The following is a 57,671-nucleotide window of genomic DNA, read 5'->3' as shown; positions in this document are numbered from 1 at the left end:
ACTAAGATTCCATTGAGTCCGTAAATACGCATAAGATCAGCTCCTTGATATGAATCTCGTGAAGTTGCTTGAGTGACGATTGAGCAAACGCTAACCCCGAAGGCTTGAATAAATTTAAATGCTAGAAGTAAGTATGGGTTGTTGCCAATTACTAGCAAGACAGAGGCTATAACGAAAATGGTAATACCAATTAGCATCGTTTTTCTGCGTCCCCATAGATCGGAGATACGTCCGAATAGCATTAACCCACAAGTAAAACCGCTAAAATAAAAAGAGGACATCAGTTGCCCTAGATTAATGTCAGCGCCTATCTCGGCTTCCAAAGCTGGCGATGAAACCGCGAAAAGGATAGGGGTTGAGTGATATACAAAAATCAGGAAATTAATTAGCCATAATGGAACTTTTGGCTGCATATTTTATACATTAAATCTAAAATTAATTACATCGCCATCAGCAACTTCGTATTCTTTGCCTTCTAGACGCATCTTACCTTGCTCCTTCATTTTGGCCTCATTCGGATACTTTAAATAATCTTCCCACGAGATTACTTCGGCGCTAATAAAACCTCTTTCAAAGTCACTGTGAATAATGCCAGCAGCACTTGGAGATAAAATGCCACGCTTAAAAGTCCAACTGTGGGCTTCTTTAGGTCCAATAGTGAAATAACAGCCAAGACCTAAGGTGCGATAACAAAATTTTATAATCTGACTAATACCCGACTCTTCCAAGCCTATCATACCTAAAAATTCCTTTTTTTCTTCTTCAGATGTAAGTTGAGATATTTCTGCCTCAATTTTAGCTGATATCAGGTGGCAAGGGGCATAACCATTTTTAGCTAGCTCAAAAACTTTTTCGCTCCAATTATTACCACTTGTAACATCACCTTCAGCAACATTACAGACATACATAAAAGGTTTTGTTGTAAGAAGCTGCAGTTGTTTTACTTTTTCTTTATTTTCGGATGAAATTATTTCTTTAGCAAGTTTTCCATTTTGTAGTAAAGGCAAGATACTTTCTAATAGTTTAGTAGTATCAAGATCCATGTTTTTAGCTTTTTTAGCAAGCCTCTTTTCTACAGACTCAAGATCGGCTAATATTAGCTCTGTTTCAATAATCTCCAGGTCATATAGTGGATTTATTTCACCGCGTACATGTACAACGTCTTTATCTTCAAAGCAGCGTACAACATGGACTATGATATCAACTTCTCTAATATGAGATAAAAACTTATTACCAAGACCAGAGCCTTTACTTGCCCCTTCGACCAATCCTGCAATATCCACAAACTCTATATATGCGGGAATAATCTTTTGTGATCCTGCAGCTTTTGCTAATTTATCCAAACGATCATCTGGTACAGCTACTAGAGCTGAATTTGGTTCTATGGTGCAAAATGGGTAATTTTCCGCTTGTGCTTTCGCGCTTTGAGTAATTGCGTTGAATAAAGTCGATTTTCCTACATTAGGTAGTCCTACAATACCGCATCTTAACATTATTGAGCCAATTTTTAGTTAAAAAAAGTATTATAGCATGCCGCTATGCAGGGCGCAAACCCACTGAAATAATTTATATTTGTTTAAAATGGTTTATATGATAAGTTAGAAATTACAAATAGTTTAAAAATGTGTAATTCAAGATATTTATCAATAAACAATGACAAACATATTTGATGCAATAGAAAAACGTGACCTAGAATTAGTAAAAGCTTTAATAGAAGCGGGAGCAAATCTTGAAGAATATAATGATGATGGTTTATTGCCTATCCATTTAGCTGCAATCAATAATAATTTTGAGATGGTCAAGCTTTTAATTGAAAACGGAGCAGATATTAATGCTGAATCATCTAAAGGTGTAAGCTTAGCGCATATAGTAGCCGGGCATTTTTCTCCAGAACAGCTAGACTGGCTTTTTGATAAAGGTATGGATATTAATGTTGGGGGGTTTTATCATATTCTTCCTATTCATATTGGAGCTATGGGGGGTAGTTTAGAAAATGTTAAATGGTTTTTTGATAAGGGAGCAGAAGATAAAACGGTTGAAGGGTTGAGTGTATTACATATGGCAGTAGGTGGAAATTTTGATAGATTTCTACAGTCAATAAAAAATGGAACCGATTTTCGTGATAACTTAAAGGCTATATCAGATGAAGAATTGCCCAAACATTTTGACTTATTAAAGTACCTACTAGATGAGAAAGGTTATGATGTAAATACCCCAAAACTATCCATGACTATAAATAATGCGCGTATCATGGATTTTTTGAAGGAGCGTGGGGCTGATATATGTAAAAATGTTAAAGAGTCTATATATACAGCTACTGAGAACGGTTATGTTGAGGTAATAAAGTGGTTTGTTACTCAAGGAGTTGATATTAGTAAGATGTGTGATGATAGTTATATGGAGCTGATTTCTCAAGCTGTACAGGAAGGACAAATAGATTTAGTAAGATATTTGTTTGATTTGGGGATCGATATTAATTATATGAATCTAGCTGTTAGTGCTCTGATGAGTGATAAGCCAGAAATGATAGAATTGCTATCAGCCAAAGGTTGTGATTTCAACACTCTAGATACCAATGGTTCTAATCCAATTCTTTCAGCAACATACAGTGGAAAAATAAATTCTCTTAAATACCTTGCTGAAAAAGAAGTTGAGATTAATCTGGAGAATTTAGATTTAAGAAATAATCCTAAATTGACGATTGAGTTAATTCAATGGCTACAGTCACAAGGATATGATATCAAAAAAGAAGGGCATAGCTTGATGCATTGTGCAGCTTACCGTGGTAAAACTGATATTATAGAATATCTACTTTCTGAAGGTTTAGACGTAAATGTTAAAGATGAAGAAGGAAAAACGCCTATATACTATGCTACTAAGAAAGGGAGGTTTGAGTCTATTAAATATCTATATGAGCGTGGAGCTGATTTAAAGATTAAAGATAATGATGAGAATACTTTAATGCATATTGCTGCAAAAAAAGGCAGAATGCATATAATCCAATGGCTTCTGGATCAAGATATTCCAATTGATGTTGCTAATTCTGAGGGTAAAACTCCTGTAAATAGTGCAGCTCAAAAGGGTAGGTTAAAGGTGATTGAGTTCTTGGGTAAAAAAGGTGCGGATATCAGTAATATAGAATCTTATGCGCAGGATCTAATACAGTATGCTGCGTTTGAGCAAGATGTGAGCAAGATAACTTGGTTGAAAGAGCAAGGTATGGATATTAGTAATTTAACTTTTACAGTTAGCTCAAAACGTGTGTACTTATCTCCTTCTGTAATTATGAAGGCATCAGAGTGGATTAGTCAGTATGGAGTAAAAATAACTCTCTATGATAACCAAGTCGAATATTTGATTACCCAAGCTGCAATCGATCGTGATGAGAAGATAATTGAGTGGTTACAAAATCATATTAATGATAATCAAAAATATTTTGTTATATCAGGTTCTCCAGGATATTTTAGGAGCGTTGAAAATCTAATCGAAGGAACATATTGGCTTATTGAAAAAGGTATAAAGGTTAAAATTACAGGAGAAGCTATTAGAGATATTATTTTATCTAATCAAGAGAAAGTGGGTAAAATTACTAAATTCTTTGACAGTTTAGGTGTAACTATTGAGGATTTTGCAGATCATAAGGATGCTATTATATCTTCTGTGGCTGATAAAGTGATAGTTAGGTTAATAAACTGGATTCAAAAATGTGGTGGCGTTGTCGATCCTAATGCAGTTGATAGTTATGACCATAATTTAATCCATAGAGCTGTCCAAAACAACAGAATAGAGATGTTGAAATGGTGTATAGAAAATAGAGGAGATATTGATGCTAAGAGTCCAAATGGTACATCTCCTCTGCATATCGCTTTTTCGTATAATAATCTTCAATGTATTAATCTTTTGTTGGAAAATGGCGCAGATCCTAATCTTGTAGATAATTATGGTAATACTCCCTTATCTAAGGCGCTTAATGGCAATAAGCTTCAGGTGGTTAATCTTTTATTGGAAAATGGTGCAGATCCTAATCTTGTAGATAGTAATGGTAATACCCCTTTATTTAACGCTCTGTATACCGATAAAATTCAATATGCTAAATTATTGCTAGAACATGGGGCAGATCTTAATGCTCCAAATAATCATGGCTCAACCCCTCTACTAAGTGCGGTATATGTAAACAAAACTGAAATGATATCTCTACTGTGTAGTTTTAAAGCTAATATAGACCTTGAAAATCTTTCAGTGCGGAGCTATTTTACTAATCAAGACAACTTTCAGCCATTATTAAATCAAGGAACGCTAGTTGAGCAAATTACCGCCGGGATGCATATTGTAGCTTCTTTAAAGGCAAACCCTCAGATGCAGGCTAGAGGAAATGCTTTAGAGGAAGTATTAGTTAGTAAGATAAATCGAGCTAGACCCGATATTTTGGATAACCTCGATCTACTCGATACTAGGACAAATCTAAAGGCGATTTTGATCAACCTTGATAAATGTAAAGCTTTGGAAGGTTTAAAAGAAAAAATTCAAGATTTTGACCATGAATCTCCAAGTTTTAGGTCTTTAGGTTTCTTAACGGATATCGAAAAACTAAACTTAACACAAAGTCTTGAAGTAAAAGAAAGGGAGCTAATGGCTGTTGCGACTAATGTGGAAAATGATGGATCTGCTACGTCTAATGCTATGCATAACCCTGGAATTGTGGAGCATATAAATTCTTTCTTATCCAGAGAAGATCAGGTAAATCTTTTTGTGTCTCCTGTTGCTCATGATGATCAAACAGATAACGCAGACGAATTAGCTGAAAATCCACAAGTGGAAACTACAGGTGAAGAGTAAAACTTTTAACATAACCTCTATAACTTTTATGGGCAGTGTAAGATCCTGCTCATAAAATTAAGCATCACTACCTTTTGCTACTAGTAATTCTTCTAAATTCGCAAGCATCTCGTTAAGCTTTAACCCTTCTAATAAGGCAAGTTCATTAGCCAGCCTTGTTAAAGCTGAGTCATATATCGACTTTTGACTATAAGAGGAATTAATAGTATCAGGTTTATGCAAATCTCTTACTACAGTTGCTAAATCAATGATATTACCAGAGTTGAGTTTTTGCTTATAATCAGTAAACTTTTTAACCTTACTTTTATAGTTAGACATGCAGGATTTAGTTTTCAAAACTTGATAAACTTCTTGTATGTCATCTGCATTAGTTAGTGGTCTAAGCCCGCAATCTATAGCTTTATTTATGGGAATCTTGATAGACATTTTCTGATTTATCAAGTTTATAACGTAACACGAAACTTGAGTATCTCCGTAATTATTAACCTCCACACCTTGAATTTCTCCGACACCGTGAGAAGAGCTTACAACCTTTTGACCTACTTCAAAAGGACCTTGTGAGTTAATGTTCATAGCCTCTAACCTCATTAAACTGTTCTATAAGACACAATATACATTAAAGAATTTTAACACGTTATCTTCTAAAGGTCAAGTTTATAAAAAACGTTATTTGCTTTATTTATTTGATATATTAGTTGCTAAATCGGGGATTTTTGCCTTTAGATAAGTTTTTTGCTAGTGTTGCAAATATGTTACTTATTGGGGCGGAATTGTTTTAAGTTTATTGTGTTGTAAGTGAGCTGTATGGTATACAAATCCTTTACGCTGAATTATATCATATTTGCGGTGAGCTACTTGTCTTTCAAATTTAATTAAGCCCCCGATGCCTACATATCCACTTGGTTCGTTAATTTTATTCAAAAATTCTTTCTTATCAGATGATTCATTACCTATTGCGTATCCTGTCAATAACCCTAGATCAAAATACATTCTATCTTTTAAAGTTAAGTGCTCATTCTGAAAACCTGGTACTGGTTTAACTGATCCTGGAAATGTTAAATCAATTGGATTAGGGTAGATGATATCAATTTTATTTTCGCCGCAAATAATAGCTTTATAATCTAAGGAATATTGTCTAAATGCATCAAAAAGAATACTAAGATTTTCTGGTTCATCTGAAATGTAAATTGCTGGCTTTGCAATATTGACGGGATCATCATTTAAGGTATCGACAATTTCTAAAATGCTGCGCATTGTTTTGTCTAGATTGTTTTGATTTAAAGTGTAGTATTCAGTTTTTATCAGAGCTAGGTTTGATTTTACTAGCATATTTGAAATGAGACGCTCTAGGCTTTTAGATTTTTGATTGCTGGGTAGTAAGAGAATAAAGTTTTTTGTGTCATTTGTTTTAAGGTATCCAAGTATTGCTTCTGTTTGTTCTAGAGCTCGATGACCAAAAGCATACACATTACCTCCAGCTATATTGGGATCATTTGAAAGACTGATAATAGGTGTATCTTTTGCAATACTAGCTGCTTGTTTTGTATCTTTAGAAAATACTGGCCCTAAAATAATATTAGGATCGTGAGATGTGACGTTTTTCATGATCTCGTCGATATTATTATCTAAAATATAGCTCTTGATGTTCAATTTTCTATTGGGATTTTTGTGCTGTTTCAACCCTTGTGTAATAAGCTTTTGTTCTTGCTCTGTTGATAATAACATTGCTATGTTTATGCTATCGGTATTGGTACTTTTTTGGTAAGATGTTGGTGATGAGGAGCAGCTAGAAAGTACAAAAAAAGCTGTAAGTAAAGTAATAATATTCATATGAAAGCCGGTTTATATATTGTACCAACGCCAATAGGCAACATGGATGATATCACCATAAGAGCCATAAACACTTTAAAAGGCTCGGATCTAATATTATGTGAGGATACCAGAGTTACTAAGCCTTTACTACAAAAATATAACATTATCACTAAATTAAGCGTTTATAATGACTATTCTGACAACAGTGTCCGTCTTAAGATACTTGAGCAAATTAAAAATGGTAATGTGATATCCCTTGTCAGTGATGCCGGCACTCCACTAATTGCAGATCCAGGATATAAACTGGTAGATTTTTTATATTCTGAGGGAATTTACGTTGATGCTTTGCCCGGAGCATGTTCAGTTATATCAGCTTTATGCCTATCAGGTATGCCAACTGATCAATTTATGTTTCTAGGTTTTATGCCTAGAAAATTTGTAGCACAAGAAAAGTTGCTTAAAGAAATATCAACTAGCCCTGCTACGTGCATTTTTTTTGAAAGTCCGAAAAGAGTTATTGATACACTAAATGTTATTAATAAAGTGTTGGGAGCAAGAATATGCGCTATAGTTCGAGAGATTAGCAAAATTTATCAAGAAGTTCTTAAAGGCACTTGTTTAGAGTTAATAGGTCGGCTAGAAAATAAAGAGATTAAGGGAGAGGTGGTATTATTAATTCAATCAGCAGAGGTTAAAATATCAGAACACAGTATTCTTAATGGTTTAAAGCTGCTGATCTCAAATGGTGTTTCAAAAAGTAAATCTGCAGAAATTATAGCAACTTTGTTTAATTTATCTAAAAATAAAATTTATATTCTTACTAAAGATATGTAGTTAACGCCTTTGTGCTAGCTAGTTTCTAAATTCATAAAAAAATAATTGAAATTATATCTTTATTTTTTATTTAATCTAGATTATAATCGTGCGTTGTAATTGATTAAGATTTATGTAATATATTGTGAGTGCGCTAAAGATTGTTGTTAAGTGTGCTGAGCAAAAACGGAAATAGTTGTTTTATTTTTTAATTTTATTATTAAGCTATCTTTAGTTTAATATTAGGATGTTTAACAACTTTGATGAGATAATTTGGAATTTGCGGAATATAAAATCCTTAGCTCCATTTCACATAAAATGCTGAAACTATAAATATCTTAATTTTTTATATATATACCTAAATTTGCTGTTGACTTTTATTGACATAAATATTACAATAAAGATACGAGTAGCTACAAATCGGTATATAAATTGCTGATTTCAAGTTATCAAATATAACATTATAATGAATATTTAATATATGAGAGTTTTATTAATAGAAGATGATCCACTAACGATCAAATCATTGAAAAATGCATTGTCCTCAAGAGGAATAGTTTGTGATGATGTTAAACTTGGTCAAGAAGGCATTGAGACTGCTAAGCTCTATAATTATAGTGCAATAATATTAGATTTAATGCTTTCAGATCTTGATGGTTATCAAGTGCTTTTAAGATTAAGGGCTGCTAAAGTGAAAGTGCCAGTGATTATTCTTTCTGGTCTTGCTACCTCAGATCACATCACTAAAGGTTTAAATCTTGGTGCTGATGACTACTTAACAAAGCCATTTAATATTGATGAATTAGTTGCGCGTCTTTATTCCATAGTACGTCGTACAAAATCTAATGTTCACAATTCATTAAAAGTAGCTGATCTTGTTATTAACTTTGATAACAAAACTATTGAGTGTGGTAACGCTCGTGATACCTTAACAGATAAAGAGTCGCAAATTCTTCATCTATTAATTACAAGAAGAGGTACTGTTCTTGCTAAGGATATAGTTATTAAGCACATTTATCCTTCTTATACTAAACAAGATAAAGCAAACCCTAAAAACGTTGACGTATTTATCTGTAAGTTAAGAGGTAAGCTTAAGAAGATTAGTGGGCGTGAAGACGAAAACTTCTACATCGAGACTATTTGGGGTAGGGGTTATATGTTTAAAGATCATAAGATCAACCAACCTGGTCTTAAGATGAATTTCGGAGATGAAGAAAATGCAGATGAATTTAACATAGGATTAAATGAGTCTGAGTTAGAGGCTCCATATATTGAACAAATCAAAGAGAAGGCGTAAAACAAAAAATATAATGGATTTAGATGTACTAATCGTAGGAGCTGGACCAGCTGGTATCTTCGCCAGTTTTCAGGCTGGTATGCTTGGTATGTCTTCCGCTATATTAGATATACTTCCTCACTCTGGTGGTCAATGCATAGAGCTTTATCCTGATAAGCCAATATATGATATCGCTGGTCTTCCCAAAATTCTTGCAAAAGATCTAATTTCTAATCTAAAAGAACAAGCATCGCCTTTCAATCCAAAATATTACTTCAACACTCAAGCTATAAATATTAAAGAATTACCAGATAATCGTTTTGAGGTAAATGCTACTAATAACTTAACAATTGTTTGTAAGATAGTGATTATTGCTTCTGGCAATGGTGCTTTTGTACCTAATAAACCTTCGATTGAAAATCTTGATGATTTTGAAACTTCGTCTGTATTTTATTCAGTAAAAGATCCTGAATTATTTAGAAATAAAAATGTTCTTATTGCTGGTGGGGGTGATTCAGCTATCGATTGGGCAATTAATTTATCGCGTACTGCAAAAAATATATATCTGGTGCATCGTAGAGATAAATTTCGTTGTGCTCCAGCCAGTCTCGAAAAGGTTATGTATCTAAAGGATCAGGGCTTAATACAGTTTTTAACTCCATATCAGGTAATGTCAATTGAAGGCCAAAGTGGATACATTGAGAAAGCTGTGCTGCAGAATTTTATAACAAACGAAATCAAAACAGTTGAGCTAGATTATTTATTAGCTTTTTTTGGTCTCAAGATGGATCTGGGTCCTATTAAAGATTGGGGTCTTGAGATAGAAAATAATAAGATAAAGGTAGATAATTGTTTCTATCAAACAAATCGTAATGGAATATATGCAATTGGGGACGTATGTCATTACGAAGGTAAGTTAAAATTAATCTTAACGAGTTTTGCTGAGGCTGCAAGCGCCATACATCACGCATACAGCAAAGTGTTTGATGGAAAGCAGTTGCATTTTGAGTATTCTACTAATAAAGGAATTCCGAACTAGTGATTATTATTGATGGCAAAAAAATTGCACAAGAGATCTTGGATGATCTAAAAAGTAAAATTGTGCATATTAAACCAAAACTTGCAATTATTTTAATAGGAGATAATCCTGCAAGTCAGATTTACGTTGGTATTAAAATAAAGCAAGCAGCAAATATAGGCATTGATGCTGAGCTAATAAGGTTGCCTGCGGAAGTTGATCAAGAAGTACTTTTTACGATTATTTCAGAATTAAATATTGATCCTAAAGTTCATGGCATTATAGTTCAGTTGCCTGTGCCTTTGCATCTTAACGTCCAAGAGATATTTAATACCATTCACCCGGCTAAGGATGTGGATGGATTAAACCCTATTAATATAGGAAAGCTTTATAGCGCTCCAAGGGTGCATATATCAAATGATTTTAATTATGAATACACATTATATGATTATTTTATTCCTTGTACTGCGCTTGGTATCTTGAGACTTATAAGGGAAGTTTCTCCTAATATAGGTGGTTTACATATTGCAATAGTTAACAGATCTAATCTCATAGGTAAGCCTCTAGCTGGTCTTTTAATGCAGCGCGATGCAACTGTAACAATCTGCCACTCCTACTCTAAAAATTTATCAGATATTACGTCTGCAGCGGATATTGTAGTATGTGCTATTGGTAAGAAGGATTTTTTTGACAGGAAGTATTTTAAAAAAGGGGCAATTGTCATTGATGTTGGGATAAATAAAGGTCTAGATGGTGACGTAACAGGTGATGTAAATTTTGATGATGTAAAGAGCCAAGATGGCTTTATAACTCCTGTACCAGGTGGTGTTGGTCCGTTAACCGTAGCCTATTTATTAAGTAATACGTATTGGGCTGCAAGTAATCAGACTTTATAGGTATGTTAAATTTTTACAAAAAAATCACTTTATTTTATTAACATTATCTAACAGTTCATGTAAGAGATGTATTGATAATGCTATCACCGACGTGCTTGACTGAATCTTCTGTTGTTAGGCTCGTTTCTGCTACTCCGTCATCTTTATCCATCTTTGAGTCTAACTCTGGTTCTATGCTGCTTAGTTTAATCTTTTTATTTGCTTGATCAGCTTTTTCTAAAGCTTTTTCTAATTGTACTATTAATTGTGCTAGAACCTCTGGAGACGTTTTATCTATATTGTTTAGGGTTGTGTTTAGCTGATTTAAAAATTTCTGTTGTTCTATTGCTTTTTTAGCTTCGAAAGCATAACGCTTCGGAACGATATCGTAGCTTAGTATTTTTTTATCTTCACTGCTAATAAATTTTCCTATATATTGTCCCACAGTACCTATTTTTGGCTTCTCTTTTTCATATTTTTGGCTTTCATCTATCGACTTGCTTTGCTCGCTAAGTTTTATCTTCTTACTGGACTGATCTTTCTCCATTGGTTGCCTTTTCTCGCTGATATAATCAAAAACTATCTGGAAAATATTCTTATTACTTTCTTGATTTTTAGGAAGATATTCGACAACAACTTTTTGAAGATACTCTATAAGTGATTTAGTTAATGGTATGGTTTTAATTATTAATTTTGATACATCTTCACATATCTCTATTTGCTTTTCTCTATCATAAGTTTTTTCGGTTATATCAATTACAGTTTGCATGACTGCGGATTTTAGTTCATCTAAAAATTCAACACGTCTTATATTTAGTTGTGCGTTAGGATACTTATCTAAAGCGTGTAAAATATTTGCTAAAACTGCTATCTTTTGCTGGCCATTGCAAGCATTTAAAATGTCCTCAATTTGATCTTTAAATTGAACTTCGAAATAAATCTTAGAAAAATCCAATTCTGCACCCCTGATGATTAACTCTTTTAAGATTTTTGCTCGTGTATCTTGATTTTGAATATATGAAAAAACGGAGCAAATAATAACAGCAGTAAAGTCATCTGAATTTTTAGCGTCTATGTTAGCTCCTTTCTCTAGGAGGTATTTTACTACTTCAAGATGGCCATTTTGTGCAGCAACCAATAGAGGGGTAAACCCATTTGAAGGTGTGTCTTCAATGTTAGCTCCTTTCTCCAAGAGGTGTTCTACTACTTTAAGACGGCCATTTTGTGCAGCAACAAATAGAGGAGTAACCCCATTTGAAAGTGTAGCTTCAATGTTAGCTCCTTTCTCCAAGAGGTGTTCTACTACTTTAAGATGGCCATTTGCCGCAGCAACAAATAGAGGACTAAACCCATTTGAAAGTGTATCTTCAATGTTAGATCCTTTCTCTAAGAGGTGTTTTACTACTTTAATATGGCCTTTTGCCGCAGCAATATACAGGGGGGTAATCCCATTTGAAAGTGTAGCTTCAATTTTAGCTCCTTTCTCCAAGAGGTGTTTTACTACTTTGAGATGGCCATTTTCTGCAGCAACCAATAGAGGAGTAGCCCCATTTGAAAATGTAGCTTCAATTTTAGCTCCTTTATCTATAAGGTGTTTTACTACTTTAAGATGGCCATTTTCTGGAGCAACCAATAGAGAAGTAGCCCCATTTGAAAATGTAGCCTCAATGTTAGCTCCTTCCTCCAAGAGGTGTTCTACTACTTTAAGCTGGCCTTTTGCCGCAGCAATACACAGGGGGGTAGCCCCATTTGAAACTGTAACTTCAATATCAGCTCCTTTCTCCAAGAGGTGTTTTACTACTTTGAGATGGCCATTTTCTGCAGCAACCAATAGAGGAGTAGCCCCATTTGAAAATGTAGCCTCAATGTTAGCTCCTTCCTCCAAGAGGTGTTCTACTACTTTAAGCTGGCCTTTTGCCGCAGCAATACACAGGGGGGTAGCCCCATTTGAAACTGTAACTTCAATATCAGCTCCTTTCTCCAAGAGGTGTTTTACTACTTTGAGATGGCCATTTTCTGCAGCAACCAATAGAGGAGTAGCCCCATTTGAAAATGTAGCTTCAATTTTAGCTCCTTTATCTATAAGGTGTTTTACTACTTTAAGATGGCCATTTTCTGCAGCAACATACAGAGGGGTAGCCCCATTTGAAAATGTAGCCTCAATGTTAGCTCCTTCCTCCAAGAGGTGTTCTACTACTTTAAGCTGGCCTTTTGCCGCAGCAATACACAGGGGGGTAGCCCCATTTGAAACTGTAACTTCAATATCAGCTCCTTTCTCCAAGAGGTGTTTTACTACTTTGAGATGGCCATTTTCTGCAGCAACCAATAGAGGAGTAGCCCCATTTGAAAATGTAGCTTCAATTTTAGCTCCTTTATCTATAAGGTGTTTTACTACTTTAAGATGGCCATTTTCTGCAGCAACATACAGAGGGGTAGCCCCATTTGAAAATGTAGCCTCAATGTTAGCTCCTTCCTCCAAGAGGTGTTCTACTACTTTAAGCTGGCCTTTTGCCGCAGCAATACACAGGGGGGTAGCCCCATTTGAAACTGTAACTTCAATATCAGCTCCTTTCTCCAAGAGGTGTTCTACTACTTCAAGATGGCTATTTTCTGCAGCAACATACAGAGGAGTAGCCCCATTTGAAAATGTAACTTCAATTTTAGCTCCTTTCTCCAAGAGGTGTTTTACTAGTTTAAGATGGCCTTTTGCCGCAGCAACATACAGAGGGGTAGCCCCATTTGAAAGTGTAGCTTCAATATCAGCTCCTTTATCCATAAGGTGTTCTACTACTTCAAGATGGCCATTTTCTGCAGCAATATACAGGGGGGTAGCCCCATCTTGATCTTTAGCTTCAATTTTAGCTCCTTTCTCCAAGAAGTGTTCTACTACTTTAAGCTCGCCATATTCTGCAGCAATATACAGAGGGGTAGCCCCATCTGAAAGTATAGCTTCAATTTTAGCTCCCTTCTCCAAGAGGTGTTCTACTACTTTAAGATGGCCATTTGCCGCAGCAACACATAGAGGAGTACCACCATATTGATCTTTGGCTTCAATATCAGCTCCCTTCTCCAAGAGGTGTTCTACTACTTCAAGATGGCCATTTTCTGCAGCAATATGCAGGGGGGTGGGGGTATCACCATCTTGATCTTTAGCTTCAATGTTAGCTCCCTTCTCCAAGAGGTGTTCTACTACTTTAAGATGGCCATTTGCCGCAGCAACACATAGAGGAGTGGTCCCATCTTGATCTTTAGCTTCAATGTTAGCTCCTTTCTCCAAGAGGTGTTCTACTACTTTAAGATGGCCATTTTCTGCAGCAAGATAAAGAGGGGTAGCCCCATTTGAAAGTGTAGCTTCAATTTTAAGATGGCCATTTGCCGCAGCAACAAATAGAGGAGTAAACCCATTTGAAAATGTAGCTTCAATGTTAGCTCCTTTCTCCAAGAGGTGTTCTACTACTTCAAGATGGCCTTTTGCCGCAGCAATAAATAGGGGAGTGACGCCGTCTTGATCTAGGGTCTCAATGTTGGCCTCTAGTTCTTGCGTTAGGTATCTTACTGCCTCCAGGCAACCATAGGCTGCTGCAAAATGTAAAGCACTTTTATTATTATCGTCTCTTAATTGAGAAATATTATCTGTATTCTTTAATAATTCAATAGCTGTTTGAACCTGGTTATTTTGTAATGCATTCACAAGTTCTATAGGAATATTACCCATCATTAATACCTTTTTGTTTATTTTCTACTTGTTTACTTAGACTTAATATTAAGTTTAACATGTTTTTTTAATTTTAAAATCTTAAGTAACGCTTTAATAATTATGACATTATTAACAAAGTTATGGTTTGGTCTAAATGATAAGAAATGTGTAGTTTAGGCATTAAATGTTTTGGTATTGTTCTATGGCAATACCAAGTCCCAGGCATCTTGGAATAGTCCTGATAAACCACTCATGTCCCAATAAGTCGGTGTATCTAAGAATTCTTCTGGAATGTCAGTAGGTGGAGTAGTATCTCTAGTTTGGAATAGTAATGTTTCAATAGGTCTTTTGCATGTAGAATTATCGCATGCATCTTTATAGCGCTCAGCAAATAATGCGGCGGATTCCGAATGTACCGTTACTACATCTTGCTTAGATTTAAAACCTACTCCATCAAGTTTAATTGAATAACCTTGAGAATCAAGGTCTAACGCTTTTAATATTTTATTAACCTCTCTTTGAGAGACTATAGTTTGGCGTTCAATGTAAGGGTTATTACTAACGAATAAAATTATAAGTTCTTTTTGATACGCGTATTCACCTTCTTGTATTTTTTGAACTAGGTTCATACCAGCATCCCTAGCTGTGGTTGCTGTGTTTGGTCTTTGTTCTGGTCCCAAATGACTATCAATAACGACGCTATTTGGTAGATATTTTTCTATCAAGTCATAGGACATTGTTGTTTCTGTTAGGCGATTTTGTTCTCCATCAGCATAATTAGGATAAATACGTCCAGGCATACGTCCTTTAGGGCACTCTTCTTCGGTTTTATATTCGATTAATGGAGATTGTTCATCAAGTTTTATTTTATTTTTTTTGGCAAGATATGGTATGTAACTTTTTCCTTCTTCGATACGGTCATTATTTTCGCCTACTGGTACGCTTGCATCTAATAAATCCATATCAGTTATTTGACTGCTAGCATGTTCTAATTTTGCCAAAACTGTAGGACTAATACCGTCGAGATTGGCCCATAGTTCTCTTGCTCCAGCTAGCACTATGGGATTTTCCTTAAATGTTAGACTGTATTTTGAAGTAATAAACTTATAATCAATAATTCGAGCTAATAGTCCCACACGCGATGCTCCAGCGATCCAAGCTGTGTCATATTCTTGGTAACTTGGTTCATGTCTGTCGATAAGTTTTAAGACTTCTGCAGCTTTATTAAATTCTTCTTCATGTTCCTGCATCCAATTTAGAGATGTAAGCTCATTTCGTTCTTGCCCTATTTTACGGTTAAAAGCATTTTGCGAAAGGTAAAGGAGTAAATCCTTCATATCTTGTTCGTCTAACCCTGAACCTTTACCAAAATTTTTGCGCAATATTTTAGGATTAAATTGATCAAAATTTTGATCAGCTTTAGATTTTTTGATGGCAGAATATAATTTATTAAAAACTATTTCAGGATCTTTCAAATTTAATGCATTAATACCTTGCCATAATTTTGTGGGCGTAAAATAGCCAGACATTTGAAGAATGTTCAATAAAGCTTCTTGATGTTCTTTTGCGCTTACAATTTTTGAGCCTTTCTTATATCCTTTGAATCCTAGGTTGTCAGCTGCTTGTTCAAATGTGGATGGGCTGTTGGATTTTTTATATCCTTGGTAAAAGTATGTAGCAACGGGCAACAGGAAAAAGGCTATGCTAGATTTAATGATGTTATTGTGAGAATTATTCATATGAATAAAGATTTGTTATTTCTAAAGTATTATATCATATTTAACTAAAAAATATAGTGATTAAGATACCTCTCAGTTGCCAAAAATATAAACCGGTAATCTTAGTAGAAGTATTGCTATAATGGAAATTATATTGACAAATTTTACTAATTTAGTATAAGGTTAGGCTATCTGTTATATTAGGATAATTATAAATAGTTATAGCATATGAAAATTTTGTCAATAGATGGAGGGGGGGTTAGGGGCATAATACCCGCTAGAATTTTGCAAGAGATAGAGGATAGGACTGGGAGGCATTCAGCTGAGTTATTTGATGCAATTTCTGGTACTAGCACTGGAGGAATGATTACTTTAGCATTAGCAAAAGCTGATAAAGAAGGAGATCCCGCTTTATCTGCAAAAGATGTATTAGATATATATTTGCATCGTTCAAAGGAAATATTTGCTGGGCAAACTGTTTGTTGGAAGATGCAAACTGGGTGCGGTTTATGGGGTAGCAAGTACAATAGATCTAATTTTGACAAGATGCTGGAAGAAGTTTTCGGGAAAGCATTGTTAAGCCAAACTGTATGTCCTGTTTTTGTGCCCATTTACTCTTTAGAAAATTATAAGCCTTTTATTAGTGGTACATTTTTTGCCAAAAGTAATAAAGTTAACGATTTTTACTTAAAAGATATTGCTGGTGCCACTAGTGCAGCGCTAACTCTTTTCCCTCCTAAAGTATTTAAAAGTCCTAATGATTCAGTGACCTATAAGGGAGTTGATGGGGGTATATACGCTAATAATCCATCTTTAATTGGAATATCAGGGGCCTACTTGATGCAACCTAGTTTGGCATTAGATAGTATTGAATTAGTGTCTCTAGGAACGGGTGAATTAAAAAGAGGGACAGAAAAAGAAGAAAATGGGGCTAAAAAATCAATTGATATTGAAGATATCGTAGAGGATGTGATGGATAATGATGGTGTCATAGGATGGCTTCAAGGCAGGGACATTATTGGAAGTATGATGGATGCTGATAGTGTTATAGCTGAGGCAGCTATGAAGGCTATGTTAAAACAAGGTAATCATTTTAGATTTCAAGTTGATCTACCCGATAGTTTAAAGAACATGGATGATTGTAGTGATCAAACTATTAGCGGTTTGCTAACCCTGGCCGAAAATTTCATTGCTGAAAATACTCATGCTATTGACGAGTTATGTACTAAACTTTTGGGCTAAAAAATTACTCAAGATAAATAATTTAGCTATCCTTTTTTATTAATTCAAACTTTAAAAGTCAAAAAGCTTTTTGACTTTTATCTAGTTATTCTATTATTCTAATCATAAAATACTTAATTTAAATTATATTTTATGAAAGAAGAAATGCAAAACGCTTTAAGAGCATTTGAACAAAAAAAATCCTGAGCTGTTCCAAGCTTTACATAGACCAGAGTTGGGGTTGAAAGAAATGATAGAAAAAGATTCGAAGTTAGACTACAATTCCGAGTTTTATACAAGTGATTATATGGCGTCATTGAAACTACCATCATATTGCAACATTATGCATGTCGCAGCGTCTATAGGTAACCCTAAGAGTTTATCAATTATAGTAGAGAGATTAAAAGATGCAAAAGTAATAGAGCTTATGAATAGCCGGATTTTCAATCAGAAGAGTTATCATAAGGAGAGTGTATTAGGAAACTCAACGCCTTTAATGGCTGCTGTAATAAATGGGCATGATGAGGTAGCCAAAATGTTGATAGATATGGGCGCACATGTTCATTATAAAGAAGATAAACAAAGCTTAAGTCCCTTAGAAACTGCTCTTACTTATGCCGCAAATATTAAAATGTTGGAAGTGTTGACAAGGGGAATAAATGATAAAATTTTATATTCCTCTTTACTTAATATATCTGTAGAGTATTGTGATGTTGAGGGTATTAATTTCCTCTTGGATAAAGGTGCTGTAGTAACCGCTGATTCTTTAAATTTAATTCTTAGAAGACCTTTAAATGCATCTCAAGAAGGCTTTAATGCTATGAGGAATGGTGTTAAGGAGTTACTAACGTTGCTTAACTCCGGTGTGGTAATACAAGAAGATAACTTTCGAAAATTAGAGTCAAAAATTGATGTACTATATCAACCAAGGCTTATTACAGAAGATGGGCTATGTCCTATAGTATGTTTAGGAGGAATGATGAGAATTTTTAAATTTGCTGGTCAATTTAGGTCAGAAAATGTTAAAAGTGCTATAAAAAATTATATATTTGATGCGGGGTTAAATGACCTAGTGCATGAGAAAGTGGAGAGAGTGAAACAAAGTAAAGATCCGTTAGAGATAAAGCAATTTCTAAAATCTATTAATACTCTCTTGAAGAATATATCTGAAAATTTGAGTATTTTTGAAGAATTAAAGGAAAGTTATTTACAGTTACACGAAAAAGCTAGTGATATATTATTTAGTCATCTTGAAGAAATTAATTCTAATCCGAAAGATCTAGGGTTTCATAAAGAACTTGCTGATACTTTAAAAAGAACTGCGGAGTTATATGAGAGGGATGAATTAAGAGATAATCCTGATTTATTGGAAAAATTGAGTGATAATTTAGAAGTTTTACAAAAAAGAATACTAGATCATCTTCCTGAGCAAAAAGATGCAAATATTCAGCAAGATACAACCACCTCTATATCTGAGGAGAATTGGTTAGTAAATTATGTTAAAAATATCTTCCATCCTAAAACAAGCGATGTGTCTTCTAAGGATGTTACGATTGAAGATTCTTCTGCAAAAAGAGAGATTATGAAATGTTTACCTTTAGATCAACAGGGTAGATTAGGGAATCTTTGTAAGGATGGTATAAATGCTCCGTGGTTGCCAGAATCCTCAGGTGAGGGTGATGCTGTTCCATCTAATGGCTAAGATGTTGATAATCAAAGGGATTGTAGTGCTTTGCTTGGCTGTACTATATGTTAAATGTCTTTTAAAGATTAAGAGAGAAAAAATCTATTTGATCCTTGATCAAGGGGATGAACTAGTTTGCTAGTTCATTCCCCATTTCTTGATCTAATTTAAACTTGTTGCTATAGATATTGAGCAGCTTGAGTTTGCGGTGCAAGGCTGATCTTTCCATGCCTATAAACGCAGAGGTTTTAGAGATGTTGTTATTAAACCTGCTCATTTGCGCGCTTAGATACTGCTTTTCAAAAATTTCTCTAGCTTCTCTAAGTGGCAAGGACATTACGTCTACTAAATGCTCAGAATTTGTAGCAACCAAATTAGCCGAATCGCTTAACACGCAAGGAGGAAGCATATCAAATCTGATCATTTTATCCTCATCATTATTTACAGGATTCATAATCATAGACCACTCAACAACGTTTCTTAGTTCTCTGATGTTGCCAGGCCAGTTATAAGCCTGCAATGCAGCAATAGAATCAGGTGCGAATATTCTAGGTTTAAGTCCTGATGATTTGACTAATTGATGTACAAAATAATCGACAAGAATTGGTATATCATCCTTTCTTTCAGCTAAATCAGGAATATGAAGAGGGATAACGTTTAATCTATAATATAAGTCTTTGTTAAACTTTCCATTATTTATTTCCTGTTCTAAATTTCTGGTTGTGGCTGCAATAATGCGAGTTTCAATTTTAATAGTTCTGCCATTTTTTTCGATATTTTGGCTTTGAATCGTTTGTAGCAACCTTATTTGAACTTGTAGGGGTATATCTGCTACTTCATCTATATATAAAGTGCCGTTATGAGCTGCTTCAAATAAACTGGTACGATAAGTATATACACCCGTTACATCGTTTTTTTCAGGATCACCAAATAAATCTTGTTGTATTTTTTCAACACTCATCCCAGTAGGACTAAATCTAATGAACGGTCCGTTAGCATTTTTAGATTTTTTGTGAAGAATTCTTGCGAATAGTTCTTTACCGACTCCAGCGTTACCTGTCATTAAGACTCTGCCTGAGGTAGGAGCTATTTTTTCAACTTGAGATTTGAGTTTATTAACGCATGATGAGGTGCCTATAATCTCAGTTTTATCGATTACTTTTGCTTTTAGATCTAGATTTTCTCTCTTAAGCCTTGATGATTCGCAAGCTCTTTTGAGCATGATCATCAGTTTATCGTGAGTGAAAGGTTTTTCAATATAATTATAAGCGCCAAGTTTAATAGCAGTTACAGCTGTTTGAATGGTACCGTGACCACTAATTACTATAATAGGCATTAATGGGTAGCGTTTTTTGACTATTTCTAGAATTCCAAGACCATCTATCTCACTGCCTTGTAGCCATATGTCCAAAATTATTGCGGCTGGTACTTTTTGCTCTATTTTTGCAAATGCTTCATCGCTATTATGTGCAATCCTTGGGCTGAAACCCTCTTCTATTAAGATTTCAGCCAGCAATTTTGCAATATCATCTTCATCGTCAACTACTAAAACGTCTAGGGCGGTATTATGTGTAGTCATATCATCAAATTATTAAGAGGTTAATTTAGTATACATAATTTACATTATACTTACTAGAAAACTAAATCAACTGTTAATTTCGAAAAAAATAGCTTTTTTCGTAAAAATAGATCTAAAATTTTTTTAAGTCATGCATTTTTCAACCTTAGATTATCAATCGAGGGGGTGATTTTGTGACCAACCAGAGAAAAAACGGAGCGTCCTTCTTTTAAGGCTTTGTTACAGTACTTGGTAAAATACAATTGTTGAGTTTGTATTTTTATATCCAAGGGTTGATCTAATGACATTTTATCTGCTTTATTGGTTTTTTTTACAATAATTTTATTATTAAAATTAAAAATTTCTTTCTTGTGTAACAAAGATTGCTCACCTACATCTTCAATCACTTGATCAAAATAATCTTTTATGTCAGTGACAAATTTGAAAATGCCTGAGTCTTTTAGTTTTGTAAAAAAAATGCTCAAACGATTTTTATTAACAAGTCTTCTTTTGTTGTGGCGTTTTTTAGGCCATGGATCAGGAAAAAAAACATAAAAAGCATCAACAAAATTATTGGGTAAACTTTCAAGTATATGGTCTGCATCTCCTGGATAAATGAATAAGTTATCTAAAGGTTGTTTTTGACATAATTTTAATAGATTGCACACGCCGTTCATATAAACTTCAATTCCCAAGAAATTTTGATGAGGGTTAGCAAGAGCCATATTATATATAAAATCTCCACTACCAAATCCAATTTCAATATGTAGATTAGGTAAGCTTGTAAGTTTTTCTTTATCTATTTGATACTTTGGTAGGATATTTTGTATCAAAGATTGACATAAATTAGATAGTCCTTTACCTACCGTTCTTGCATAACTCTTGATTTTTCTCATAAATTCCTGTACATATAGCTCTATAAACCATACTTATCAATAATACACTGACTCGTAGGTTTTGGGAAGTAAAAGAAAACCAAAAATACAAATAATTTATGCCAAAAACCACAAAATTTTTCTTGATCGTGATATTTATGCAACTCCTAGTTGCATGTTCAACTCAACCACCGGCTCCAATTCAGTATAAAGAAGCTCAAGCGTTAAACGATTTAACTCAATATTATTCACAAGAAGATAAAGAACGAAAATCCCTTTTGGAAGAGATTGAATCAGAGGATAAAAGACAAACCACTTTAATTGAATCTGAGAAAGTCCAAAATGAAAAAGAAGAGGTTCAAGATAAAACAAATCAGCTTGATTTACAAATTAAAGAAATCTTAGCTGCTAAGAATGAAGAAAAAGAAACTCCAATTGCAAAAAAACAAACTCCGGTAAAAAAAATTAAAACTTTAGAAGGCCTAAATTCAGCTTTAATAAGACCAGTTGATGGGTACTTGATTAAAGAATTCAGTAATGATCATAAAGCGATTAGCGTTGCAACAAAATTACGTAATCCAGTAAAATCTGTGTATGATGGTCAAGTGATTTATTCAGGACATGATAATAAATTTGGCAATCTCATAATTATAAAGCTTAAAAATACAGATTATTTTGTTGCTCTTGCCTATCTTGATGACATTACTGTAACGAAGGGTTCATTGGTAAAAAAGGGGGAGGTAATAGGTCATGCTGGTCAAACGGGCAGTGCAAAAGAGCCTCAATTATATGTTGCTATTAAAAAGGGTAAAGAGCCAATTAATCCATTGCAATATATAAATTACTCCTCTTTCAATTAGAGCGTTTATAAAAGCTGAATATTTTTGTTTTTAGTTAAAAGAGAAATCTCAAAAAAATAAAAGGGACTGCAAGGAGTATATCGCCGGATCTATGCCAGCGTTATACCTCCTCAGTCATCTATACTTTTAACATATTATATAATTGATGCTAACTACTTTTAAGAAAAAATTTTACCTAGATTTATTGAAATTAGGTTGATACTGTGTACGGGCTGTGATTATTCCTCGGAAGGTAGTAAAGAAATTGCTATCACTAAAGGATAGGGAACTATAAATTCGAGGCACAGTAAAAATGATCAGTGGTAAAGTAGTGCAGTATCTGGTGAGGTACCAGACTGAACTACAAAACCTTTTATACATTACTATATTTAAAAGTTCTTGCTAACTATGTCCAAATAAAATTTTATTTAAATTTATTGAGATATGCTTGATGCTTTCAAAAGTAAAAACAATTGTGTAAAAGTAGAAGGGATAGGGAGTTATAAAATTGTAGATATCAAAAGATATCGGAGAATTAGCTCTCCCTGACTGTGAAGGACTGGGGTTAGAAGTCCTACAATCATTTAGAGCTATTTATACTTTTATCACATAATAGACTTGTCACTAACCTCAGTCTAAGCAAAAATTTTATCTTAATTGATTTTTTCGTATTCATCTCCTTACCTTTGCTAGTGCATGATTGCAAATTAATCTAATTTTGAATTTTTTGACTTACTTACTCAGGACTTTCTAGGGTCTTGGCACTTTATGTCATAAAATAGAGAAAATTCTCTAAGGCTTTATATGAAAAAATTTACTATAAACTGTGATTTTGGCGGACAAATGTCGCCTTTTACTATCTTTATAGGTGAACCGGAGTCAGAACATCACCCACTGCATTTCCAGGCAGATTGGCTTTCAAAAGAACGTAATGGTACCATACCTAGTCAGGTTATGGATGCAATTGCAAAACTAAAAGAGCTGGCAGATAAAAATAAAGTATCATTGGAAGAATTATGTGTATATGCATTAGGTTCGGTTGGTGCTGATGAAACTCAAGCTATTGAGGCAGAAGGTGATCAAGCTAATACTGAACGGGGAAATGTTGCTACAGATTCATATGAGGCGTCTACTGAAAATGTTCAAATCCAAGAGGGTGTGGATACGTCTACCAGTGGGGAGTTAGTAAATCAGGAAGTTGTAGATGAAGTTGTTGGTGAAGAGTCATCGGATCAAGGAGATGGAAATATGGTTGTTAATGAGGAGTTGTCAAGCCAAGAAGTTGTAGATGCGTCTAGTAGTCAAGAATTACCAAGCCAAGAAGTTGTAGGTATGTCTGCTAATCCTGAACTGTCAAGCCAAGAAGTCTCTGACAACACTTCAGTAGAAGGGGGCGTGAATGAGTCCGTGCTAGCTGAGGAAGCCACTGTCACTAATGAAGATCAGACTAACCAACAAGCTGAAAATGCTGGCGATGATATAACGGTCTCAGAAAATAACTTAGATACTCAAATTACTGCTGAAGAAAACGTTGATGCTTCCGTGGAAGAGCAAGTTGTGGTTGCTGAGAATAATGTTTCAACTGGGCAACAAAATCTTGTACAAAATGTAGATGAAAAAACAGTTGATAAGATTAATGATCAACAAGCAATTTCATCTGAACCAAAGAAGGATCAATAACAAATCAATCATCTTGCTCAACATTTGCCCAAATTCTGTTCAGACTACTAGCAGTTAAGTATTGGCATGATCCAAGCTCGCCTCCTGCAATAGATACAACTGACCTCATTCCTTCTGCTATAGTTGTGCCACTCATACTGATTAACTCGTCAGCATCTGATAAGCATTCCCAAGCTATGATTTCTCGATCTTGAGCCGTAACATTACCGCTGTTATCGTATTTGATATTAAATATGGGAGTTAACAAAATTCTTCTACCGAAAAATGGCTCAAAGATTGGCACCTTTGCTTTTGTTCCTGTACTTGAGCTTACGCCGTTATTTGATACAAATTTCATTTGTATTCTTAATCCAGATTCAATTACTACTAAGCTGGAGATATAGGGATTTTCCAAGTAATTTTTAAAAGTTCTTCTTATAGAAGAAAATGAGTTTTTATCATCCTCGCTCTTTCCTCCCACAAAGTCTACTACTATTAAAGAGTTATCTGATGATTTGGTTGTGTTAATTCCGTAAGTTTGTAAGTTAGGATATATACTGTCCGACACAAATCTGATTGCACTATCTAGATCTGATTTAACGCTTCTAAGAGTTTTCCTAGCCGCATCCAAATTTTCTTCTGATAGACCAAAACCTCATTCGTCAGCAGCGTATGAAATAGTAAAAAAAGCAAGAAATATTAAAGTTAGTTTTTTCATGGAATTATAACCTTAAATTGTTATCCATATAGTATTCATTGTAGCGGCACTAATATATTGACATGACCCAAGTACTCCTCCAGCTACAGAAAGAACTGATAAAGAGCCTTCCGAGATGCCGTTGGCAGAAGATGCAATTGTTTCGTCAGCGTCAGTGAGGCATGTCCATGAAGATATAGCCTTATCTTGTGACGTTACTTTTGTACCTGAATAAGTTGCATTAAATATAGGTACTAACATTATTCTTCTGGCTAAAAATGGTTCAAATACAGGAACCTGAGCGCTTGTTCCCACTCCGAATGAGGTGATATTAGTACCTGCGAATTGCATTTCAATCTTCAACCCATAATCTACAATAGCTAACTTAGCTATATAAGGATTTTTAATATAAGAACCTGAATTAGTACTTGTGACCGTAGTAATCCAATTACTAAATGTTGAAGTATTACCGCTAGTGTTTATCAGATATGCATATATAGAGGTGCTTGCTGTTTTAACGTTTTTTCCATAAGTGGATAGATTAGGGTATATATCATTCTCTACAACTTTAATTGCATATGCGAGATGAGTTAGAATGTTTTTGCCTGTGATTCTTGCAAGATTAATTGCAACTTCACCGACGCCATATCCATCATCTTGTGCTGCAAAAGACTGTTGGCAAATAAGGCATAATAGTACTATTTTCCTTATATTACGCATATTAAATATTCACCCATAAATTATTTAGATTTGCAGCTCTCATAAACATACATCCATTTAAAACGCCTCCAGCAATTGAGACGATTGAAACGCTACCTTCTGGAATGCCATTAGCAGAATATGCAACAGTTTCGTCAGCATCCGTATAACAGGTCCAGTAGTCAATATCACCTCCTGTAACAATTTTTTGTCTTTTGTGTCTTCTTTTATTTCGACAATCATCATCATCATAATCGTCATTATCATTATCATCGTCATCATCACCTTTAAACTTATCAAATATATCACTAAAGAGACTCAATATGCCACGAACAGATCCACAACCTGCGCTTTTTATATGCGGTACTAATATAATTCTTCTGCCTAAAAAAGGTTCAAATATTGAAAGCTTAGATGTTGAATAGTTACTTACAGGAGTAATATAATTATTTACAAACTGCATTTGAATTTTGAGGCCATAGTTTACTATAGCTAATTTATATATATATGGGTTTTTAGTGTAAGATCCTGAATTGGTATTTGTGACCGTGGTGATCCAGTTGGTAAATGTTGAAGTGTTGCCTGTATTATTAACCAAATATGCATATACTCCAGTGCCTTGTTGCGTATATAGTTTGCTGTTTACATACGGCAATATATCGTTCATAACGACTTGTTCTGCGTATTCCAGGTGAGTCGTAATGTTTTCTAGTGTTGCTTTGGCTAAGTTGTAATCAATTTCTCTCACTCCTGCATTTTTTTGATCATATGCAAAGCTAATTCCATTTAAATGTAACAATATGAAAATTAAGTATACTATAATTTTACGAATCATATACTAGCCCATATAGTATCTAAACTTGCTGCACTAATAAACTGACATGCGCCAAGATTTCCTCCTGCCATTGATACGATAGATCTCATACCTTCGGCAATTGTGGTTCCTGAAGTTGATACACTTTCGTCAGCATCTGATAAGCACTCCCATGCGCTAATTTCCAAATCTTTAGCTACAACGTTAACTCCAGAAGAGTCATATGCAACGTTAAATATCGGTACCATTACGATACGTTTACCGAGAAATTGCTCAAATATTGGTACCTTTGCTGTTGTTCCTACATTATCGGTAACGCCAGTAGTAGAAGAAATAAATTTTAATTGTATGCGCAGTCCTGTTTCAATAATTGCAAGCCTTGCTATGTATGGGTTAGGTTTGTAACTAGTATAAGAACTTGTTGCTGTACGTGAGTTGGTGGGTACTTTACCAGAAGTGCTGCCAACAAAATCCATCAAAATTGTAGTGCTTGCAAGAGCGATATTTGTTTGAATGCTGTAGGTTTGTAAGTTTGGAAATAATACGTCTTCTACCTTGCGCATTGCATCGTCTAGGCTAGGTCTTATACTTAGTAAGGTTTTACGAGCCATATTCGTCTCTTCTTCTCCTATACCAAATTCTCCATCTCCTCCTGCGAAAGCATTTAATGCAAGTAGCGATATTATTAATAGGCTTAAAGTTAACGTGTTTTTCATATAATATGCGGTTGATAATCGTGCTATCGTTTATTGCTATTTATTTAAGCATATTAAATACCATTATTTAGGCAATTTTTTTTATTAATAACGGATTAAAAATGACGTTGCGTTGTTTATTGATCTCAAGAATTGGGAATGGTGTTGAGGTGCCGTCAAACAGCACCTCATCATATTAAATAGCAGCCCAAATGGTGTCTAGGTTTGCGGCGCTAATAAATTGGCATGATCCTAGGTCTCCACCGGCCATGGATACGACAGATCTCATACCTTCAGAAATTGTGTTACCTGAAGTTGAGATACCTTCGTCAGCATCTGATAGGCATTCCCAAGCAGTGATTTCGGTATCTTTTGCTACAACGTTAGCAGTAGCAGTTGCTGCGTCATATGTAACGTTAAAGATAGGAATCATTACGATACGTTTACCGTAAAATGGTTCAAAAATTGGCACTTTTGCAGTTGTACCAGGGTTATCAGCAACTCCAGTAGAAGCAGAGACAAATTTCATCTGTACGCGCAAGCCAGTTTCAATAATTGCAAGTCTTGCTATATATGGATTAGTTTTATAGCTGGTATAAGCACTTGTTGAAACGCGAGAGTTACTTGCAACTTTACCTGAAGTAGTACCAATTAAGTCCATTAGTATAGTGGTACTGGCAATAGGAAGAATTGTTTGGATATTATAGGTTTGTAAATTTGGGTATAGTATATCCGATACTTTACGCATTGCGTCATCTAAGCTAGGCCTAATGCTGTGAAGAGTTTTACGAGCCATATCTGCATCTTCTTCTCTTAAACCAAATGCCCCTTCGTCACCCGCAAAAACAGTAGATGCAAGAAGAGATGTTAGTAATAAGCTTAAAGTGAGTTTATTTTTCATACAAATATATTATTTAAGAGTTTAGCTGGTACTTTTAAGCATTACCACGAGGTATTGCTCGCCCATTAAACATATTAAATATTAAATATTAGTATCTAAGCAATTTATTTATTAATAATAGAATTAAAAAATAGTCTAACGTTGCTTATTGATCTCAGAGCTAGGTTCAAGATAGTATGAAGGGTTTAGTGTTGAGGCGCCGTTAAACAGCACCTCCTTGATTTAGATAGCAGCCCAAATTGTGTCTAAGTTTGCTGCGCTAATAAATTGACAGGATCCAAGATCTCCTCCGCCCATTGATACGACAGATCTCATACCTTCAGAAATTGTAGTACCTGAAGTTGAGATACCCTCATCGGCGTCTGATAAACATTCCCAAGCACTGATTTCAGTATCCTTTGCTGTAACGTTATTTCCAGATGAATCGTATGCAACGTTAAAGATAGGAATCATTACGATACGTTTACCAAAAAATAGTTCAAAAATTGGCACTTTTGCAGTTGTACCAGGATTGTCAGCAACACCAGTAGAGGCAGAAACAAATTTTAGTTGTACGCGCAGACCTGTTTCAATAATAGCAAGTCTTGCAATATATGGATTCGTTTTGTAAGTATTGGTAGTTGTCGTCACTCCACTTACAGTGGTTGAAACGTTAAAGGCACTTGTTGAAACGCGAGAGTTACTTGCAACCTTACCAGAAGTGGTACCAATTAAGTCCATTAAGATAGTGGTGCTTGCAATAGGAAGAATTGTTTGAATGCTATAAGTTTGTAAGTTTGGATATAGTATGTCTGTTACCTTGCGCATTGCATCGTCTAAGCTGGGCCTAATGCTATGTAGAGTTTTACGGGCCATGTCTGCATCCTCTTCTCTCAAACCGAATGCTCCTTCATCGCCAGCAAAGGCGCTGGATGCAAGAAGGGATGTTAGTAGTAAGCTTAAAGTTAGTTTATTTTTCATATGATCAAGTATGTTTATGTTAATAAGTCGTACTTACAAATATTTTAAATGTTACAGGTTAGAATTTTGTAACTATTTTGCGAGAAAGGGATAAAATTTATGAAAAAGTTGTCTATAAGACTCATTAACTTTAGATATTGGCCCAAATTGTATCTAGGTTAGATGAGCTAATAAATTGGCATGCTCCAAGATTTCCTCCACCCATTGACACGACAGATCTCATACCTTCGGCAATTGTAGTGCCTGAAGTTGATATACCTTCATCCGCATCTGACAGACATTCCCAGGTACTGATTTCAGTATCTTTTGTCGTAACATTTCCAGCCGAATCGTATACTACATTAAATATTGGAATCATTACAATACGTTTACCATAAAATGGTTCAAAGATTGGTAATTTTGCCGTTGTAACAGGGTTATCATTAACCCCAGTAATAGCTGAAACAAACTTTAATTGTACGTGTAAGCCTGTTTCAATTACTGCAAGTCTTGCAATGTATGGATTAGGTCTATAGGCCGGTGGAGGAGGGGGTGCTCCGGGTGGTGGGGGAGGGGCTCCAGGAGGGGGCGCTCCAGGTGGTAGTGATATACGTGAATTCGTTGGTATTTTGCCAGGTGTATAGCCTATGAAATCCACTAGTATGGTTGTACTTGATATTGGTAAATTGGTTTGTATTGAATAGGTTTGTAAGTTTGGATATAAAGCATCTTCAACTTTACGCATTGCATCATCTAAGTTAGTTCTGATACTCTGAAGAGTTTTATGGGCCATATTGGCCTCTTCTTCTCTAAGACCAAACTCGCCTTCATCTGAAAAAGACGTATTAAGAGATAAGACGAATGTGAAAACGAGAAATTTAAGAAACATACTTTTTAGATGTTGTTTAGGACTGGTTTAAGTATTGTCACTAATATTGTATTTGTAGCAATCATTTATTAATTCAAAGTCTTAGAAGTTGTGATGATGTGACTATAAGTCCTCAAAAACTTTTTGATATATAGTTTTTCTAGATATTTTTCCAGATTGAATCTAAATTTGTTGGACTAACATATTGGCATGTACCAAGTATGCCTCCACCCATTGCGACAACGGATCTCATTCCTTCGCCTATGGTAGAACCGCTTGTAATTACCCCTGAATCAGCATCGGTAATGCATTCCCATCCGTCGATTTCTTGATCTCTGACAACTATTTTACCGTTGTTATCATATTTAATATTTAGAATGGGCGCTAGTATGATTCTTTTGTTTAAAAAAGGCTCAAATAATGGAACTTTATATTGTTTAAAAGGATCTTCTGGTTGGTTATCAAAATTTGCAAATTGAAATTGTATCCTTAATCCAGATTCAAGAATAACTAGTTGTTTAGCATAAGGATTACGAGTATAATTACCCCCAAATTCAGATACGGTAATATTTGCTCCAAGAGTTCCTGCGTCGGTGCCTGATGGAACGAAATTTATTAGTATATTGGAATCGGCAATATTGATTCTAGTATCTACGCCGTATGTAATTAAGTTTGGATATATTATCCCTTCGACTATTCTTAGTGCGTCGTCAATCATCGATCTTGCATTTATTAAAGTTTTTCGCGCTTCAACGGTTGCTTCTTCGTTAAGACCAAATCTACCTTCATCATATGCAAAAGCTGCAGAGGATAACGTAACTAAAAACATAACTACGACCTTTGCAGCTTTCATGATTGACCTTCTATGTGATAACACTATAGGTACTGTGAGGTACCCAAGTAGTGTTAGATAGTTTGCCAGACGGTGCTGAAGCTAGTTGAAGGTAGGTATTGGCAAGTACCAAGTATACCACCTCCCATAGATACGACAGATCTCATACCTGCAGCGATGGTTGTACCACTTGTGCTAATTCCTTCGTCAGCATCAGTTAAACATTCCCATGTGTTAATCTCTTGATCTTTAATCGTTAATTTGCCAGAGCTGTATTTAACGTTAAAAATAGGGATTAAAATTATTTTCTTACCATAAAATGATTCAAAAATAGGCACATTAAATGTAGCTCCTGCGTTAGCATTGCTAACTCCTGTACCACTGTCTACAAATTGCATCTGTACTTTAAGTCCAGATTCTAAGATAGCAGCTCTTGCAAGGTATGGATTTGATGTGTAAGAAGTAAACTGTCCTGATAATGAAGAAGCAAGAGTAGGAGTTTTTGTTGCTGTACTACCTACAAGATCAACTAATATACCTGTACCAGCTGAAGTATCAACGTTGTAAGTTGCTAAGTTAGGATATATAATTCCTTCAACAATTCTTACAGCTTCGTCAACGATTTTTCTAACGCTTGTAAGAGTTTTTCTTGCGTTAACTGTTGCTTCTTCGTTTAAACCAAATCTACCTTCATCAGCTGCAAATGACATACCAGAAGCTAATAAAGAAGACACTAATAAAATTTTTGTTAACTTATTTTTCATATAGTTACCCATAAAATGTTGTTAATAAAAAACCATAAAATTAAATAGTGACCCAAATATTATCCATATTTGCGACACTCACATATTGACAAGTCCCAAGCACTCCTCCTCCTATAGATACAACAGATCTCATACCTTCCGATAAGCCTGCTTCACCTGAGCCAATTGATTCATCAGCATCAGTTAAGCATTCCCACGCACTAATATTTAAATCTCTTGTTACTATGTTTCCACTAGAATCATATGAAATATTGAACATTGGCATCAAAACTACGCGCCGATTATAGAAAAGTTCAAACATTGGAACCTTGGTTGTCAAATTTCCAGTTGTAACCGAAGTTGTATTTTCAATGAACCTTAATTGAATTCTAAGACCAGAAGCAATAATAGCCATTCTAGCAACATAAGAATTTGCTTTATAAGAAGTATAAAGACCGGAAATGCTATGTGCGGTGTAACCACTACCCATACCACTTGTACTTCCAGTTCCTCCTATTAAATCTACTACAATACCAGAAGCTGACGAAGAGACATTAGTCTTAATTCCGTAAGTTCCAATATTAGGATAATAAATTTTTTCAACTCTCCGTACAGCATCATCTATCACTTCACGTATATTTGCTAAAGTCTTACGTGCCATATTCGTTTGCTCCTCAGATAACCCAAAACCTCCCTCATCATACGCGTAACACAGATTAAACGTTGTCAAAGAAGTCGCTATAACAGCAGCTTGAATCCAACGTTTAATTCTATATTTTGAGAAATTGCTCATAACATGCGTCTAACTTTATGATTAAAAAAACTGAAATATAAAACTCAAAATCCTACCACAGGTAAATTTTTAGTTATATACTCTAGGACAATTTATAATTTAATTAAGTTGTAATTTAAAGCTATTTTCATCTTCATCAGTCAACAAAACGTAATCCTGTGTAATTAATACAACTTTATATGGAGAAATTTCATCACCTTGTCTTAATATTGTATCGTTGATTAGACAATAGCTTTCTCCTCCTGTTGCTACGATTGCAGAAAGCGTAAGATTATTTTTAGATCCTGAAGATACTTTAGTTGGATCAATTAATTTATCTTTATCTGCTTTATCTTTCCTTCGTGCATCTTTTTTTGTTTGGGCAGCAATTTGTTCTTCAAGCTTTTTCTTTAATTCTTCTTCATCTGCTTCTAGTTTCTTTTGTCTTTGATTCAATTCTTCTATTGCTTTACTAATACTGCTCTGTTTATTGCTTAAATCTCCTTGTAAGCCCATAATACTAGAACGCAAAAAAGGAAGCATTCCTAATCCTATTATTAATATGAAAAACAGATTTATAAATGGTAAAAGTTTTCTAAACATATTATCCCCTTAAAATTATGCTTATTACATTTTGTCATAAGCTAAAGTTATTAAACTGACCGAAACTACATTAGGAGTCAGATCCTTACCCTCTAATGTAAAAGTTTTTACACTAAATATTAAACCTTGTTTTTTAAATTCATCTAAAATTTTTATAAAGTCTAGATAATTTGCATCAATTAAAAAATTTGATTCAACGTAAACATATTTCTTTTTGTCCTCTTTTGACTCTCCATACGATTGTACTTGAAAGTCATATGTATTAATTGTGCTGTTGGCTTTAAATACGTCTAACATATCAGGTATTTTGCTAATTTCAGATGTAAAAAATTTGAAGGGAGATAAGGTTTCTGCCATCATTTTTTTTGCTTTTTCTCTAGCTGCAAGTTTTTGTAATTCTTTCTTTTGTGTCTTGATCTTATATCCATAGTAGCAAGTAGTAAGTGATATAAAAATATTTAAGATATAGCAAAGTATTTTCATAAATTTACAGTAATGGATAGGGTATATTTAAATTTTTTCTGATCTTCTACAGGCTTGTTAGTAGAATCTTTCTTTTTTATAGCCATTTGATCCGTAATGTAACTAAAACTAAATGGCATTGCTGCTGGTTTAGCTTTAGTTTTTTTAACTGTATCGGCTTGGTCTTTTCGTGTGTCATCTGACAATTTGACATCAGTGATGTCACATGCCGTGTCGGAAAGAGTTTCTAACTTTTTTATGTATTCTGCAACATTATCTAAATTAGTTGTACCCATGGTTAATATTATTTTTTTATCTTCAAAATCTATTTTTGATACCTTCATAGTTTCGGTATATATTTTAGCTAAGCTAGTTAGAAATTTTATTATGTCGTTGGTATTAGATTTATCTGGTACCTTAATTTTAGGATTTGTTGTAGGAGGCTTTGTTTCAAGTGATTTAGTTTTATCGGCTACCTCTTGCTTATAGCTATTGTAGCTAAATATGACTTTAGTCAAAATTGCTGTATTAATAATAAAAAGTAAAAGTATTTTTCTGTAAGTCATATATATGGTTGCGCTTCCCTAATTATCCTAGCTTTTACAAGGACTTCTAGGTTTGTTATATCTTAATCAACTTAATTGTTTCAATAGAAATGCTAGCTTTATAGATAACTAGAAAATTCCGTGACTTTTTGATATCAGATTAATTTTATTTAATGAGTTAAAATATGATACAATTATGTAAATTTGAGATAACATATTAGTATATGCAAGGTAAGTATACGTAATTTTGTTAGTGCCTTAATGAAGAAGATTTTTTTAATAGTGTTTGCATTTAATATGATGTCTGCATGTGTGCAAAAAGCTCAATATGAGGTACTAAGTCCTTGCGTTTCAAAGGAAATACAAAGTCCATGGTTGAAAAATCCATGCGTGCGTAAAATGCTTAATCATGATATAGCATGAGAAAAATATTACAGTATATCATTACTCTGCCCATCAAGGCTTATAGGCTATTAGTAAGTCCATATATTAGTTGTTGCAAATTTCATCCAAGCTGTTCGCAGTATGCTCTTGATGCTCTTAACCGTTATGGTTTGATCAAAGGTGCTTGGAAAATTTGTTGTCGCTTAATAAGATGTAATCCTTTCAGTAAAGGGGGGATTGATCCTGCCTAAACACTCTTTCGTCCATATTTTATTCATTACTTTAGCAAAAACCCCTAGCTAGTGGTCAAACATTTTACATGTCATTTTTGATAGATGATGATATGATTTTAGTATATATTATTTAAATTTATTATGACTTGAATTATAGTTAATAAAGATATATGATATTGTTATATTTATAATATCAAGATCTAAAAAATGGATAATATACTCAAAAGATTTATTGAATCACTTGAAAATAATGAAGTTCAAGCAGCTATTGGATTAATAGAAAAAATAGATATAAGTCAGCTAAAAGATGAAAATAATCAGACTGTTTTACATTTAGCTGCAAAGTATGGTTGTCTGGAAGTGGTAAGGTTCCTCGTGGAACAAGGTGCTGAGAAGGATGCCGCAGATGAATATGGCGCTACTCCGCCGTTAACTGCTGCATGCGAAGATCATCTTGAGGTGGTAAAGTACCTCGTGGAGCAAGGAGCTGATAAGGAATCTGCAGATCGACATGGTAGTACTCCATTGTTATGGGCTGCAAGCTGCGGTCACCTTAAGGTGGTAGAGTATCTTGTGGAAAAAGGAGCTAATAAGGAGACTGTAAACATTAATAGCATTAATTCACTGGGGGCTGCTGCAGAAAAGGGTCACCTTGAGGTGATAAAGTATTTGGTGGAACAAGGAGCTAATAAGGATGTCGCAGATGAACATGGTGTTACTCCGTTATTAATTGCTGCATGCGAAGGTCACCTTAAGGTGATAAAGTATTTGGTGGAACAAGGAGCTAATAAGGAGGCTGGAGATCAATATGGTAGTACTCCATTGTTATTGGCTGCATACGAGGGTCACCTTGAGGTGGTAAGATACCTTGTGGAACAAGGAGCTGAGAAGGAGGCTATAAACATGAGTGGTGGTACTCCATTGTTACATGCTGCAAGTTGCGGTCACCTTGAGGTGGTAGAGTACCTCGTGGAACAAGGAGCTAATATGAAGTGTGTAGATCACTCTAATGATACTCCATTGTTAAGGGCTGCATGCGAAGGTCACCTTGAGGTGGTAAAGTACCTAGTGAAACAAGGAGCTAATAAGGAGGCTGTAAACATAGATGATGCTACTCCGTTGTTAACTGCTGCAAGAAAAGGTCACCTTGAGGTGGTAAAGTACCTTGTAGAAAAAGGAGCTAATAAGGAGGCTGTAGACGTAGATGATGGTACTCCACTGTGGTTTGCTGCAAGCTGGGGTCACCTTGAGGTGGTAAAGTACCTAGTGGAACAAGGAGCTAATAAGGAGGCTGCAAATAGAAGGGGTGATACTCCATTGTTAAGGGCTGCATACGAAGGTCACCTTGAAGTGGTAAAGTACCTTGTGGAAAAAGGAAACTAATAAGGAGGCTGTAGACATAGATGATGCTACTCCACTGTGGTTTGCTGCAAGCTGGGGTCACCTTGAGGTGGTAGAGTACCTAGTGGAACAAGGAGCTAATATGGAGGCTGCATACAGAAATGGTGCTACTCCATTGACAGAAGCTGCAGAAAAAGGTCGCCTTGAGGTGGTAAAATACCTTGTGGAACAAGGGGTTAATAAGGAGGCTGGAAACCTTGGCTCACCATTGTTAATGGCTGCATGCGAAGGTCACCTTGAGGTGGTAAAGTACCTGGTGGAACAAGGAGCTGATAAGGAGGCTACAAACATGAGTGATGGTACTCCACTATGGTTTGCTGCAAGACATGGGCATGTCAAGGTGGTAGAGTACCTAGTGGAAAAAGGAGCTAATATGGAGGCTATAAACATGAGTGGTACTAATTCACTGTGGGCTGCTGCAGAAGAAGGTCACCTTGAGGTGGTAAAGTACCTTGTGGAAAAAGGAGCTAATATGGAGTGTGTACATCAATATGGTGATACTCCATTGTTACGGGCTGCAGAAAAAGGTCGCCTTGAGGTGGTAAAGTATCTCGTGGAACAAGGAGCTAATAAGGAGGCTACAAACATGGGTGGTGCTACTCCACTGTGGAATGCTGCATGGCTGGGTCACCTTCAGGTGGTAAAGTACCTTGTAGAACAAGGAGCTAATATGGAGGTTGTAGACGTAGATGGTAATACTCCATTGTTAAGAGCTTCAGGCCGGGGGTTGCTTGAAGTGGTAAAGTGCCTTGTGGAACAAGGAGCTAATATGGAGGCTGCAGATCGACATGGTAATACTCCACTGCGGAATGCTTTAAAAATGGTTCACTTGTATACTCTTGTAGAAAGCCTTCACCTTAAGATAGCAAGGTACCTAGTGGAACAAGGAGCAAATCTAGATTTTTCTAACGCTAACTTTAGTAATACTTTCTCAAACACAGTGGATAATATTTTGAATACTGATAATAGCAGGCAAAAGATGAAAGTTTTGAAAAAGATTCTTGATGCGTTAAATCACCATCCTGACATACCATTAAGTTCAAGAAGTGATGAATTCTCGGATATGTTAAACGATGCAATGCAAGAAGTTGAGAATGATATAACTAAAAAAACTTGGAATAGAGAAGAACAAATCAAGATATGCCAAGAAATAATAGAATCAGATACTCCAGAGAGAGTTAAAATAATTGCTCGTCAATATTTGCCTCATCATGAAAAAAGTTATGAAAATATTTGTAATATTTCTTTTGATTGTATTAAAAATCAAGGTAATAAGCTTGATATTAGCGGCTCTCATTCTGGCCAATTTATTGGACAAAATTTGTTCAAATTTTTGGATTATGAAGACAAAGAAAGTTTAATGGAAGTATTGGAATTGACAAAATTTTTCCACGAAGCTCAAAAACAGATTAAGGAGGCTAAGGACTCACAAAAAAGAATTAGATTACAAGAAGAAGATGCGGAATACAGTTCTGATTTGGAAGAAGTAACAATGGGTATAGTGGCTGAAAATGATGGTACTACTAATAAAGTAGATGGTAATTTTTTATAGAGGTAAAGCTATAAGAACTCCATGCTAACCGTTGCTATATCCTAATATGTGGTTTGTGGACCACAGATAGTTTATCACTATCTAAATTTTTTCTAATTTAAACATTGGCAAAATAGGTGCGGCAATAAATATTGAAGAGAACGTGCCAACTAAAATACCGAAAAACATTAGTAAGCTAAATTCTTGTATAGCTTTTCCTCCATACACTATTAATGCTAGATTAGCGATTAGAGTAGTTAAAACTGTCAGAGTAGTTCGGGATAGAGTTTGATTGATGCTCATATTAATGATCTCGATGATATTTTTATGCGACCATTTGTGCAAATTTTCACGAATCCTATCATAAATAACTACTGAGTCATTCACTGAGTAGCCAACAATTGTCAGTAATGCTGCAATGCTGCTTAAGTTAAAGTCGAGCTGCATCCAACTAGCAAAACCTAAACACAATATGATATCGTGTACTAAAGATAGTATAATACCTATTCCAAATCTCCATTCAAAGCGAATCCAAATGTATGCAACAATTGCTGCAAATGCCAATGTAACGCTCATAATGCCGCTCCAGATCATTTGGCTACCTACTTGTGGTCCAACAAAATCAACTCTTTCATACTTAATGCGATTATTTTCAAATTCTGTGTTGATAGATTTTTTAATCCTATCTATGATGCTTGAAGTGTCATGATCTTTACCAGAAGCGACCTTGATTCCAATCTCATTTTCTCCAATACTTTGTATCAGCACTTCTTTAAGGTTGATTTTTTCCAAATTTTTTCTCATTTGTGCTAATTGGATAGGTTTTTTACTTGAAATTTCAATATTGATACCGCCCACAAAGTCTATGCCAAAGTTTAATTTAAAAACTCCTAAGCTAATTATACTTATCAGCATTAAAGCTATAGAAATCATATAAGAATAGTTTCTAAAGGTCATAAAGCTAAATTCAACATCGCTTGACCATAAGCGTAAAGGATAAAGGCGCATTGTAAAAAATTTTAATTTAGTATCTTTGATATTTTAGCAAATTTTTTTGAAATTAATAGGTTTCTTCGATACTAAATGGAGCGATTATGATACCCTTAACCTTTTTGCGGTTAAGTAGAGTATTAATTATTGGTACTACTTTGATCAAACTGTTAAGTCCATAAAGAGAAGGGACTACTGCTCCTTTGAGGATTATTTTTCGTTTGTTCATATCAATCGCACCCTTTGCCATAAAATCAAAAGAAGATCCTGCAACATTACAGTCTAAAACATTTATTACGTTATTTAATACATTGAACGTTGCATCTAGTTTCTGAAACTTAATATCAGCGGTGATTAAGTTAACAAGCCCTGGAATCGAAGTAAGGGAGACTATTTTTGTTAATATTGGTGTTTTTAAGGCATAAAAGTTTTTGATTGTCACGTTTCCTTTCATTAAAGGTGCATTGTTATTTGAATCTTTAGGTGGTTTTTTCATCGATATGTTAAGCGACATATTGCCTTTGTTTACGTTTTTATACAGCCCTAAAGCTTTTAATAAAGCGCCTGCATTTGAAGTAGATACTACCCATTCTTGTTCCTCACCTGTAGATGAGACAAGTTTTGCTTCAACATTTTGTTCGCCTACTGAAGCTACTATATTGCTTTGAGTGCAACGATCTTTGTTGCATTGCATCATGATGGCGCAATTATTAAGCGTGAGGTCGTTTTTAAGTATAAGGTTATTTATTTTTACATCTAGGCTTAATGCGGACCTACTCACTGCGGTTGCTCCCATCAAGTCTTGTTCAGACATATCAAAAGTGTGAACTTGACCATTAATAACAATTTTGTCTTTAAGAAATTGAGAAAAGCCTGTGAAATTTTTAATATACTTACTATTAAATACAATATTACTCAAAGTATCTTTTTCAAAATTATATTTACCTGTTAAGGCTAAAGGTCCTGAGCCTGTTAATTTTATGTCTAAAGTATCCAAGTTATCGCTGCTACTAGCATTTAATGTTAACTTTTCGCCTATTCTTGTTTCAACGCTTTTTTGATTTAGTATTATCTTTGCTTTTGTTAAATCCGAAGTAACTGTAATATTCTTCTTATCGTTTAAATCTTCGAAATGTATTTTTAATATTGCTTCACCGCTAGCCATTAACATGCCATTTTGATCATCAGTTTTCGTTAGATCAAGGTCGCAATCTATTTTTGAATGAGTGTAAGGAATATCTTGCTCATATTTTATTTTAGTATAATAACCATTTATATTCCCATAACCAGTAGAAGATAGATGTTTATCATCAAGTGACACCTTTAAATCCGCTTTGCTTAGCATTATTTTTTCTTTTGCAATTCCTAAAGAAAAATTATTGATGTTACCATCTATTTGCCACGAATTTTCCGTTCCTTCTCGTAAGGGTACGGTGACATTTATTTTGGCATCAATTGATCCGAGGCTAGTAGTAAAATCTATTCCTTGTTTTTTAAGTTGTTTCTTATTTTCGGGTAATAAGAAATTATTTATATCTTTTGCATGAGCCTTAATATCTACATCTATTATAATCTTAGAGTCTTTTTCTCCTTGCCAAGCAAAGTATATTGAACCACCTTTAGCATCTGCTCCTCCTGAATGGGCATTAGAAATCTTTGATTTAACTTCTCTTCCCTTGATTGTTACCTCAGCATTGATTTTTTCGACGGTAGGAAAATCTGGATCATATTTAAATACTCCATTAGTTAGGTTTATATGGCCTGATAAATTTTCTTCCTTCAGTTCTTGTTGATTGAGGTCTAGATTAATATTTAAAGAACCAGAAATATTTCCCTCTTGAACATAATAATCAAAAAATTCAGAGACTTTATGTGATTTTGCAAATGGTTTGATGAATTTATAAGAGTCAAGGGGTAAATTATCAAAATCTGAAGAAATTTCTATTTTTTGATTTTTAACTATGTTTCCCGAGATATTTAGGTATGTAGTATCGTACTTAAAATAGCATTGACTAATTTTTATAGTTGAGTTTTGTGAATCTATGGAGCATTTGCTCTCCTCATTTGAAGCAAAGAGACTCCATTGATGCTTAATGCTCCAAAAATTAGGACTTTTAAGCAAGAAATTCAGATCAATGCTCTTATCATCAATAAGTACTTTTTTAAAAGATATATCGATTTCTTGATCCCATGATGCATATTTGATATCAATGGCCGGAAGCATGATTTTGCCATCACCTATTTTAAAAGATGTGTCATAGAGCGATAGAATTTTCTTTTTTGTGTCAATGCTAAGGTTTTGAATCTGAAAGTTTTTATCATTAATGATTGTTCGTGCTACTAGCCTTAGTACATTACTTTTTTGTTGATCAGATATTAATATGAAAGTTAGTACACTCAATATGATGACGATAAGTATGCTGGCAAGTAATTTTATTAAGGTATCCGCTAAATATTTCATATTAAGAACAATAAGATTCTATACTAAATTATAATTGATCTACTCTGTTAAGAGTAACTGATGATCAAGGTTTCCGCCAGAAATTAATAATAAAATGTTTTGTTTTTTTAAAGGTGGGGTTTTTTCTAGCCATTTTATAGCGCAAGGCATTGTGATAGCTGAGGAAGGTTCAATTTTATTCTTAAGAAGGCGATTGAGTGATATGGTCCAATTCTTAATTTCTTCTTCTGTACTTAATATAATGCCATCAAGTTTTTTTATATATTCAAAAGTCCTTGGGGATAATTTCGGAGTAATGAGTCCATCAGCTATGCTTTGAGGTGTTTGTTGAAGTTCAAAGATTTTTTTATCTTGCAAAGATAAAAATGCATCATTAGCGCTTTGTGGCTCACATCCGAATAAAAGACTATCGGGACTTAGTAATTTTTTAGCAAGAAAGCTTCCTGAAAGCAGACCCCCTCCTCCACAAGCAGCAAATATGGCGTCGGGTTTTACATCTAATTGTTGCAATGCTTCGTAACACATAGTTCCACTACCGGCTATGCTTAAATCGCTGTCTGAAGGATGTAAGAAATAACCTTTTTCATCGCTACGAGCTATTATTTCAGCTTCTTTTCTATTTTCTGTAAATATTATCTCGGGATTGTATTTTTGAATCATCTCGATTTTCGTTGTGCTAGTAAATCGTGATAAATAAATTCTGCACTTGATACCTAATAAATTACATACGTAACCAAGGGCAATAGCATGGTTGCCTGTACTGTAGGTTACTATTTCTTTGGGTAAATGTCCTTCATTTTGTAGCGAGAGCAAATGATTAAGAACGGCTCGTACTTTGAATGCGCCTGTTTTTTGCAGGCAGTCCATCTTAAAATAGAAATTGTGACCAAATTTTTCATTTAATTCACGGCATATTGTTACGGGCGTTTGAACGAGCCTGTTTTGTATATTTTCACAAGCTTTAAGTAAATTGCTTGTATCTTGTATCATATGTGAAGAAACTTATAGGAAATTTTTGGCCGATGAGTTTGTCAAGATGCTATTTTAAGCTAATTGTTTACTCTAAATCAAGATCAAAATACTTATTGTTAGAATTTTAGGAGGTTTTATCTCAAAAAAGTTAATAAGTTAATTATTTCATAATATAAATTATTGCTTGTGTTATATAAGGTTTGTGTATAATATTTTAAAGTAAGTTCTATGAATTTTTTGATAACGAGATAGCGGAATGGTAATAGTTGACTACATTTTAATAATTGTATATCTTTTGCTAATCTTCTACTTAGGTCTGTTTACGGTTAAGCCTGCTCAGACAATTAGAGAATATGCAGTAGGTTCTAAAAATTTCTCCACCTATAGTTTAATAGGAACAATTTTTGCTACTTGGGTTGGTAGTTTTGCTCTTATCAATACTTTGCAAAGAGGATTTGATATAGGTATTTCATATTTTTTAATTGTATTAGGGGATGTTTTTAACCTAATTATTTGTGCATTTTTAGCCAAGTATTTTTGTGCAAATCTTAGTAAAGCTATTTCGATAGGAGATATAATAGAACCTAATTTTGGATTGGGGGCAAGGATCATAAGCGGTGTTGTAACGTTTTTGGTTTGTGTGTTCTACGTTACTGCTCAGTTTAAAGTTCTAAATATACTATTTGAATATTTTTTTCATATACCATATTCGCTCAGTGTGGTAGTGTCTATGTGCATTATTCTTTCGTATAGCACTTTGGGGGGAGTAAATGCGGTGATTAAAACTGACAAACTACAGTCTGTAGTCATTTTAATTTTCATAGTTTTGTTACTTAATAATGTTGCTCCTCAATCTTTAGCAAATCTTGCTCCAGAAAAGCTTATCATGAGGCTTGATCGAGAATTTTTTAATCAATATTTTTATCTATTTATAAGTTTCTTAATCCCCTTATTGCCTCCTCATGCAGTACAAAGGATGCTTCTAGCAAAAGATTCAGAGCAAGGTAGAGTTGCATTTATTGCTTCGGGCTTTTTGGCATCAATATTTTATTTAATATGCATTATTTTAGGTATTTGGGCATTTTCAATGCAAGCTGACTTGGATCAGTCTAAGATATTGGTATTTTTGCTTGAAAATAACTTAAAAGCTGGGTTTTTAGGTATAGGTTTTATAGGAGTAATAAGTATTTTGATATCAACAGTAGATTCATTCATGAATATTGCGGCTGTAAGCTTTACGAAAGATGTTTTGCAGCCAATGCTTAAAGATAACTTATCTGAAAAAGCAGAAGTGAGTTTGGTAAGAGGGTCTAATATATTTATGAGTATACTAACTTGTATTTTATCAATTGCATTTGATGAAATTCTTGAAATTATGTTTTACGCATTGAATCTGTGGGGACCTATTATGACTGTGCCTTTGTATTCGGCGATTTTCAACATAAAAGTTCCTAAAGCAACATTTTATGTTTCACTATTTTCAAGCTTACTAATATTGATAATGTGGGAAAGTGAATACGAAGGTGTTGAGGAGTTATTTGCCTTTGTTCCTGCTACATTCTGGAGCTCTGTCATATTCTTTAACGCTCTAGTCGTAACTAAACTAACAGAGGGTAGGGTAATTAGAAGATAATAGTAACTTCTATTGATGTTCATACATATAACTGGTATTCTAGATTTAGATTAACTAAAACAATATACTATGGAATCTAAGTTGAAAATAAATAAGCAGACTTTTATAGGTCTTATATTATATCCGACTATACTGATTTGTTTGTGTATTACCTACTTGAGACAGTATGGTTTTGGATGGTTTGAATTTACGTGCGTGCTTCTAGGGCACTATATCACTAACATTTCCGTTGGAGTAGGGCTGCATAGACTTTGGTCTCACGGGGCTTTTAAAACAAATAAGGTTGTTGAATTTATCTTGTGTTTACTCAGTACTGGTGCTTTACAAGGGCCTGCTATCATATGGGCTTCTGATCATTACAAGCACCATTCTTATACTGATACTGATTTAGATCCTCATAGTCCTAAAAAATTCTCTAATAGATTTTTAGGTTTTCTATGGTCTCACATAGGTTGGATGCTAGTTAAAGATTATAACAATAAACATATAGACAGAGTAACCATGAAAAAATTGGGTAATAATAAAATTTTACTCTGGCAGCTTAAGCATTATTGGTCAATACTATTTTTTATGCACTCTATTCCGCCTTTTCTTATAGGATATTTATGGAAAGGTACGTTTCTTGCAGGATATACAAGCTTTTTATTTATAGGTATAGGTAGAATTTTTCAACAGCATATGACATTCTGTGTAAATTCAGTATGTCATTTTTGGGGCACGAGAAAATATACAAGCGGCACAGCACGAGATATATGGTGGTTAGCTCCTTTACTATTGGGTGAAAATTGGCATAATTTCCATCATGCATTCCCAAGTGACTATCGTAATGGAGTAAAATGGTATCACTTTGACTTACATAAATGGATTATATATGCAATGGAAAAGGTAGGTCTTGCGTGGGACTTAGATCGCACCCCTGAATTTAGGATTAGAGCAAAAGAGGAGAATACTGCCCGCCAATTGCTGGATGAAGTTAAAGTTGAATGGCGTACTATATACAGTAGATATGAGTCATTAAAATCGAATATGCGTTCAAAACTTGCGGAACTTGAGAATTATTCTCCAGATTTAAGAAACACTATCATGCATAATTTAAATGATCTCAGTAATAAGGTGGATAATTTGATTTCTGAAGTAAAATTATTTATGGATTCCCCGGAAGTCTCTTCAAATAGAGTTCTTAAAGCTGCGTATCGGAACTTCACGCATCTACAGATGAAGTTTGATCAGATTATGCAAAGATTATCTACAGCTTAGAAGGGCATATTGCCTTTCTAAGAACGCTTGTTGTTCTAACCAATACTATGTCCTTGGTCACCATTATTGCGATTTTTTCCTTCATTGATGATTTGTTCAGCATAATTAGTTGTTTTTTGTGATTTTTTACTTAACATGTCAATTTGATAATCTGCGAAGTGCTCTTTATGATTATTAACATAATCTAAAATAGTCTGCCCTTTTTCATCTACAGCCTTCACATCTGCGCCGTAGCGTATTAGAGTATTTATTGTAATACTAGCGTTACTAAGCAGATGATTGTCCTTTGATTGAGCTATAACTGCATTAAATAGGGGAGTTAATCCATTATTATCCTTTGCTTCTATATCAGCCTTCCCTTTGAGTAAAGTCTCTATGACCTCTGATTTTTGAGGATAATGTAAGGGAGTTTTTCCATAATTATCTCGTGTGTTTGGATCAGCTTTTGCTGCGATTAAAGCACTGATAGCATTTACATCGTTATAATAATATAAAGGCGTTTTGCCTTGTTTATCAGGAATATTTGGGTTAGCTCCTTTTTCAACTAAGGTAGTAATACTACTTGCGTTATCGCGATAACAGCAAAATAAAGGTGTTTGCCCATAGTTATCTTGTATGTTTGGATCAGCGCCGTTTTCGACTAAAAATTCTATCTTCTTAGGAGAGAGACTTTGATGCAAAAGTGTTTGACCGAATTTGTCTTTTGCATTAGGGTCAGCTCCTTTTGAAATTAAAGCTGCTGCAACATTCAAATTGTTAATATTATAAAATAAAGGAGTTAATCCACTATTATCTTTTATATTTGGATTAACTTTTCCTTGAAGTAAGGCATTGGCAATATCTTCGGCAAGTACCTGATGTAAACATGTTTTTCCATTATTGTCTTGTATATTAGGATCGGCCCCTTTTGCGATTAAAGCTGCGATAACATTTGAATTATTGACATAAAACAAAGGTGTTTTTCCTTCTTTATCTTGTATATTGGGATCAGCTTTTCCTTTGAGTAAAGCATTAATAGTATCTTCATTATGATTGTAGTGTAAAGGTGTTTTTCCTTCTTTATCTTGTATATTGGGGTTAGCCCCTTTTGCAATTAAAGCTGCAATAGTCTCTGGATTTATGGTATAGAATAAAGGAGTTTTTCCTTCCTTATTTTGTATATTTGGATCAGCACCGTTTTCAATTAAAGCAAGCATGACATAATCCTCTCTAGCATATCCTAGGGGTGTTATACCATGGCGATCTTTTTCATTGATTCTATCCTTATATCCATGTTGAAGCAAAAATTTAATCTCTAGGTGTGAATGCTTAGCGGCAGCATAATGTAAAGGATTATCGAATCCCTGACCCTTAGCCTCCTTTATTAAATTTTCGAGTCTTTCTTGATCAGTGATAATTTTTGGCGCTCCTGGTTTATTTGGGCTTGATCGATTTGGCCAAAAAGTATTTCTGATTGTTTGAGGCGTGCGATTCCAAATAAAAGTTTTGATTTGTTGCCACCAGGAAATTTTGTTCTCAGCCATAAAAATACCTAAAATAGTTTATACTATCTTAAGTGAGTTTAAGGATTATATATATTAAAATAACTTTTTGTGAGGTAAAAATTTTAGCACCGTGTTTAAGATCCTCAAATCTGATAAAGATAATTTGTATTTTAGTATCGATGGTAAAATGCTATAGAGTGTTATTGAAAAGTTTATATAATGATAAGAGGCAACAACTTGCCTCTTATCAATTAGGTGTATTTTGGAAATAACTTTCAAATATTGGAGGATCTTCCCCTTTTAGCGTAAGGGTACTTTCTGATAAGTAGTCATCAACCATAATAAATCCTTCGTTATCGTCTATTGGTGCTTTTTCATCTGTTGGTACTTTGGTAAGTTCTTGTAGTATGCATCTTGTCATATTGGAGCATGGTTTTGAAATTGGTAAAGCTGAAAGTATATTTTGACATTCATTGAGTAATTCTTGATCTGAATCTTTTGTATCTGTAAAGGTTGAACAGTAATTGATCATTGCTCTAGCAGTTGCTTCGATTAAGACAGAGTCTTCTTTCATCATATGAGCAGTGTAAAAAAGCTTTAAAAGTTTATCTGCTTCTAACGTACTATCTTGTTCTAATACTATATCCTTTATAAGATCACAGCTGTATATTACATGTATCAATCTTAAAAATTTATTTTGCTCTGGTGTTAAAGTTTCGGAGTTTAATTTTACTAGGTTTGGAGAAGATAAAAATTCCAAAAGAGTTTGTATTGCAACTAAGCTTGAAGGTCCATCAATGTGTGTACAAAAATCTATGGGTCTGATGCCTAGAATATCACTAAGAGTTTTTTTCAGTATAGACGGCATATCAATACCTCTTGGATCATTAAACTTAACTCGCATACCTTCTGCTGAATTATGAATAAGCATGATAGCATATTCTCCTTCGACCATAGTTATAAATGCAGAGCTGTTGTCTAGTGTTTTAGGTATCTGATTAGAGATTTGTGTTTTTAAGCTATCTCTTAAGGATTTTGTATTTGCTTGCTTGTCTATAGACAAAATATCAAAATATTCAATGTTATATATATCTAATGTGGAGTGCAAGTATTGTAAATTATCCAGTAACTTTACAAAATTTATTGGTTTATATAGACTTGTAAAATCACCTTTTAAGATGCTTTTAATGTCTTCTATTTCTTTTGTTTTATTTTGTTTTTTATCTTCTTGGTTACATTTTTGACGTTTCTGAGTTTCTTGTTGTAAAAGTTCATTCTCTTCTCTTTTTTGATGCTCTTGGGCTTCTTCTGCCTGGCGCGCTTCTTCTGCGCAGCGTGCTTCTTCTGCGCAGCGTGCCTCTTCTGCCTGGCGTGCTTCTTCTGCCTGGCGTGCTTCTTCTGCCCGACGTGCCTCTTCTGCTTGACGCACTTCTTCTGCCTGGCGTGCTTCTTCTGCCCGACGTGCCTCTTCTGCTTGACGCACTTCTTCTGCCTGGCGTGCTTCTTCTGCCTGGCGTGCTTCTTCTGCCCGACGTGCCTCTTCTGCGCAGCGTGCCTCTTCTGCCTGGCGTGCTTCTTCTGCCCGACGTGCCTCTTCTGCTTGACGCACTTCTTCTGCCCGACGTGCCTCTTCTGCTTGGCGCGCTTCTTCCGCCCGACGCACTTCTTCTGCCCGGCGCTCTACTTGTCTTCTTAATATATCTTCACGAAATTCTCTAGTCCAAGGATTAAGTCTAGTCATATAGGTAATCAGTTGAGTTATTTGAAGCTTATATTAAGAATAACATACTCTAGTAATAAAATAAAATATATTTTCCAGATAATTATTTTCTTAATGATATAAAATTCCTAAAAACTCTTATCAAATAGAAGTTTCAGTTTATTTTTTAATGATTTTAAAAAAGAATCTAAAAGTAGTATGAAAATATAATCATACCCTTGAAGTAGAAAAGGTTAATTTACAATTATAATCTTGTTTGAAATAAAATATTTGATAAGGTTTAATGAGTTTTGCAAATAGTTTCTCCTAATAGTGTTTTAGGTTCGTGATCTTTTTCATTACTACCATGAGAATCTAAGACGTTTCCTTGCGCACTTGAGTCTAAATTAATTGTGCGCAACAAATCATCACTAATCCTAATGCTCTCTGCTCTTTGTATGAACAAAGGGGTGTAATCACTAAAGTCTAAGCTCTGTGTTACACATAAATCTAATGATTGATTTATAGATCCGTCTAACAGTGCGTCGGATATATAGGGGGCAATAGAACTATGCTGTTTTAAGAGTTTGGAATGATCGAAATCTAAGGATGTATTTTGTGTATTAGCGAAATTGATTTCTTCTGCCTTAAGTGACGCTGTTTTGGTATTTGATATTTTTTGGGAATTAGAAGTGTTTTGGATATCACGAGATTCAACGCTTATTACTTTTGAAAAAGATTTAGTTGAGCTGAACTCTGGATCAAGCGAAGATACCATATCCGTACTATCATCAAAATTGACTGTTTGGGTACGAATTAGGGTGTTATTACTTGGGCTTGGAATAGTATTATTGATTAACTTTTCAGGATTTGTAGTATTGCTTTCAATTTTAGATGGCGATACTTTATTGAGGGTAGATTTCATATTTGTATCTGAGTCAATAAATTCTTTTGAGCCACTTATTGCTGGAGCTAAAAAAATATCACTAGGAATATCGGGGTTCAAAGGAGAGATGCTATAATCCAAATTTTCTGATTCGGCATGTATGTAATCTTTTTTTTCTTCTAAATCTATGCTATTCATTGTGGAAAATTTCTGAGTATAAAGTAGATTAATGTCGTTAAATGTTTGTTCTTTTACTAACTCGGGTATTTGATCTTGAATAAAAGAGCTAGGAGTATTTGTTAAGCGTTCTAGCCCTTCTTCACAGTCGTTTAGAATTTTAGTGTAATTTTCTGAAGGATTATGATCTTTTAACGCGAGGCATATGTCTTTGATTATTTCTTCTAACCAATCAGTTTTGTGTTCTATATTGTCTATGTTATGGGTTTTATACAACATGTCTGAAAGATATGTTCTAATTTCTGGAGTATCTAATATTTCTATGAAGATATGACAAATAACATATGAAATGCGCAAAAGCTCATAATATTTTAAAGGCATTTCTACATTGTTGAGAGGATTAACGGGTTTGTATACCATTTCCAATAGATTTCTAATAGTTTTTGATCCTGAATCGTTTGGTCTGCCTCCTGGGATCATAGTTCTGCAATCTTCCCATGTTTCTATTGATCCATCTGATTGCAGGTTATTTAAAACTTCTGCTAATACTTCGGGAGCTTGGTTGCCGCTGGTGGGATCGTTATATTTTGCATACATTTTATTCTCATTGATATACGTAACAAGGCTATTCCAATTGTTATTAAAATAAATAGCAAATAAAGCAAAAGAGGAATCTTCTTGAGGCGCAGAAGATAAAATGAGGGTTTCTAAATTTTTTTGTTGATCTTCAAAGGATAATTCTTCATCAAGCTTAATAATTTCAAGATGAGAGATTTGATTATCATTAGATAGATTATTGTTATTGAGGTACTGAATCAATTTTAGGATGCTTTTGATAGTATTTTCAGTAAATGGGGAGTCGAAATTTAGTATGATTGTTTCCAGATCGTCAATTTTTTGTTGCATAAGATCATATTCTATAGATTAAAATACCTATAGAATATCGAAATTATGTTGGAGGGGGAGTTAAAACTACTTGAGAAGCAAATTTAAAAAATAATGATGTATAATTTTGATATTTTTAATCAGAATTTCAAGAACTTAAAGCATATAAGTGTCTTAATATGCCTTGAATTGATTTTTTAAGCCTCGTTGTCATGCCCAACAACTATAAGGCCTAAGGTTTCTATATCATCAACTAACTCTGGTTCACCATCCATCCATAAAACTCCTGCTTTTTCGTGTGTGTGTGGGTTTTCGTATACTTGACCTTTTATTTGTTCTGCTACTTTTTCTTCAATAAAATTACACATTTCGCCATTTAATCTTAAAGATGTTTTTCCATCCTGGTATAACTCCATCTCATAGCCTTCCCCTAGATTATATTTTTTAATAAGTATAGATTTGAGGTCTCCTTTTTTAGATTCTTCTGTTCCTCCTCCAGAATCTTCCTGATGTACAGAAATTTTGGTTGTTTCTGAAGATTGCGATGCCACCTTAAGTTGTTCTAATAAAACTTTACACATTTGATCTACGTAACTATCACTCTTATGATCTGTTATCTGAGGCATTTTTTGTTTGCACGCATTTAATAAATCATTAACAATTAACAGATTTTCATCAATTTTATTTTTGTTTAGTTCTTGTTGCTTCTCTAAGTTTTTTTGTTGACTTTCTAGGTAAGAGTAAAGGGCTTTAACATTTGCTTCTAATTTTTCCATGTCTCTTGTGGAATGCCTTTCGTAAAACATCTCAAGAAATATACTCGCTTCAACAGGATTCATATTAAGTAAGATACTCGAAGAAAAGAGCACATCAAAAATCCTAATCAATACATTATGATGATGTTCATGGAATGGGCTTGAGCTTAAGTTATCTTTGTAAGGATCCTTTATCATCTCTGATATTTGGCCTATTGTTTTTAGGCCGCAAGCATCATGACCCCCTTCAATTTTACACTGATAATTTTTTATCTCTATATCAAGGCTACTCAAAACTTTGTTTAAGGTTTCTGGCATTTGCCCTCCGCCTGAATGGTTATATTTTACATTAACTTTATCTTCAGTACTACACAACACCATAGCTGCCCAGCTTCCTCCTGTGTTTACTGCAAATATAGATTTATGACCAACTTCTGGTAATTGGTGCAGTATAGAATCTCTTAAATGTTCTTCTAAATTTACTCCTTCTTGGTCGAAAGCATTAATGATGCTTACATCATCAATTTCGTCAGGATTGATTAGGTTATAGGCATTTTGGACATTTTTTAGTACTAACATCATATTTGCCTGAGTGTATTGTTCTTTACAATCGTTGTTAAGTATATTTGTAATTTCTTCCATAATTAACTGCTTTAAATAATTACCAAGCTTTATTATAACACAATAAAATTTAAAAATAAAATAGCATAGCTTGACTCAATTTAATAACTTATGAAAACTTTTTAACCATTATCTTCCTTGAGAAATCGATAAATTTATTAGCTATTTATTTTTTTATTTTAAATTTTAGTGTTTTTATTATTGATTTCTAAAAGTTTTCCTTATCCTGAAGATGAAATATCATATTTAAAGCGTTTGGAATAATGGTCAATATTATTATTAACGGCAAGAAAATTGAAGTAGAAGATGGATATACCGTATTGCAGGCTTGTGAGATGGCAGGCATTGAGATACCAAGATTTTGCTATCATGAACGTCTGAAAATTGCAGGTAATTGTCGTATGTGTTTGGTGGATATCGAAAAATCGCCTAAACCTGTAGCGTCTTGTTCTATGCCTGTTGCAGAAGGGATGAATGTTACTACTGATTCACCTAAGGTTCAAAAATACCGCCAATCAGTTATGGAGTTTTTGCTTATTAATCATCCGCTTGACTGTCCTGTATGTGATCAAGGAGGGGAGTGTGATCTACAAGATCAGGCATTTAAATATGGTAAGAATGTCAGCGGCTATAAGGAATCTAAGCGTGCTGTAAAAGATAAAAATATGGGTCCTTTGGTTCAAACTCACATGACTCGTTGCATTCATTGCACTAGATGTATCAGATTCTGCACTGATATTGCTGGTATCCAAGAAATGGGTACGGTTGGTAGGGGAGAGCACATGGAAGTTGTTACATATCTTGAAAAGGCCATTAGCTCTGAATTATCTGGAAATTTGGTTGATTTATGTCCTGTTGGAGCTCTTACTTCCAAGCCATATCAATTTAAGTATCGTATTTGGGAGTTATGCAAGACTAAGTCTGTGGATATTTTTGATGCTGTGGGTAGTAACATCAGGATAGATAGTCGCGGATTAGAAATTATGCGCATCTTGCCTGAAGTAAATGAGTATATTAACCAAGAATGGATATCTGATAAAGCGCGGTTTGCTTTTGATGGATTAAAGTATCAGCGTTTAGAGACGCCTCTTATAAGAACAAATGGTCAATTAACACAAGCAACATGGGATGAGGCGTTAAATCTTTTAGTGAGTAAAATCAAGGAAGTTGATCCAAGCGATATGGGAATAATATGCGGTAATATAGTTGATTGTGAGTCTGCATATCTTTTGAAACAACTCTTTAACTCTATGGGTTGTGAAAACGTCGTAAGTACTTCTAAGCAACAACATGACACATCAGCTAGAGGAAATTATCTTTTTAATACTACTATTAGCGGAATAGATAAAAGTGATTTTTGCTTACTTATTGGCGCAGATGTAAGACTTAATGCGACTATTATAGCTTCTCGCATAGGACAAAACGTACGTGAAAGAGGGTTGCAAGTAGCAAGAATTGGCACTCAAGACAATCAGACATTTAAAACTTTGGAGCTAGGGCAAAATCCGCAAATTCTTGAACAGATATTAAATGGCAAACATGAGGTCAGTAAGCTGCTAGAAAAAAGCAGTAGCCCTATGATGATTATAGGCGATGGTGTTTTAGACAGAGATGATGCTTTGGACATATTGGCAGCAGCTCATAAACTTTGTAAAAAATATGCCTTCATAAAAGAAGGATGGAATGGTTTTAATATTCTACACAACGAAGCAAATAGCGTAGGTTTACTAGATTTGGGGTTTGGTAGTAATAATATCGACAATAAAAAACTTATATATCTCCTTAATGCAGATGATTTTGATGTTGCTAAAACGAAAGGTGCATTTGTCGTATACCAAGGACATCATGGAGATAGTGGCGCAAATCGTGCTGATTTAATCTTGCCTGGTTGTGCATATACAGAAAAGGACGGTATTTATGTAAATCTTGAGGGCAGACCCCAATATGCTCGTCAGGTTGTAAAACCTTTAGGTGAAGCAAAGGATGATAGGGTCATTTTATTGGAGCTTGCTAAAAAATTAGGTGTTTCTTGGAAATTTAAAAATCTCAAGGATGTTCGGAAAGAGATGGAGCAAAAAAGTCCAGTTTTTGAACATATGAGTGAAATTGTGTCAAATAATTTTATCTTTTTACCATTAAGTAATAAATTGGGAGATATACCGATAGAGAAAAAAGCAAAAAACTATTATATGGATAACGTCATAGCAAGGGTATCGCCTACTATGCTTGAATGTACTAAAAGTATTATCAAATGACAGAAATAGTAATTTACATCTTTCAAACAATCCTAAAATCAGCTGCAGTAATAGTACCTGTATTACTTGGCGTTGCCTATATGACTTATGCAGAACGCAGAATTATAGGATTAATGCAGCGTCGCAAAGGACCTAATGTGGTTGGGCCATTTGGTTTATTGCAACCATTTGCAGATGCTATCAAGCTTATGACAAAAGAGATGATTCTGCCAAGTGCCTCGGATAAAGTTTTATTTGTTTTAGCTCCGCTTGTAACATTTTCACTAAGTCTAATCGGTTGGACAGTAATACCTTTTGATAAGCAGATGATGATTGCGGATATCAATGTAGGTTTGCTTTATATTTTAGCCGTATCTGCACTTGGGATCTATGGCATTATCATCTCAGGTTGGGCGAGTAAGTCAAAATATGCTTTTTTAGGAGCCATCCGCTCTGCTGCTCAAATGATTTCATACGAAGTATCAATTGGTCTTATTATCCTTGTGGTCGTAATGTTTAGTGGCAGTTTAAGGCTTGAAGCGATAGTGGAAGCTCAATCTAATAGGTCCTTATTTGTGGATATATTTCTTGCTCCTTTAGGAGTAATATTCTTTATTTGCATGTTAGCTGAGACTAATCGTCATCCTTTTGACCTTCCAGAAGCAGAGTCTGAACTTGTAGCAGGATATAATGTTGAGTATTCATCTATATCATTTGCTCTATTCTTCTTAGGAGAGTATGCGAACATGATTATGGCAAGTGCAATGACTACGATTTTATTTTTAGGCGGCTATTTACCTCCATTCAATTTGGAATTTTTAAATTTTATACCAGGCGTATGTTGGTTTGCAGCAAAGGTGGGATTTTTACTTTTTTGCTTTATATGGATCAGAGCAACATTGCCAAGATATCGTTATGATCAACTGATGACAATAGGATGGAAATGTTTATTACCTATTAGTTTAGTTTATATGGTTCTATCAGCATTTTTAGTTAGGTTTGTGCTATGAAAGAGTTACTAAAAAGAATTTTTTTGTATGATGTTGTGCTTGGCATGAGCCTTACTTTAAAATATCTCTTTAAGAAAAAAGTAACTCTTAACTATCCCCAAGAAAAAGCTCCTCGCAGCCCTAGATTTAGGGGAGAGCATGCTTTGAGGAGTTATGATAATGGACAAGAGCGCTGCATAGCTTGTAAATTATGCGAAGCAGTATGTCCCGCTCAAGCTATCGTAATTGAGGCTGATCCTACTGATGATACTACTCGCCGCACTGTTAAATATGATATTGATATGACCAAATGTATCTATTGTGGTTTATGTCAAGAAGCATGTCCGGTGGATTCAATTGTAGAGGGGCCTAATCATGAATTTGCAACTTTTACGCATCAAGATTTAATTTATGATAAGAAAAAATTACTCAGTAATGGAACAAAGCTTGAAGATGAGTTAAAAGTTAAACTTGGAAAAGATTATCCGTATAGGTAGATATGTTTTTTTATTTGTTTAGCTCTTTAATAATTTTATCTGCTCTGGGAGTGGTATTTAGTCAAAATCCTGTGCGCAGTGTTTTATGGCTTATCTTTGCTTTTATCAATTCAAGTGGCTTATTTATTCTTCTTGATGCTGAGTTTGTGGCTATGATTAACATTATAGTTTACGTTGGAGCAATCGCTGTACTATTTCTATTTGTAGTAATGATGATTGATGTGAATTCTAGTAAACAAAGCTTATTGAAACGCAAATACGATTTGTTGATCGGGGCGCTTATGTGTATTGGCATGACCTTCAATATATATGTAATTATAGGATATGGTTTTGGAGATGCTGATGTAATTAAGCGCGCAGTGCTTCCTCAAAAATTATTTGAGGGCTTAACAAATACCGCAATGATTGGGCAAGTGTTGTATGATCACTTTTTAATCCCATTCCAGGTTATGGGAGTTATGTTGCTTGTCGCAATACTTGGCGCAGTGTCTTTAACCTTAAGACAACCTCAATTGAATAAAAAGCCTAAAAAAGCTTTGGTAAAGGATTCTATCAAGCTAGTAGATATTCAGCCTGGTAGCAGCGTATCAGACATTACTTATGATTAAATTATGGAAAAATTCATTATACTTTCTACAATACTGTTTTCAATAGGAGCGGTAGGGGTATGGATTAATCGTAAAACGATTATTTCAACTTTGCTCTGTATAGAGCTAATGTTACTTAGCTGCAGTATTAATTTTGTGACTTTTTCAAAATATTTGAATGACTTGACTGGGCAGGTGGTAAGTATTTTTATACTTGGCATAGCGGCCAGTGAAGCAGCAGTAGGACTTGCAATTATTGTAATTTATTTCAGGAATTATAAGACTATTGAGATTAATCAGATTAATAAGATAAAAGGGTAGTATGGATATTCAGATAGCTTATTTTGCGCCCCTCATATCAGGCTTAATCTGTTTTATTTTCCAAAATAGCTTATCTCGCAAATCTGTGTCATATATCGCAAGTATAATAATGGTGATTGCCGCTGGTTGTTCAACAAGCGCCTTGCTTAACTCAATAGATAATCATCAAACCGTATATGTTAATCTTGGAAGCTGGATAAAAGAGCTTGGTGTAAACTGGGCCATTCATGTTGACCACTTAGGCTTTATTATGTACTTTGTGGTATGCGTTATTTCAGCTGTGGTGCATATTTACTCGATAGGTTACATGCATGATGATCCTCGATTTAATTTATTTATTTCATACCTATCATTTTTTACTTTCTGTATGCTAGTGTTAGTTTCGGCTGACAACATGCTACAAATGTTCTTTGGATGGGAAGGAGTGGGACTGTGTTCATACTTATTAATAGGTTTTTGGTTTGAAAAGCCATCTGCAAACGTAGCTTCGATAAAAGCCTTTGTGGTAAATAGGCTAGCTGATATAGCTCTAATTGGAGGTATGCTAATTATTTATAGCCAATATAACTCTTTAAATTTTAGCGATATTAATCCGAACAAGCTGATTGAAACAAAATTGATTTTTGGATGGAATTTACTAGATGTGACATGCTTATTGTTGTGTATAGGTGCGATGGCTAAATCTGCTCAAATAGGTTTGCATGTTTGGCTACCTGATGCAATGGAAGGACCAACTCCAGTATCTGCTTTGATTCATGCTGCAACTATGGTAACAGCTGGTATATTTTTAATTTGTAAGATGCATTTCTTGTTCGATCAATCTTCAAGCATTAGTATTTTTATAGCATCTATAGGAGCTGTTACTGCTTTAATGGCAGGGATGATAGGAATGCTTGCAACAGACATCAAAAAAGTTATAGCATATTCTACCTCAAGCCAACTTGGATTTATGTTCATGGCATGCGGACTGAAAGCCTATCATGCTGCGATTTTTCATTTGATGTGCCATGCCTTTTACAAAGCTGCTTTATTTTTAGCTGCTGGTAATGTGATACATGCAACTTCTACCCAAGATTTGAGATTTATAGGTAATTTGCGAGATAGCATGAGAATTACATATTTATTTTTTATAGTTGCTTCTTTAGCTTTAGTTGGTCTTCCACCTTTTGCCGGTTTCTATTCAAAAGAATTAATCTTAAATTATGCCTTTGAAAACAGTTTGTGGATATTTATAGTCGCAATATCAGCTGCATTTTGTACTGCTGTATATTCTGCCAAGATACTGAAAAGTATATTTACGGGAGAGCCCAATAACCATGCTCATGAAGCAAGCGCAGTTATGTGGATGCCGATGATAGTTCTTATCTTTGGAGCAAGCTATCTAGGTTATTACGGCATTCACCATATGAATATTACAGAGTATTTGAAAGATAATTTTGTAGTCAATTTGATATCAGAAAATGAAAATGTGCCATATATTGCTTTATCATTCAGTATTTTAGGATGCTTGTTAGGTTATATATTTGTTAAACAATTAAATTCCGATCTTAAAGGCAACATAATCAAAAATAAATTCTATTTTGATGAAATTTACAAGGTTTTAATTGTAAAACCTGTAATAGAGTTATCAGAAAAAGCTTGTCGGTTCGATATTAATGTGATTGATAAAGTTGGACCACAAAAGGCTGTTGATTATGTTATCTATTTTTCTAAAAAAGTGAGTAATTGTCATAGCGGTTATCTTTTTTCTTATAGTTTTGCCATGATCTTTACGTTATTTTTGCTTACAACCTATTTAATGCTAGGGCTTTAGATGAACTTGCTATCTATAACAATTTTTATCCCTTTAATAGCAGCATTAGGAGTTTTATTATTTCGCTCTAAAGTTCAATTTATATCTTACATATCAGTTGGTGCGACTCTTGTAAGTAGTATCTTGATGTTAGTGGCTTTTGATCGAAATATACATGATTTTCAATTTATTCAAAAATATCCTCTAATTAAGTGGGTTGGATTAGATTTTTTTATAGGCATTGACGGCATATCCCTTTTACTCATAGCTTTAACTTCTCTTTTGATATTTTTATGTATTATATACTCTCTTAAAACTGTAAGGGATAATTTATGTGAGTTTATAATATGCACTTTTGTTTTGCAGTTCTGTATTAATGGAAGTTTTGCCTCTCTTAATTTGCTATTATTTTATATCTTCTTTGAGTTTTC

Annotated in this window: 50 protein-coding genes (2 of these 50 only partly in view); 22 read left to right on the top strand and 28 right to left on the bottom strand. The window is 34.4% G+C overall.

Translation table 11 applies throughout. From position 1 onward, the window contains the following. Positions 1-413: the 5' portion of an MFS transporter gene (locus phytr_RS03240; RefSeq protein ID WP_106874455.1), read on the bottom strand. 778 nt of this gene lie to the left of the window's left edge; only the first 413 of its 1,191 coding nucleotides appear in the window; it begins with the start codon at positions 411-413; its stop codon lies beyond the left edge, outside the window. A gap of 3 nt (positions 414-416) precedes the next feature. Then, positions 417-1,496: a redox-regulated ATPase YchF gene (gene ychF / locus phytr_RS03235; protein ID WP_106874454.1), complete on the bottom strand. Its 1,080-nt coding sequence runs from the start codon at positions 1,494-1,496 to the stop codon at positions 417-419. A 157-nt stretch (positions 1,497-1,653) separates the two neighbouring features. On the opposite strand from ychF, the gene phytr_RS03230 reads away from it, so the two are divergent. After that, on the top strand, positions 1,654-4,836 hold the full coding sequence (locus tag phytr_RS03230) for an ankyrin repeat domain-containing protein (RefSeq protein ID WP_106874453.1): 3,183 nt from the start codon (positions 1,654-1,656) through the stop codon (positions 4,834-4,836). Between the two features lie 57 nt (positions 4,837-4,893). On the opposite strand, the gene phytr_RS03225 is transcribed toward phytr_RS03230, so the two are convergent. After that, complete coding sequence (locus phytr_RS03225; protein ID WP_158706843.1) at positions 4,894-5,409, bottom strand: CarD family transcriptional regulator; 516 nt, start codon at positions 5,407-5,409, stop codon at positions 4,894-4,896. Positions 5,410-5,592: 183 nt separating this feature from the next. After that, on the bottom strand, positions 5,593-6,666 hold the full coding sequence (locus phytr_RS03220) for a type 1 periplasmic-binding domain-containing protein (RefSeq protein WP_106874451.1): 1,074 nt from the start codon (positions 6,664-6,666) through the stop codon (positions 5,593-5,595). Here phytr_RS03220 and rsmI point away from each other — a divergent pair, their 5' ends adjacent. The 4 genes from rsmI (at position 6,667) to phytr_RS03200 (ending at position 10,651) form a co-directional block, all read left to right on the top strand. Next, positions 6,667-7,482 carry a 16S rRNA (cytidine(1402)-2'-O)-methyltransferase gene (rsmI, locus tag phytr_RS03215; RefSeq protein WP_106874450.1) on the top strand — a complete coding sequence of 272 codons (816 nt, stop codon included), beginning with the start codon at positions 6,667-6,669 and terminating at the stop codon, positions 7,480-7,482. A 460-nt stretch (positions 7,483-7,942) separates the two neighbouring features. Then, entirely contained in the window at positions 7,943-8,758 is an 816-nt protein-coding gene (locus phytr_RS03210) for a response regulator transcription factor (RefSeq protein ID WP_106874449.1), read from the top strand. Between the two features lie 10 nt (positions 8,759-8,768). After that, a complete protein-coding gene (locus tag phytr_RS03205) occupies positions 8,769-9,776 on the top strand; it encodes an NAD(P)/FAD-dependent oxidoreductase (protein ID WP_106875030.1) in 1,008 nt (335 codons plus the stop codon). Beyond that, entirely contained in the window at positions 9,776-10,651 is an 876-nt protein-coding gene (locus phytr_RS03200; protein ID WP_106874448.1) for a bifunctional 5,10-methylenetetrahydrofolate dehydrogenase/5,10-methenyltetrahydrofolate cyclohydrolase, read from the top strand. The genes phytr_RS03205 and phytr_RS03200 overlap by 1 nt, the downstream gene beginning before the upstream one ends. Before the next feature lie 55 nt (positions 10,652-10,706). Here phytr_RS03200 and phytr_RS03195 read toward each other — a convergent pair whose 3' ends face one another. Both phytr_RS03195 and phytr_RS03190 read right to left on the bottom strand, forming a co-directional pair. Next, positions 10,707-14,348, bottom strand: coding sequence for an ankyrin repeat domain-containing protein (locus tag phytr_RS03195; RefSeq protein WP_106874447.1), 3,642 nt, complete (start codon positions 14,346-14,348; stop codon positions 10,707-10,709). Between the two features lie 179 nt (positions 14,349-14,527). Next, positions 14,528-16,066, bottom strand: coding sequence for a hypothetical protein (locus tag phytr_RS03190; RefSeq protein WP_106874446.1), 1,539 nt, complete (start codon positions 16,064-16,066; stop codon positions 14,528-14,530). A 207-nt stretch (positions 16,067-16,273) separates the two neighbouring features. Between phytr_RS03190 and phytr_RS03185 the strand changes: the two genes are divergently transcribed. Both phytr_RS03185 and phytr_RS03180 read left to right on the top strand, forming a co-directional pair. Beyond that, positions 16,274-17,287 (top strand): patatin-like phospholipase family protein, encoded by a 1,014-nt coding sequence (locus phytr_RS03185; RefSeq protein ID WP_106874445.1) that lies wholly within the window; start codon positions 16,274-16,276, stop codon positions 17,285-17,287. Positions 17,288-17,453: 166 nt separating this feature from the next. Further along, positions 17,454-18,968, top strand: coding sequence for an ankyrin repeat domain-containing protein (locus tag phytr_RS03180; protein WP_106874444.1), 1,515 nt, complete (start codon positions 17,454-17,456; stop codon positions 18,966-18,968). A gap of 112 nt (positions 18,969-19,080) precedes the next feature. Here phytr_RS03180 and phytr_RS03175 read toward each other — a convergent pair whose 3' ends face one another. Both phytr_RS03175 and trmB read right to left on the bottom strand, forming a co-directional pair. After that, complete coding sequence (locus phytr_RS03175; RefSeq protein ID WP_106874443.1) at positions 19,081-20,529, bottom strand: sigma-54-dependent transcriptional regulator; 1,449 nt, start codon at positions 20,527-20,529, stop codon at positions 19,081-19,083. A 128-nt stretch (positions 20,530-20,657) separates the two neighbouring features. Beyond that, the gene (gene trmB / locus phytr_RS03170; RefSeq protein ID WP_106874442.1) at positions 20,658-21,404 is read right to left on the bottom strand and encodes a tRNA (guanosine(46)-N7)-methyltransferase TrmB; all 747 of its coding nucleotides are present in this window, start codon (positions 21,402-21,404) and stop codon (positions 20,658-20,660) included. 137 nt (positions 21,405-21,541) lie between these two features. Between trmB and phytr_RS03165 the strand changes: the two genes are divergently transcribed. Together phytr_RS03165 and phytr_RS03160 are read left to right on the top strand one after the other, a co-directional pair. Further along, complete coding sequence (locus phytr_RS03165; protein WP_158706842.1) at positions 21,542-22,243, top strand: murein hydrolase activator EnvC family protein; 702 nt, start codon at positions 21,542-21,544, stop codon at positions 22,241-22,243. Between the two features lie 783 nt (positions 22,244-23,026). Beyond that, positions 23,027-23,902, top strand: a complete 876-nt coding sequence (locus tag phytr_RS03160; protein ID WP_106874440.1) for a DUF2610 domain-containing protein — start codon at positions 23,027-23,029, stop codon at positions 23,900-23,902. A gap of 4 nt (positions 23,903-23,906) precedes the next feature. Here phytr_RS03160 and phytr_RS03155 read toward each other — a convergent pair whose 3' ends face one another. From phytr_RS03155 to phytr_RS03095, 13 genes are all read right to left on the bottom strand, one after another. Then, the gene (locus tag phytr_RS03155; protein ID WP_106874439.1) at positions 23,907-24,512 is read right to left on the bottom strand and encodes a hypothetical protein; all 606 of its coding nucleotides are present in this window, start codon (positions 24,510-24,512) and stop codon (positions 23,907-23,909) included. Between the two features lie 99 nt (positions 24,513-24,611). Next, positions 24,612-25,298, bottom strand: coding sequence for a hypothetical protein (locus tag phytr_RS03150; RefSeq protein WP_106874438.1), 687 nt, complete (start codon positions 25,296-25,298; stop codon positions 24,612-24,614). A 1-nt stretch (position 25,299) separates the two neighbouring features. Beyond that, a complete protein-coding gene (locus phytr_RS03145; RefSeq protein ID WP_106874437.1) occupies positions 25,300-26,112 on the bottom strand; it encodes a hypothetical protein in 813 nt (270 codons plus the stop codon). Then, positions 26,109-26,807 (bottom strand): hypothetical protein, encoded by a 699-nt coding sequence (locus phytr_RS03140; protein WP_106874436.1) that lies wholly within the window; start codon positions 26,805-26,807, stop codon positions 26,109-26,111. Before phytr_RS03140 ends, phytr_RS03145 begins: the two co-directional genes overlap by 4 nt. A 175-nt stretch (positions 26,808-26,982) precedes the next feature. Beyond that, positions 26,983-27,687 (bottom strand): hypothetical protein, encoded by a 705-nt coding sequence (locus phytr_RS03135; protein ID WP_106874435.1) that lies wholly within the window; start codon positions 27,685-27,687, stop codon positions 26,983-26,985. 222 nt (positions 27,688-27,909) lie between these two features. Next, a complete protein-coding gene (locus phytr_RS03130; protein ID WP_106874434.1) occupies positions 27,910-28,647 on the bottom strand; it encodes a hypothetical protein in 738 nt (245 codons plus the stop codon). 130 nt (positions 28,648-28,777) lie between these two features. Then, positions 28,778-29,515, bottom strand: coding sequence for a hypothetical protein (locus tag phytr_RS06460; RefSeq protein WP_199843759.1), 738 nt, complete (start codon positions 29,513-29,515; stop codon positions 28,778-28,780). A 139-nt stretch (positions 29,516-29,654) separates the two neighbouring features. Next, positions 29,655-30,323 carry a hypothetical protein gene (locus tag phytr_RS03120; protein WP_158706841.1) on the bottom strand — a complete coding sequence of 223 codons (669 nt, stop codon included), beginning with the start codon at positions 30,321-30,323 and terminating at the stop codon, positions 29,655-29,657. A 77-nt stretch (positions 30,324-30,400) separates the two neighbouring features. Next, positions 30,401-31,090 carry a hypothetical protein gene (locus phytr_RS03115; protein ID WP_158706840.1) on the bottom strand — a complete coding sequence of 230 codons (690 nt, stop codon included), beginning with the start codon at positions 31,088-31,090 and terminating at the stop codon, positions 30,401-30,403. Positions 31,091-31,130: 40 nt separating this feature from the next. Then, on the bottom strand, positions 31,131-31,862 hold the full coding sequence (locus phytr_RS03110; RefSeq protein ID WP_106874431.1) for a hypothetical protein: 732 nt from the start codon (positions 31,860-31,862) through the stop codon (positions 31,131-31,133). A gap of 99 nt (positions 31,863-31,961) precedes the next feature. Then, positions 31,962-32,444, bottom strand: a complete 483-nt coding sequence (locus tag phytr_RS03105) for a hypothetical protein (RefSeq protein WP_106874430.1) — start codon at positions 32,442-32,444, stop codon at positions 31,962-31,964. A 24-nt stretch (positions 32,445-32,468) separates the two neighbouring features. Then, positions 32,469-32,927, bottom strand: a complete 459-nt coding sequence (locus tag phytr_RS03100) for a hypothetical protein (RefSeq protein ID WP_106874429.1) — start codon at positions 32,925-32,927, stop codon at positions 32,469-32,471. Then, positions 32,924-33,472: a hypothetical protein gene (locus tag phytr_RS03095; protein WP_106874428.1), complete on the bottom strand. Its 549-nt coding sequence runs from the start codon at positions 33,470-33,472 to the stop codon at positions 32,924-32,926. The genes phytr_RS03100 and phytr_RS03095 overlap by 4 nt, the downstream gene beginning before the upstream one ends. A 240-nt stretch (positions 33,473-33,712) precedes the next feature. On the opposite strand from phytr_RS03095, the gene phytr_RS03090 reads away from it, so the two are divergent. The 4 genes from phytr_RS03090 (at position 33,713) to phytr_RS03075 (ending at position 37,021) form a co-directional block, all read left to right on the top strand. Next, positions 33,713-33,874: a DUF2706 domain-containing protein gene (locus tag phytr_RS03090; RefSeq protein ID WP_106874427.1), complete on the top strand. Its 162-nt coding sequence runs from the start codon at positions 33,713-33,715 to the stop codon at positions 33,872-33,874. Then, complete coding sequence (gene yidD / locus phytr_RS03085) at positions 33,871-34,086, top strand: membrane protein insertion efficiency factor YidD (protein WP_106874426.1); 216 nt, start codon at positions 33,871-33,873, stop codon at positions 34,084-34,086. Before phytr_RS03090 ends, yidD begins: the two co-directional genes overlap by 4 nt. Positions 34,087-34,275: 189 nt before the next feature. Continuing rightward, entirely contained in the window at positions 34,276-35,451 is a 1,176-nt protein-coding gene (locus tag phytr_RS03080; protein WP_106874425.1) for an ankyrin repeat domain-containing protein, read from the top strand. Beyond that, on the top strand, positions 35,432-37,021 hold the full coding sequence (locus tag phytr_RS03075) for an ankyrin repeat domain-containing protein (RefSeq protein ID WP_106874424.1): 1,590 nt from the start codon (positions 35,432-35,434) through the stop codon (positions 37,019-37,021). Before phytr_RS03080 ends, phytr_RS03075 begins: the two co-directional genes overlap by 20 nt. Positions 37,022-37,102: 81 nt before the next feature. On the opposite strand, the gene secF is transcribed toward phytr_RS03075, so the two are convergent. The 3 genes from secF to phytr_RS03060 are packed head-to-tail and all read right to left on the bottom strand — an operon-like array spanning position 37,103 to position 41,441. Then, positions 37,103-38,008: a protein translocase subunit SecF gene (gene secF, locus phytr_RS03070; RefSeq protein ID WP_106874423.1), complete on the bottom strand. Its 906-nt coding sequence runs from the start codon at positions 38,006-38,008 to the stop codon at positions 37,103-37,105. Between the two features lie 52 nt (positions 38,009-38,060). Further along, the gene (locus phytr_RS03065; RefSeq protein ID WP_106874422.1) at positions 38,061-40,451 is read right to left on the bottom strand and encodes a YhdP family protein; all 2,391 of its coding nucleotides are present in this window, start codon (positions 40,449-40,451) and stop codon (positions 38,061-38,063) included. A gap of 39 nt (positions 40,452-40,490) precedes the next feature. After that, positions 40,491-41,441 carry a serine/threonine dehydratase gene (locus phytr_RS03060; protein WP_106874421.1) on the bottom strand — a complete coding sequence of 317 codons (951 nt, stop codon included), beginning with the start codon at positions 41,439-41,441 and terminating at the stop codon, positions 40,491-40,493. Between the two features lie 238 nt (positions 41,442-41,679). Here phytr_RS03060 and phytr_RS03055 point away from each other — a divergent pair, with 238 nt between their 5' ends. Further along, the gene (locus phytr_RS03055) at positions 41,680-43,056 is read left to right on the top strand and encodes a sodium:solute symporter family protein (protein WP_106874420.1); all 1,377 of its coding nucleotides are present in this window, start codon (positions 41,680-41,682) and stop codon (positions 43,054-43,056) included. Between the two features lie 69 nt (positions 43,057-43,125). Further along, positions 43,126-44,313 (top strand): acyl-CoA desaturase, encoded by a 1,188-nt coding sequence (locus phytr_RS03050; protein WP_106874419.1) that lies wholly within the window; start codon positions 43,126-43,128, stop codon positions 44,311-44,313. Positions 44,314-44,348: 35 nt separating this feature from the next. Here phytr_RS03050 and phytr_RS03045 read toward each other — a convergent pair whose 3' ends face one another. From phytr_RS03045 to phytr_RS03030, 4 genes are all read right to left on the bottom strand, one after another. Then, complete coding sequence (locus phytr_RS03045) at positions 44,349-45,836, bottom strand: ankyrin repeat domain-containing protein (protein ID WP_106874418.1); 1,488 nt, start codon at positions 45,834-45,836, stop codon at positions 44,349-44,351. A gap of 208 nt (positions 45,837-46,044) precedes the next feature. After that, positions 46,045-47,538, bottom strand: coding sequence for a hypothetical protein (locus phytr_RS06455; protein ID WP_199843758.1), 1,494 nt, complete (start codon positions 47,536-47,538; stop codon positions 46,045-46,047). Positions 47,539-47,797: 259 nt separating this feature from the next. After that, positions 47,798-49,465 carry a hypothetical protein gene (locus phytr_RS03035; RefSeq protein WP_106874417.1) on the bottom strand — a complete coding sequence of 556 codons (1,668 nt, stop codon included), beginning with the start codon at positions 49,463-49,465 and terminating at the stop codon, positions 47,798-47,800. Between the two features lie 176 nt (positions 49,466-49,641). Then, positions 49,642-50,841, bottom strand: coding sequence for a hypothetical protein (locus phytr_RS03030; RefSeq protein ID WP_106874416.1), 1,200 nt, complete (start codon positions 50,839-50,841; stop codon positions 49,642-49,644). 242 nt (positions 50,842-51,083) lie between these two features. Here phytr_RS03030 and nuoG point away from each other — a divergent pair, with 242 nt between their 5' ends. The 7 genes in view from nuoG to phytr_RS02995 are tightly spaced (at most 3 nt apart) and all read left to right on the top strand, a layout consistent with a single transcriptional unit that may run on beyond the window. After that, complete coding sequence (gene nuoG / locus phytr_RS03025; RefSeq protein WP_106874415.1) at positions 51,084-53,075, top strand: NADH-quinone oxidoreductase subunit NuoG; 1,992 nt, start codon at positions 51,084-51,086, stop codon at positions 53,073-53,075. Beyond that, entirely contained in the window at positions 53,072-54,064 is a 993-nt protein-coding gene (nuoH, locus tag phytr_RS03020) for an NADH-quinone oxidoreductase subunit NuoH (RefSeq protein WP_106874414.1), read from the top strand. The genes nuoG and nuoH overlap by 4 nt, the downstream gene beginning before the upstream one ends. After that, complete coding sequence (nuoI, locus tag phytr_RS03015; protein ID WP_106874413.1) at positions 54,061-54,540, top strand: NADH-quinone oxidoreductase subunit NuoI; 480 nt, start codon at positions 54,061-54,063, stop codon at positions 54,538-54,540. Before nuoH ends, nuoI begins: the two co-directional genes overlap by 4 nt. A 2-nt stretch (positions 54,541-54,542) precedes the next feature. Next, on the top strand, positions 54,543-55,148 hold the full coding sequence (locus phytr_RS03010; protein ID WP_106874412.1) for an NADH-quinone oxidoreductase subunit J: 606 nt from the start codon (positions 54,543-54,545) through the stop codon (positions 55,146-55,148). Positions 55,149-55,151: 3 nt separating this feature from the next. Continuing rightward, positions 55,152-55,448, top strand: a complete 297-nt coding sequence (gene nuoK, locus phytr_RS03005) for an NADH-quinone oxidoreductase subunit NuoK (protein WP_106874411.1) — start codon at positions 55,152-55,154, stop codon at positions 55,446-55,448. Position 55,449: 1 nt separating this feature from the next. Further along, entirely contained in the window at positions 55,450-57,261 is a 1,812-nt protein-coding gene (gene nuoL / locus phytr_RS03000; protein WP_106874410.1) for an NADH-quinone oxidoreductase subunit L, read from the top strand. After that, positions 57,262-57,671, top strand: the start of a protein-coding gene (locus phytr_RS02995) for a complex I subunit 4 family protein (protein WP_106874409.1). 1,042 nt of this gene lie beyond the right edge of the window; 410 of the gene's 1,452 nt are visible here — the first part of the coding sequence; its start codon is at positions 57,262-57,264; the stop codon falls past the right edge of the window.

Origin of the sequence: Candidatus Phycorickettsia trachydisci (assembly GCF_003015145.1) — a bacterium.
Taxonomy (GTDB): Bacteria; Pseudomonadota; Alphaproteobacteria; order Rickettsiales; family Rickettsiaceae; genus Phycorickettsia; species Phycorickettsia trachydisci.
Note: the sequence above shows the minus strand (reverse complement) of the source record. Positions and strands in the feature narration are given on the sequence as shown.

Bases quoted from the DNA above. Each gene is read 5' to 3' on its own strand.
- phytr_RS06455 (WP_199843758.1), bottom strand. From the start codon at position 47,538: ATGACTAGACTTAATCCTTGGACTAGAGAATTTCGTGAAGATATATTA.
- phytr_RS03140 (WP_106874436.1), bottom strand. From the start codon at position 26,807: ATGAAAAACACGTTAACTTTAAGCCTATTAATAATATCGCTACTTGCA.
- phytr_RS03150 (WP_106874438.1), bottom strand. From the start codon at position 25,298: ATGCGTAATATAAGGAAAATAGTACTATTATGCCTTATTTGCCAACAG.
- phytr_RS03030 (WP_106874416.1), bottom strand. From the start codon at position 50,841: ATGGAAGAAATTACAAATATACTTAACAACGATTGTAAAGAACAATAC.
- phytr_RS03135 (WP_106874435.1), bottom strand. From the start codon at position 27,687: ATGAAAAATAAACTCACTTTAAGCTTATTACTAACATCTCTTCTTGCA.
- trmB (WP_106874442.1), bottom strand. From the start codon at position 21,404: ATGAGAAAAATCAAGAGTTATGCAAGAACGGTAGGTAAAGGACTATCT.
- nuoI (WP_106874413.1), top strand. From the start codon at position 54,061: ATGAAAGAGTTACTAAAAAGAATTTTTTTGTATGATGTTGTGCTTGGC.
- nuoL (WP_106874410.1), top strand. From the start codon at position 55,450: ATGGATATTCAGATAGCTTATTTTGCGCCCCTCATATCAGGCTTAATC.
- nuoK (WP_106874411.1), top strand. From the start codon at position 55,152: ATGGAAAAATTCATTATACTTTCTACAATACTGTTTTCAATAGGAGCG.
- phytr_RS03185 (WP_106874445.1), top strand. From the start codon at position 16,274: ATGAAAATTTTGTCAATAGATGGAGGGGGGGTTAGGGGCATAATACCC.
- phytr_RS06460 (WP_199843759.1), bottom strand. From the start codon at position 29,515: ATGTTTCTTAAATTTCTCGTTTTCACATTCGTCTTATCTCTTAATACG.
- phytr_RS03160 (WP_106874440.1), top strand. From the start codon at position 23,027: ATGAAAAAATTTACTATAAACTGTGATTTTGGCGGACAAATGTCGCCT.
- phytr_RS03210 (WP_106874449.1), top strand. From the start codon at position 7,943: ATGAGAGTTTTATTAATAGAAGATGATCCACTAACGATCAAATCATTG.
- phytr_RS03060 (WP_106874421.1), bottom strand. From the start codon at position 41,441: ATGATACAAGATACAAGCAATTTACTTAAAGCTTGTGAAAATATACAA.
- phytr_RS03090 (WP_106874427.1), top strand. From the start codon at position 33,713: ATGAAGAAGATTTTTTTAATAGTGTTTGCATTTAATATGATGTCTGCA.
- phytr_RS03095 (WP_106874428.1), bottom strand. From the start codon at position 33,472: ATGACTTACAGAAAAATACTTTTACTTTTTATTATTAATACAGCAATT.
- phytr_RS03165 (WP_158706842.1), top strand. From the start codon at position 21,542: ATGCAACTCCTAGTTGCATGTTCAACTCAACCACCGGCTCCAATTCAG.
- nuoG (WP_106874415.1), top strand. From the start codon at position 51,084: ATGGTCAATATTATTATTAACGGCAAGAAAATTGAAGTAGAAGATGGA.
- phytr_RS03080 (WP_106874425.1), top strand. From the start codon at position 34,276: ATGGATAATATACTCAAAAGATTTATTGAATCACTTGAAAATAATGAA.
- phytr_RS03010 (WP_106874412.1), top strand. From the start codon at position 54,543: ATGTTTTTTTATTTGTTTAGCTCTTTAATAATTTTATCTGCTCTGGGA.
- phytr_RS03230 (WP_106874453.1), top strand. From the start codon at position 1,654: ATGACAAACATATTTGATGCAATAGAAAAACGTGACCTAGAATTAGTA.
- phytr_RS03195 (WP_106874447.1), bottom strand. From the start codon at position 14,348: ATGATGGGTAATATTCCTATAGAACTTGTGAATGCATTACAAAATAAC.
- phytr_RS03115 (WP_158706840.1), bottom strand. From the start codon at position 31,090: ATGAAAAATAAGTTAACAAAAATTTTATTAGTGTCTTCTTTATTAGCT.
- rsmI (WP_106874450.1), top strand. From the start codon at position 6,667: ATGAAAGCCGGTTTATATATTGTACCAACGCCAATAGGCAACATGGAT.
- phytr_RS03120 (WP_158706841.1), bottom strand. From the start codon at position 30,323: ATGTTTTTAGTTACGTTATCCTCTGCAGCTTTTGCATATGATGAAGGT.
- phytr_RS03130 (WP_106874434.1), bottom strand. From the start codon at position 28,647: ATGAAAAATAAACTAACTTTAAGCTTACTACTAACATCCCTTCTTGCA.
- phytr_RS03065 (WP_106874422.1), bottom strand. From the start codon at position 40,451: ATGAAATATTTAGCGGATACCTTAATAAAATTACTTGCCAGCATACTT.
- phytr_RS03145 (WP_106874437.1), bottom strand. From the start codon at position 26,112: ATGATTCGTAAAATTATAGTATACTTAATTTTCATATTGTTACATTTA.
- phytr_RS03100 (WP_106874429.1), bottom strand. From the start codon at position 32,927: ATGAAAATACTTTGCTATATCTTAAATATTTTTATATCACTTACTACT.
- phytr_RS03190 (WP_106874446.1), bottom strand. From the start codon at position 16,066: ATGAATAATTCTCACAATAACATCATTAAATCTAGCATAGCCTTTTTC.
- phytr_RS03105 (WP_106874430.1), bottom strand. From the start codon at position 32,444: ATGTTTAGAAAACTTTTACCATTTATAAATCTGTTTTTCATATTAATA.
- phytr_RS03220 (WP_106874451.1), bottom strand. From the start codon at position 6,666: ATGAATATTATTACTTTACTTACAGCTTTTTTTGTACTTTCTAGCTGC.
- phytr_RS03175 (WP_106874443.1), bottom strand. From the start codon at position 20,529: ATGACTACACATAATACCGCCCTAGACGTTTTAGTAGTTGACGATGAA.
- phytr_RS03110 (WP_106874431.1), bottom strand. From the start codon at position 31,862: ATGAGCAATTTCTCAAAATATAGAATTAAACGTTGGATTCAAGCTGCT.
- yidD (WP_106874426.1), top strand. From the start codon at position 33,871: ATGAGAAAAATATTACAGTATATCATTACTCTGCCCATCAAGGCTTAT.
- phytr_RS03050 (WP_106874419.1), top strand. From the start codon at position 43,126: ATGGAATCTAAGTTGAAAATAAATAAGCAGACTTTTATAGGTCTTATA.
- phytr_RS03225 (WP_158706843.1), bottom strand. From the start codon at position 5,409: ATGAACATTAACTCACAAGGTCCTTTTGAAGTAGGTCAAAAGGTTGTA.
- phytr_RS03035 (WP_106874417.1), bottom strand. From the start codon at position 49,465: ATGCAACAAAAAATTGACGATCTGGAAACAATCATACTAAATTTCGAC.
- phytr_RS03045 (WP_106874418.1), bottom strand. From the start codon at position 45,836: ATGGCTGAGAACAAAATTTCCTGGTGGCAACAAATCAAAACTTTTATT.
- nuoH (WP_106874414.1), top strand. From the start codon at position 53,072: ATGACAGAAATAGTAATTTACATCTTTCAAACAATCCTAAAATCAGCT.
- secF (WP_106874423.1), bottom strand. From the start codon at position 38,008: ATGCGCCTTTATCCTTTACGCTTATGGTCAAGCGATGTTGAATTTAGC.
- phytr_RS03055 (WP_106874420.1), top strand. From the start codon at position 41,680: ATGGTAATAGTTGACTACATTTTAATAATTGTATATCTTTTGCTAATC.